Source organism: Pseudoselenomonas ruminantium, assembly GCF_900113715.1.
Lineage (GTDB): Bacteria > Bacillota > Negativicutes > Selenomonadales > Selenomonadaceae > Selenomonas_A > Selenomonas_A caprae.
In genome coordinates, this window is record NZ_FOQK01000027.1 from 1 (window position 1) to 42,070 (window position 42,070).

Here is a 42,070-nt window from a genome sequence, read left to right on the forward strand (position 1 = left end):
CTGGTTCTTCAGGGTCAAGGCCAGGTGTCAGTGATAGGTTTCTGCTTATTCAATATGTCCTTCATTTCCTTCATGTACTGTCTCCTTGCTTCCTCAGGGTCGATGGTGGGTTTTGGGGGAGCAGAAGGAGTCGGTTTTGGCATTGGTTTTTCTTTATCCCAATTCCATAAGTCTTTTAAACCTTTTATAAGTTTACGAAATGGATTTTCAGGATTAGGATTGCTTGTAGGAGAGGCTTGCTTTATTGCCCCACCAGTTACCATGTCCAGTTCCATATCGTCCAGTTTGTTCATCATCAGCTTATCCATTTCATTTTCCTCCTTACATCTTAGGGGGGTTGTTATCTTGCTTTCTGTTCTTTATATCCCCGAAGTGGAGAAAGTGTTTAGGGAGATAGAGAAATTTTTTTTGTACTTGACGGCGTAATGGCTTTCTCCGATATGGGGAAGGCTTTTTTCTTTTGGCTGGTCGTTCATCGGGAGCAACGGGACGGGCAAGCTATAAGAAAGTACGCGGAGGGCGGCGGTGTGGCTATTGTTGGTGTACGTTTTATGCTTTACATGGAGGAACAGGACAACGGCTTTCCGATTTGAGGACACATAAGGGTGTGTAAAATATAGGGTATAGGCTAAACTTTACGCAAAAATGGAACGGAAAATATAGGTTTTTGTTGACTTTCCGATATGGATTGTGTAAACTAAAGAAAAATCAGCCTAAACTTTACACGGAGGATACAAACAATGATACGTTATTATGTGCGGGTTTCCAGTATGGAGCAGAAAACGGATAGGCAGTTGATGGCTTATGATGGAGCAGATATTGTTTACGCTGACAAAATGACTGGTGCAACGAAGGACAGACCGCAATTACAAGCTATGCTGAACGACTTAAAGAGCGGTGATGTGGTTGTGGTTAAGAGCATAGACAGGCTTTCACGAAGTACAAAAGACTTACTGGACATAGTAGACACAATAAAGGAACAGGGAGCAGGGCTTAGAATCCTTGACATGAAAATAGACACAAGCGACAAACTGGGAGAGTTCTTTTTGACGGTGTTGGGTGCCATTGGTCAGCTTGAGCGAAAAACAATCAAAGAACGTACACGGGAAGGGATAGCCATTGCCAAGACCAAAGGAAAGTACACGGGACGGAAAAAGGGAGCTATTGCCTTGAAAGGGGACGCTCTGGAGCGGTTCAAAAGATTCTACGGCTTAGGTATGAACAAATCGGACATAGCTAAAGAGTTCAACGTGTCACGACCAACGATTTACAAGTGGATTGACGAGTTAAAGGAACGGGGAGAAATCGAATAAGCATGGGCACTTCCGAGAGGGAGTGCTTTTTTGTTTCAAGAGTATGTCAGAATGAGCAAAAGGGTATAGTTATATAGGCTGATGGGGAACGGGGCTTGTAGGCAACGTGGTGGCTTCTGATGGGCTATTTTGCTAACGTTAAAACGTTTATGTGGTAGGTGGGTAATATTTTTTTCAGACCTGTGAAAGCGTGTCAAAATAACTACGTCCCCTCTAATTGGTTTAAGCATTATGCAGGTAGTTATGGTTTTAACCGTGGAAAAAGAAATACTTGACAAAAGCGCAACGCACAATTAAAATTGATAACATACTTGACAAACAATTAAAAATTCCATATTTGAAATTAGGTATACTTGCAGGAGCTGGATTAGAGTATTTGACTACGAATCAAAGGGTCGGGGGTTCGAGTCCCTCCTGGGTCACCATTTTGACTGATAAGTCCTTATTCCTTCGGGATAAGGGCTTTTTTGTTTTTCCAGACTGAACACAGCAAAAACGTGGCTATTGCACCATACCAGGCAACAGCCACGTTTTTGTTATCTATTTCTCTTCGGGGACATACCAAAGCCCCTTATTGTTTTTCTGCATGTACTCTTTGAACTCCACCGAATGATAGGCATCAGCGATATCCTTGACCCACTTGGCATCCTTGTCTTTCTCACGCACCACGAGCTGGAGCAGCAGGTGCGGCAGGATGTCTTCGGTCAGCAAGGCAGTCTGCGGATCGATTTTGGCATTATAGACAATCGATCCCGTGATCACGATGAAATCGAAATCCGTGCGCACGGCAGGGATGTTGAGGGACTTCATCTCCGTGAAGCGCAGATTATACGGATTTTCAATGATATCAGCCTGGGTTACCGTCGACAGGTCTTTCTGGGGATTGAGCTTTATCCAGCCAGCCTTCTGCAAGAGTGCATAGGCGCGGGCAGTATTGGCCGCATCATTGGGCACCGCGATATGGTCGCCGGCGGCAATCTCCTTCAGGTCCGACTTCTTGCCAGGGTAAATCCCTGCCGGCACCGTGGGAATCGGCGTGATAGCTGCCAATTTGCCCCCCTGCTTCTGATTGAAGTTTTCCATATAAGCCGTGTGCTGCTCGACATTGAAGTCCACTTCGCCATCGTTGAGCACCACATCCGCCTGCAATAGATCCGACATATCCTTTCCGACCAGCTTATAGCCCTTCGCTTCCAGGATCGGCTTCACGCCCTGTTCAAACAGTTCCGAGTATGGCCCCTGGGATTTGCTGTATACCAGTTCTTTCTTGTCCGCACCATTATCGCTCTGCGAGCCGCAGCCTGCTGCCAGTAAAGCCGTAATCGCCAAAGCGGCTGCTATCCATTTTCTAAGTTTCATGATTTATCATCCTTTCCCCAACATAATGTCAATGACCGCGGGCTTTCGCCGCAAAGAAATTTCCTGCCGACTGGATCAGCTGTACGAACACCACGAGGACAATGACCGTAAACAGCATCAACGGAAAATTCATGCGCTCGTAGCCATAAGTCAGTGCCAGATCTCCTACACCGCCAGCACCGATAGCCCCAGCCATGGCCGTGGCCCCTAGCAAGCCAATCGTCCCCGTCGTCACCGATAAGATCAGCGATGCTTTCGCCTCCGGCAGCAGGAAATACCAGATGGTCTCCCAGTAGGATGCCCCCATCGATTTAGCCGTTTCAAATATCCCCGGGTTGACTTCCAAAAAAGAGTTCTCAAACAAGCGGGCCAGATACGGCGTGATGAATACCACCAGCGGCACCAATGCCGCCGTAGTACCGATGCGTGTTCCCACGAGCATCTTCGTCAGCGGCAGGATGAAGACCAGCAGGATGATGAACGGCACACTGCGTACGGTATTCACCACAGAATTCACGAGCACGTAGATGCGCCGGTTCGGGATAAGCCCCTGCTGGCGGCTCACCACTAAGGTCACGGCAATAAATAACGCCAACATCGTGCCAATGGCCAAGGCCACAAAGACCATATATAAAGTCTGCTCTGCCGCCAGCACCAGCTGCTCCGGCGATACTCCAAGTTCTATCATACTGCCACCTCCTGCCAGGCTACTTCATGACTATCCAAATACTCGGTTGCAGCAGCCAAAGACTTCTCCGAGCCAATAAATTTCACAATGAATATCCCCAAAACCACATGCTGCAGTTCCGTTACAGCAGCAAATAAGACACTGCTTTCCACCGGAATCCGGCGATTTATGTTATAGAGGATATTTTCCTTTGCCACATTCCCCTGGAACCGCAGCTTGAGCAATTTATACGCCCGCTCCTCCTGCTGCAAATCTGCCACCAAGCTTTCCGGCAATACATCGGGAATGACTGTCCGCACAAATCGCTGGGTAATCGGCCGCTGCGGATTGCCAAACACGTCGAGCACCGCTCCCTGTTCCACGATTTGGCCGTTCTCCATCACCGCCACCCGGTTGCAGATGCGCTGCACGACTTGGATCTGATGGGTAACCAGGATAATGGTGATCCCCAGCTGCTGATTGATCTGTGCCAGCAGCTGCAGAATGGATTCCGTAGTATCCGGATCCAGCGCACTGGTCGCCTCATCGCAGAGCAGGATTTCCGGATTCGTAGCCAAAGCACGGGCAATCCCCACACGCTGTTTCTGCCCGCCCGACAGCTGCCACGGATAGGCATCCTTCTTGCCCTCGAGCTCCACAAACGCCAGCAATTCCTCCACCCGCGCAGCTATCTGTTCTGCCGGTGTATGATTGAGCCGTAACGGGATGGCAATGTTTTCATAGACCGTACGCGATTCCAGCAGATTGAACTGCTGGAATATCATGCCGATCCGCTTGCGCACCCCACGAAGTTCCCCCTCTGTGTAATCGCTCAGCTTGCGTCCATCCAGCTTGACATAGCCCTGATCTGGCACCTCCAGCGCATTGACCATCCGCAGCAGCGTGGATTTCCCAGCGCCACTGAACCCGATGATCCCCCAGATCTGCCCTTTCTCTATCGTAAGCGACACATCCCGCAAAGCCTCCACAGTCTGTACATCACTCACAAAGCGCTTGCTGACATGCGAAATCTCAATCATGCTGCCACACCTCCTGCCTGAGTGCCTCCACTGCCAAACGTGCCATATATGCCGCGGCGGGATAAAGCGCCTGCGGATTGGCAACGAACTTCGGATTATGGTTGACCGGTCCCAGCCCGGTACCGATGAGGGAAAACATCCCGGGGATATCATCCAGATAATAGGCAAAATCCTCACCGCCCAACGATGCTGCTGCTTGACGCACGGTAAGGCCTGCCTTCTGTGCCGTTTGCCGGGCAAAACCATAGAGCTTCGCATCGTTGCTGGTCACTGGCGGGCCAGCTGTATACCGAACCTTGGCCGTCCCGCCAAAGGTCGCTGCCACGCCCTGCGCGATTTCCTCCAGCCGCCGCTGGATAAACGCCCGTGTCTCCGGCGTCTGGGTACGGACAGTTCCCTCCAGCTGCACTTTGCCCGGGATGACATTCCAAGTGTTGCCGCCATGGAACTGGGTGACGGTAACTACCGCTGCCTCCAGCGGACTTGCATTGCGGCTGACGATGCTCTGCAGGCTCGTGACGAAGGACGATCCCATGAGGATGGTATCCGTTCCCCGTTCCGGATGCGCAGCATGGGCGCCCTTGCCCTCGAAGTCCACCTCGAACCGGTCTACCGCCGCCATGACTGGGCCAGTCATGAGCCCGACCTCGCCCACGGGAAACAATGGCGACGTGTGCAAGCCGAAGATTGCCCGCACACCGTCAAGGACGCCTGTTTCCAAGATCCTCTTCGCCCCACCTGGTGCTTCCTCTGCCGGCTGGAAGATCAGCAGCACCTTCCCGGAAAGCTGCGCCTCCTGCTTTTTCAGCAGCAAGGCCGCCCCCAAAAGAGCAGCTGCATGGAAGTCATGGCCGCAGGCATGCATTTTCCCTGGCCGCTGTGACCGATAGGGCAAATCTGTCTGCTCATCGATCGGCAGCGCATCGATGTCAGCCCGCAAAGCTATCAACGGTTCTCCCTGACCGACCTCTGCCACCAGGCCAGTTGCCAGCGGCAGATCCAAGATATGGATCCCTGCCGCAGCCAGGACATCCTTCAAGCAGACTGTCGTCTCATATTCTTCATAAGACAGTTCCGGGTGTCGATGCAGCCAGTAAAACGTCTCCGTGATTTCCTGCTTTATTTTCTCTTCATAGCTATTATCCGGCATGATCCCGCCTCCTTTATTCATACTTATCATATATGTTATGTCTATATAATAACATATTATCCCCCTTTGTCAACATAGATGTGAAAAATATTGTTATTTTTACCAGATAATGTAAACTTTATTCTATATTATCCCTTCCCTTGTGTTTATGAAGAGTATTTTCCAGCCTTTTTTTATTGACTTTTATAAAAAACAGCTGTAACATTGTAAACAATCTACGAAAGGAAGGCATTCATATGAAATCATTCGAAAGACTCAGTGCATTCATCTCTAAGTATATGGCTGTTTTCGTCATTCTCGTGGCAGCCATCGCCCTCATCGCCCCCTGGACATTCAAGTGGGCTGCGCCCAAAATCACCATCCTGCTCGGCATCGTCATGTTCGGCATGGGCATGACCCTGCGCCTGCGTGACTTCAAGCTCGTATTCCAGCGCCCCAAGGACGTCTTTGTCGGCGCCTTGGCCCAGTTCACGATCATGCCAGCACTGGCCTGGCTGCTCGCCAAAGGCTTCGGCCTGCCGCCAGAGCTTGCCGCAGGCGTCATCCTTGTTGGCACCTGCCCGGGCGGTACCTCTTCCAACGTCATGACGTACCTGGCCCGCGGCGACGTCGCCCTTTCCGTCTCCATGACGATGACCACCACGGTGCTTGCGCCGATTGTCACGCCGCTCCTTACCTGGTGGCTGGCCGGCGAATGGGTTGAGATCTCCCTCGCCGCCATGATGATGTCCATCGTACAGGTGGTCATCCTGCCGATTGTCCTCGGCATCGTCATCAACAGTTTCTTTGAAGAAACCGTACAGAAAATCGTCAAGCTCCTGCCGCTTGTTTCCGTTGTGGCTATCGTACTGATTGTCGGCGGTGTCGTGGCCGTAAGCTCCCAGCGCATCCTAGAAACCGGCCTGCTGATCATGCTCGTCGTCATGCTGCACAACCTGCTTGGCTACAGCATCGGGTTCCTCATCGCCAAGGCACTCCATATGAACGTGGCCAAGGCCAAGGCAATCTCCATCGAGGTCGGCATGCAGAACTCCGGTCTTGCTACCTCTCTTGCCATGCTGCACTTCGGTGCCGCCGCAGCTATCCCAGGCGCCATCTTCAGCGTCTGGCACAACATCTCCGGCTCGCTGGCTGCCAACTATCTTTCCAGCCACATGAATAAGGAGCCAGAAACTCCCACTTACGAAACTGCCAACGCAGACTAAGACAAAATAAATGAGGCTATTGCATCGATGCGATGCAATAGCCTCATTTTGTTTTGTCTCAGTGTTCTTTCATCAGCGATACAAGCAATGCCATCTTAAAGTTGCTGTCAGCCTTCACATAATGACGGCCATTCTTAGCAAACTTGAACATCTCGCCTGCCTTTACCGTATACTCCTGCCCTTCGTAACCAATAATTCCCTCACCATCCAATGCAAACAACAGTGCTTCCCCTGGAGCTGCATGTTCTGTGAGCCCTGTTCCCGCTGCAAAACTCATCAATACAAATTTCATCTGTGGTTCATGCACGATATCCATATTAACAATCCTGCCCTGCTGATACGGCAACAGATCCTTGAACATCCAAACTTTTCCCGGCGTGATCATTTGATTCATGGTAAAAACCTCCTGAAAACCAATCTCTACATAACGGCAATTTTCATTCTGCTCATTCCGCATCCCCACGGGAACATCCACTGGCAGCCTTATGCCTTCTCCACACCTCAGCCGCCAACACGCATCCTCCGTGTATACAGTCAATTCTCCCTGTAAGACCATGACTATCTTAGGAGCGCCATAGCTTTCTGCACTGATATCGGTTTGGGCAGTCAACGAAAAACAAACCGCCTGTGCTCCCACTTGCGAAAATATGCTTTCTGAGACGGTACAGCCTGGTATAAATGCCGTCTCCATTCCAGGGGCGTTGATTTTACCTGCCTCCATAGCCTTTCTCCTTTTCCCTGCTCTTTCCTCGGCGCTTCCAGTATACAAAAAATTACTTTCATCCGCTGTAACAAACGATACAGATTATCATTATCGTTATGCAGTATACTGGTTACGCCACGTTAAGGTATTTAGGAAAGGATGATAACGATGAACCCAAACACCATGACAGGTCATACTTTTTTAGCCAGCCTGGGCAAAACACATCTGCACCTTGCCAATGCGTTGAACCTCCCCTTCGACAACAATACTTTTGATGTTGTCATCAACGAAGCTATGCTTACCATGGTCCCGCCAACGATGAAACCACGTTGTGTTGCTGAATATTTTCGTGTACTCAAACCAGGCGGAGTTCTCCTGACTCACGACGTTATGCTTACGGCAACGCCCTCAATGGAAACGCAGAAAGAATTCGATCAAGCACTGCACCTCCATGTTACCCCTCTCAGCAAAAACGATTGGATAACACTCATGCGCAACGGCGGTGCCGCCACCATCGATTGCATCACGGGCAGGATGTCTGTACTGAGCCTTGATGGCATCCCGAAACTCCACAGCGACACCTGCATCCTTGGCTTTGGCAGCAAACGAATCCCGGATCAGATCCGTAAAACCATCGCCATCACGGTGATTCAGATAATACACCGTATCTGCATGGCTTGTGCCGCCACCGCAAGTCGCAAAGAAAACGCTTACTATTGCGACTAGCAAAATACCGAGCAATTTTTTGTTCCTGTTCATTTCTCCCTCTCCTTATCCCATATCAAAAATGATGAACAAATCTGTGGAAAACCTTCCACGATACTACCTTTCTGCCCGGACAGATAAAACTTTTCTATTCGAAAAAAAAATCCATCGGAACAGAATCATTCCGATGGATTGGGGTTGCTTCTTTAATTTTCAGCCACAGCAGCTGCTTCGATTTCCTCTTCCTCATCCTTCTTATTGATAAGGCGGTTGAGCATCGGAACCGTCAGTGCCATGACAACGGTGACGCCAAGCGTCACCAGGCCGATCTGCGTGAATACCTGGCTATAGACCGGCAGCGTCTGCAGCGGATCGACGATGTCCTTCGATACCGTGGTCAGCGTCGCAAGCTCACCGCCCAGGATAGCCGAGATAGCCGTCGTCAGGAACCAGGCACCCATCAGGAAGCCGATGAGCTTCTGCGGAACGAGCTTGGAAATCATCGAGAGCCCGAGGCCACTGATGAAGAGCTCGCCAATCGAAGACAGGAAATAGGAACCGACCAGCCACCAAGCCGATACGATACCATCGCTGCTCGCAAAGTTAGCCGAGAAGCCGACGACAAGGAACGAGCCAGCCGTCAAGAACATGCCGAGCGCAAACTTCGCCGGCATCGAAAGATCTTTGCCCTCGCTGCCGAAGTGCGAGTAAGCCCAAGCCAGCACCGGGCTTGCAATCATGATCCAGAACGGATTGAGCGTCTGGAATACCTCAGCATTCGGGATGGCAATGCCGAGGATCGAATGCTCGACATTCTTGATGGCGAAGAAGTTCAGCGACGTCGGCATCTGCTGATAGAGCGTGAAGAACACGATGGCCTCGACAATCAGGATCATAGCCGCAATCATCCGGCTGCGCTCAGCGCCCTTCGCCTGGATGATCATCTTGAAGAACACACCATAGACCAAGAGACCAATGATCAGCAGCAGCCAATGTGCCACTGAAAGATGCGAGAGCATCCAGCTCGAGAACAGCGTCATGGCAGCGACGCCGGCAATCGTCAGAGCGAGCTTCTTGTAAGACAGCGGCTCAGCACCAGCCGGAGAATCGATGCCGCGCACCAGATAGCGGAAACCGATGAAGCCGCCGATGGCCATCACCAGCCCCATCGCACAGACCATGAAACCCAGCGAAAGCCCATACTGCGAGCCGATGATTGGTACGAGCAGCATCGAGACAAAGGAACCGATGTTGACGGCCATATAGTACATCGTGAAGGCACTGTCGAGATCCTGCTCATCGCCCTCATAGAGCTTCGAGAGCAGCGACGACGGATTGGCCTTGAAGATACCATTACCACAGGCAATCGCACCCAGCGCGAGGAATACAAGCGTCTTATCCTCCCCCGCCATTGCCATCAGCGCATAGCCGAGCATCAGCACCACAGCCCCCAGCGTGATCGTCCGCTGCGTACCGAGCACCTTATCGCCGATATAGCCGCCAATCGAAACATAACCATAGACCATCGCGCTAAACGCACCGAAGACAACAAACGACTCTGCATCTTCCATACCGAGGCTCTTGACAAAGAAGCCAGCCAGCACAGCCTGCAAGCCATAAAAACCGAAACGTTCCCAGAACTCAAGGAAGAACAGCATGTTGAATGCTTTCTTGCGGTTCACTGGATGTGATTCAACCATAATCAAGTCTCCTAACTTTTTTACGCCAGCAGATTGTCAAAATCCATTGGCCGTTTACTTGTATAATACCAGGGGACATTATAGCATAAATATAAGCATAGTCAAATAGTCCCAATATGTAAAAACTGTTACACTGCTCAACGCCTTGCCTATACTTCTATATTTAAAGCACAAACGTCTTTTGCATATACTACAAAAGGACATATGTCCTGAAAATAATCTGTTTTGCATTTATTTTGCCCTGCTAAAATAACACATAAAAAAAGTAGATTTCGTAATCTTGTACTGTTTCGCCGACAAACAGGTAAAATGTCCACAAAATATATACAAAGCCAGCCCTCGCCGGCTGGCAGCTCCAGGCAAATTGACATGCGGCTGATATTTGTTACAATAAATTAGGAACAAAGATAAGAGAAAGGACTCAGTCTATGCTTTATATCATTACCAAACTCGTTACCGAAGGCGACAAGAAGGCCTTCTCCATCCTTGGCGCTGTCGATGACAAGAAAAAAGCCGCAGCCATTGCCGCCGAGGCCTACAAGAACTACAACAAAGCCGCTTCCTTCCAGAATGTCGAGATGATCACCGAGTGGCTGGCCACGCGCCTTTCACACTCCTTCCGCCTCGACAAGGATCACCGCTTGCAGCTTGCCATCACAGAGCTCGACGGTGAAACGCTGCCCGAAGACAAGCAGCTGGTCTTCAGTGCTGCCGCCGAGGAAGAGGAACTCATGCGCCGCGTCAGCCAGGCCCTGTTCGAGGGCAAGCACACCGCTGAACGCGGCCAAGCCACCACCTCCTGCCCTATCGAATAAACATTCCAAAGCCAGGACAATCCTATAAGGAAGAACAAGAAACCGCTGACAGAAAACTGTCAGCGGTTTCTTCGCAATCAATCGCAATTTTTGTGTGGATACATCAGCACTACGCCGTTTGCCCCTAAGATGCGTATCCGCAGACCTGCCAGAACTGTTGCTCCCGCAACAAGCACATCGTGTCCTAAAAGCCATCCCCGCTGGGGAAGGCTGCCGATTTGCACCTGCTAACCGGCAGCCTTTACTTTCTCCCCTAGACAGGCAACAAAAAAGCGCCGCTTGCGCGACGCTGTCATTTCAGGTGGTGGGCAGGGATGGATTCGAACCATCGTAATCCGAAGATGACAGATTTACAGTCTGTTCCCTTTAACCACTCGGGCACCTACCCACAATGGTGACCCAGGAGGGACTCGAACCCCCGACCCTTTGATTCGTAGTCAAATACTCTAATCCAGCTGAGCTACTGAGTCATAACATTGGTTATAAAAAATATTGAGTTGGAAATTGGTGGGCCCACTTGGACTCGAACCAAGGACCGACCGGTTATGAGCCGGTTGCTCTAACCAACTGAGCTATAGGCCCATTGTATATAGAAGCTTTTCAGCCACTAAGCAAAAATGGAGCGGAAAACGAGGCTCGAACTCGCGACCCCCACCTTGGCAAGGTGGTGCTCTACCACTGAGCTATTTCCGCAATATGGAGCGGAAAACGAGGCTCGAACTCGCGACCCCCACCTTGGCAAGGTGGTGCTCTACCACTGAGCTATTTCCGCATTTTGTCACCGCTTGACTCAGATGTTTTTCTGTGTCTCGCTGACTGACAAAATCTATTATAGCCATCTCCGCTTACTATGTCAACACTTTTTTTCAAAAAAACGAAAAAAAAGCTAAAAAATCATTTTTCCCCTGCCAGCTGCCATGCCGACAGGATAGCTTCTGCCCGCTGGCGCACCCGTGCCAACAGTTCCTCACGCTGTGACTGCAGCGATGCACCGGCCTGCATGCCGGCCTCCGGCTCGATACCAGCCAGCGCCAGCTCCGCCGTCAGACGGGCAAAGGCCTGCTCCGGCTCCCGATACCACCGGCTGCCGCGCACATGCAGGAATTTCCAGCCCAGCCGCTCAAGCACAGCCTGCTGGCAGCGCTCTTCGGCAGCCTGCTGCAGGCTGCTGACCCAATGCTCGCCATCACAATCAATAGCTACCTTGTGCCCCTGACAGATCACCACCATATCGATAGCATAGGCACCAACCGCAAAATTCTTCTCGACATGGTAGCCAGCCTGCGACAAGGCGCGGAACACCGCTGTCTCCAGCGAGGTTTCCTCGCCTGCGGTGATGCTCTGCTGATCACTGGCAGGGCTTGCCGCATACTCGAGCAAGCCACGGCGGATATCGCCGGCCTTGAGGTCGTCGATGCCCATCGAGTGGAACAGCCACAGCTGGTCACGCGCCCGGCTCACAGCAACATTATACCGCTTGCCCGTCACACCATTATGTCCTTCCGAGAGCAGCCGCAGCGCTCCCTCATCTGCCGGACTGTCGACAAAGGACAAGAACACGACATCGCGCTCATCGCCCTGGAAACGCGCGGGATTGCCACAGAGGAACTGCCGCTCCTCCAGCACGCCGATGCCGAGCCGCTGGACGGCCAGCTCACGGATGACCTTGGCCTGCTCATCGCCGAGCAGTGAGATAGCACCAAAGGTCTTGCCCGCATACTCAGGCTGCTCAAGGCAGGCCGCAAGCACAGCCGTGATTTCCTCAGCCTCGCGCAGGTTGCGCTTGTGCGCGCCATCACGCAGCCCCTCCGTCTGCCAATCCACCATCGGCATCAGCACACTGGTCCCAGTCTCGCGCAAGGGACGGATGCGGCCATCATAGGCCAGCTGGTTGCAGTAGCCGATGATTTCTGGCACGCAGCGGAAATGCTCGGTGAGCATCCGCGCCTCGAAATTCATCTGCGCGATATCATAGAGCGAGGTATCCATCGTATAGAGCGAATCATGCTTGATGACACCGCTTATCGAAGCCGTCTGCAAACGCTGGATATCCTCAGCAGCCACACCGACGGCCGACGGGCTGACCTGCCGGTCATCACCGACGATGATGACCTTCTTGCCGAAATACAAAAGGGGCAGCGCCGTGATATCGGCCTGGCTCGCCTCATCGATCAGTATGATGTCAAACTTCTGGCTTTCCGGGCGCAGATTCTGCCAGACGCGGGAAAGCGGCATGATCCAAGCCGGCACTGCTGCCTGCGCCTCCAGCATGCACTGGCGCGCTTCGCGGATATGGCGCGCAGCATAGCGCCCCTTGCCGCGGCCGATCTTGGCCACGGCCTTGCTCCAGCCAATCAAGCTCGACTGCAAGTTGCTGCCAGCCACATCCTTTAGCAGATGATACCAAGAGCGCTTCTCTGCCAGCTCCGTGGTCGTCTGATGCAGGCGCGCGGTAAGCGCTTGAATCTCCTGCTCGAGCTGTTGTTCATCCTCCTGGGGCAGCAGCTCGAGCTGCTGCTCGAACTGCGCGTAGAGCCAGGCCTCGCCGATATTCTCCGGCACCTCAGTGCCAGCGAAGCCCTCCTGCTGCCCGCGGATGGCATCTGCCCAGACCGGTGCAACCGCAGCCAGACGCTGCAGCAATGCCTGACGCTGGCGATACCGCTCCTGCAGCGCATCATCAGCGGCCAGCTGCTCATAGGCCTCCTGATAGAGCCCGGCATCTCCGGCCACCAGGGCCTGCTCGAAGCGGCGGGCAACCACGCCGTCGGCAGCCGCCACTGCCGCTCGTGTTGCAGCGAGCTTATCCGCCATCGGTGCCTCGCTGTGCGTGAGCAGCAGTAATCGCTGCCAGCGCGGGAAATCCTGCTCCAGCCATGAAAGCTCACGCTCCAGCCGCTGATGCGGCGTCAGGTAGCCTTCCTCGCCATAGACAGTCTCGACATTGACACCAGCCCGGCGCCAATGCAGCATGATATCGTTCCAGACCCGCGGGTACCAGTCAAGCAGTTCCTCGATTTCCTGCCAGCGCGCACTCGTGAGATCGTCGATATCATCCTCATTCTGCGCGAGCTCCTCATAGGAGATCATGCCAAAGGGCACCAGAAGCTGCGTCCATTCACGGCGCACGACCTCGCGCGCCTGATGCAGCGCCACATACTGCATCGCCAGCTGGCAGTCCCCGCGGCTCGAAAGCGGCTTGCCATCGATGCAGAACCCCTTCTGCACCCTTGTCCACTCGCTATGGCGCAAGCGGTTCCAAAGAGACAGATGACCGTCAGCATCAAAAGCCTCCGCCAGCTCAGAAAGCAGCTGGATAAGCTCCGGCCCCAGCGGCATGTCGAGGGTATAGGCAAACTCCCGCCCGAAGAAACGCGTCATCGACTGCTGCTTGAGCTGCTGCACCTTGCGGATATCGCGTCCCAGCATCTCCCAGACCTCACGGTGGGCACCGCCCTGCTGTCCAGCCAGCACTGCCTCGCGGGCCCACTCCTGGCGCAGGCGCGCAAAATCCACCCGTTCATACAGACGGCCCGTCTCGGCAAGCACTTCCCGTGACAATTCCTCTGCCACAGGCTGTCCCTTGCGCAGGATACGGCCAGTATCCGTCACCACGGTTTCCGGCAAGGCTGCCAGCAGTCCTGCCTGTTCCTGCTGACGCTGAAGGGCTGCGGCCAGCGCCCCCCCTGCCTCGGCCGGTGTCAGCAGCTGGCTGCGGTCCGGCAAGCGCTCGCTGAGCTCGGCGAGGCGCTCGGCATCGAAATACGCATTCGATGCGTAAAGCTCCGCCAGCTCGCCCTCCGACAAGGGCAGCGGTTCCCCTGCCTGTATCGCCCCCGGGATCCTGCCTGCAAGGTCTGCATGGTCATGCAAGAAGGCTGCCATGCGCGACAATGACCAAGCCTTGCCAGCGAGCATGAAATAATCACGGCGCGCCTCCATGCGCTGGATATTCTCCAGCCGCGTCCGCTGCGCAGCCAACTCTGTCAGCAGCTTATGGCGCTCAGCCGCCAGCTTTTCCGCCTCGGCCTGCATCTCCTCCGCGGAGCTGCGCGACAGGCGGTCACAGATACCGCTGACAGACCGCTCCATATCCTTGCGCGAATCCTCCAGCAGCGTCACGCAAAGATCCTGTATGCCTGCGGGCAGTTTGTCCTTGAGCACGGTCAAGGCCTTGGAAGTCGCGCTCGTCACCAGCACATGCTGCCCCTGCGACAGGAAATGGCCGAGCAGATTCGCTATCGTATGCGTCTTGCCTGTTCCCGGTGGCCCCTGTACGACCACCGCCGGTGCCGTCTCGATCTTACGCGCTATTGCCAGCTGTTCCGCATTGGCCTGCTTTGTCAGCAGGATATCTTCCGCTTCGCCGCGGATATCCTCCAAACTCACACTGAGCGGCTCCGACTTGGCCCGCTGATAGCTCGGATCGACAATCTGCATCAATGCCGTCGGCACCTCGCCATGCGTGTCGATATAGGCCATCATGCCAGCGATGGCCCGCTCGATGCCTTCATTGCGGCGGCGCAGGAACATCACCTGCCGCGGATACACCAGATACCAATCTGTCGGCAGGATATCGAAGCGGTTCTCCACATAGCGGCAGTTCGGCGTCAGTGCCGGTACAGCCTGTTGCAGGAACTCCGGCAGATCTTTCCGCAGCGGATGGATTTCCGCCTCATCAAGCTCAGCCGTGAAGGCACGGATGCCCTCAGCATCGACACCAGGCATATCCTGGAACATATCGAGATACAGCTCTGTCGGATAGTCCGTATCCACCAGCTGCATGGCCCCGCGTTTGTCGTAATGCAGGCGCACGCGCTTCATGATCATCGGATGATTGATCGAAGAATCCAGCCCGCTGAAAAACATCGCGCCGCCCACCATGAGCTCAAGCTGTTCCGGCTCCTGCCGGCAGCGGTCATAAAGCTCGTAGAGCTGCATGAACAATGCCTGGGTGCGGCTCTTGACCAGCTCACCAGCACGCCAGAGCGTACGGCGGCGCTTCCAGTCCTCAAAGGCCGCAATGCGCACCCCTGAGTCGACGAAGCGCTCGGTGATTTCACCGAGCCGCGGGTCCTTGCGCATGCGCTCCTCACGGACCTCGATATCTGCGACCTCAAAATTGCGCCAATCGAGCGTGCGTACCCAGCCCACCAAATCGAAGGGCATATCGGGGCAGGCCGAGAATTCCGGTTTCTCGACCTCAAGCAATACGCCCTCGTGGCCTGCTTCATCAGAATCCGTCCAGACATGGATGCGCTTCGGGTCAATCGGCAGCTCATCCAAAAACAGCGACCACTCCTGTTCCTTGATGTTGCGGACCAGTTGCTGCCGCAGACTACAAACCTGCCGGATATAATCAAATAACTTCAATACCTTTTTCTGGTTATCCATATACTCCTCAAATTCATCCATTCATCCACACAAATCACAACGTTATCCCCAAAACTATCCGCTTATCCACAAGATTGTGGATAAAAATGTGGATAACATCGCTGTTTTCGCTAATATACTGCTTATATTCTACGATTATTTCCGCTTTCCTGCAATATAAAAGCCATTGTACTGCCGCCTGATGCCAGTACAATGGCTGATTCCCGAGGTTATGCACATGCCTATGTGGATAACTATGCTGCTTTCTTGATCTGCATCGGCCAGGTTACCGTCTCAGCTCCGTCAGGAGCGATGACCTGCGCATTGTAGGCCAGGCTGTCGCGCGTTGCCGCCTCGACCTCGGCAGGCGTTGACGCCGGATTGCGGCGGATCTCATAGACCTCATGGGAGGCCTGCTTGATGGCATACGACTGCGCCGTATGGAACTGCAGCTCCACGCGTACGCCCTGCGGGCTCATGAGCTGGACATTGATGCCCTGATAGAACTTGCCGCCCCAGGCATTGCGGAACTTCGTCACCCGATAGCCCTTAGCAGTCAGCTGCTCGAGTATCTGAGGCACACGCTCACTGTAATCTGACGGATCAAATACCAGTGTATAGCGCAGCACGTCACTGATGGCGGCTGCCGCTGCCGGCAAGGACACATTGTCGCTCTCGGCATCAGCAAGGATCTTGCGGGCTAAGCTGCCGGGATCCTTGAACCGGTTATCAAGGCCCGCAAGCTGCGCACCATCCTGGGCCAGGCTCTGCATCTGCTCCGTTATGGCAGGCTCTGCCTCCCGGGCCTTGGCCAGCAGCTCTGCCGCCAGCACATCGGCCTGACGGCGGCGGCTCTGGCGGCTGCTGCCCTGCTGCCGCTCATCCGCAAAATCGGCCAGCTCGACTACCGCAGCCAGAGATTCATCTTCGGCCAACGGCGAAGCCAGCGCCTGCGTCAGATGGACTGGCGCGAGCACCGCCATCATCAGCATGACCGAAGCCGTAATCGTCCGCACCGCCCAGCCAGCCTTGAGCAGGTTGCGGGCATCATAGCGCGATAGGTTTATATTTTCCATAAGTCTATTCATATCTTCTACCTCCAAACCACTTTATCCTGGTTTTCTCGGTTTCAACTTACGAATCTGATTATATGATAAGAATCTTGAAAGAATATGATTGACTATGAAAACTATATGAATCAGTATTTATCGAACCATGCCTGGATGGCTGCCGGTTCCTTTGTCTGCAGCAGTGCCAGCTGCAGCAGGATGCGGGCTTTCTGCGGGTTGAGCCCCTGGCTATAAAGGATATGCTCAGCATCATACGATGCCTCGGCAGTCGTCACATTGCCCGCATAGCCGCGCGTGCTGCGCACCACAACGATGCCCTTGGCCGCTGCCGCCGCCAGCTTTGCCTCCACCTTTTCCGGCAGGCTGCCGTTGCCCATGCCCGCATAGATCAGTCCTTCCGCCCCAGCTGCCACAGCCGCCTCTACGAGCAGGCCATCGTCACCGGCATAACCATAAAGGATGCGGACATCTGGCAGCACCTGCACATTTTCGCTGAGCTGCAGGCTCGCCGACAGATGGGTATAGCCGCTGCGCCGCGTGAATCTGACAACGCCATCATCCACACTGCCGAGCGAGCCGCCATTGGGGGACTGGAAGGTCTGCACGGAGGTCGTATGGGACTTCGTGACATCATGCGCTCCGTCGATCTGATTGTTCGTGACCACAAGTACCCCCTGATCACGGGCCTCGTCACTTACCGCTACGCGCACGGCATCGAGCAGGTTCAGCGGGCCGTCGGCACTGATAGCCGTCGCCGGACGCATGGCTCCCGTCAACACGATGGGCTTGTCCGTGCAGGCCAACAGGCTCAGCAGATAGGCCGTCTCTTCCATCGTATCCGTGCCATGTGTGATGACGATGCCATCCACACCCTCAAAGGCCAGCAGCTCATTGCAGCGGCGTGCAAGCTTGAGCTGCACCGCCTGCGTCATGTCCTTGCTGTCGATGGCTGCGATCTGCTCACCAGACACCTCTGCGATCTTGCGGATTTCCGGCACCGCAGCCAGCAGCGTCTCGATGCCGATGGCCCCGGCCTGGTAGCCCGTCGTTGCCGTATCCGATTCGGCACTGCCAGCAATCGTCCCGCCTGTCGCCAGTACATAGATCTTCTTCACGTTCATTCCTCCCCGCCGTCAATCACATGCTCGATAATCCATGGCATCAGATGCTCTTCAACCGTACAGCCTATGACATCAGCTGCCGCCTTGGTCATTTCATGCGCATTGCCCGAGGCCACGCCAACATCCGCCAGCTGCAGCATCTCATTGTCGTTGAAGAAATCACCGGCCGCAATGATGCGATAGCCCTGCCACTCCGGCAGCTTGCGGATCTCCTCGACCATCGTGCCCTTCGAGACACCAGCCGCCACAAACTCATAGTAGTTGACTTCCGAATAGAAACTATTGCTGAGCACATCGACGCCCATCTGCTTGGCCAGGCGCTCGAGGCGATGCAGCACAGCCGGCTCGTCATTGACAAAGAACTTGAGCCACGGCGTCTTTTCCGTATCGGTAAGCCTGTCCAGCGCACAGTGTTCATACTTATAGTATTCAAACGGCAGCCGCGGATCATCGTATTTTTCCTCACTGATGATATGGCAATTGTCTGCCGTGTAGACCTCGATGCAGGCATGCGGGAATGACTGCTGGCAGGCCGCCGCAAACCGTGGCCAGATATCCTGCTCCTCTCCCACAGGCAGCGGCCGCGTTGCCAGGACTTCCTGCTTCTGCCAGTCATAGAGCATCGAGCCGTTGAAGAAAATGCTCGGTGCATTGATGGGCAGGTCGCCGACATAGCCAGCAGCAGCCTCCGGCGTGCGCCCCGTCGCGATGGCAAACCGACCGCCACCTGCCACAAAGCGCTGCAGGGCCTCCTTATTCTCCTCTGAAATAACTCCGCCGCGCGGAATCAAAGTACCATCCAAATCACTGATGATCAAGGTATTTTCATAGGCGCTCACGCAAATTCCTCCTCTGCCGATTCATATTTCCTCACTAAATATAGCACAAAAAACATCAGGCTGACTAGTCAAAAACCTGTCAGCCTGACAATCACTCAGCGTATCTTTTCCTGCTTGCGCAGGCCGTGGCGCGTCCGCCACTGGATGAAGATATGGCGCAAGGCCATGAGGGGATGATGCAGCAGCATACGCGGGCCACCATAGCGCATGATCTCCTGGATGCGCTCCTGCTCCGGCTTGGCATAGCAGTGGATTGGACAGACACTGCAAAAGGTCTTTATCGCCATGCGCGGGCATCTGCTGATGCGCACATCGGTATAGTCGGCCAGCCTCTGGCAATCGGGACAGAGCTCCTGCCCAGGCTCACGCCGATGCCCATGTCCATGACAGTAGAGTTTCATGATTTCCCGTACCGTCTCCCGTTCTTCCCGGCGTTTACGTTCTACATCCATAACCATTCTCCTTTATCTTTCCCTTATTGGTATTGTAGCATAAAGCATTTTATCCACAATACCAACAGGAACTTCTGCCATTTATGTGGATAATTGTGGATAACTCAACGATTTCTTAACAGATTATCCACAAAAATCAGCGTGAATCCACAGCCCGCCTGTGGATATCTGCCGGAAACAGAAAAACCTCCCCAACGGGAAGGCTTTTCTGCTGTGTATGTAAGAATTTCCAAAGGAGTCATTTCTTCCGGTAAATGATATCACGGCGGAAGAAATACTCAAACGGCAGGCTCAAGCAGTGCACCAATCGCGTGAAGGGGAACGTGATTGCTAAGACCATCCACAGGAACATGTGGAATTGGAACACCTTAGGCACGCCGTCCATAAGGGATACATCCGGCTGCAGCATGAGCAGTGAACGGAACCAGGGGGAAATGGTCTCGCGATAGTCAAATGCACCCGGTATATTCTGGATCGTCGCCGCTGTTCCTGACACGATAGTCAGCAGCAGGACGAGATACAGCCATTTATCGATGCTGCTCGTATTGGCCGCCATGCGGGCACTGCCTGCAAAGCGTCGTTTCAGCAGCATCAGGAAACCGCCAAGGAACAGGATGGCCGCAGGGATACCGCCAGCCAGCGCTATCATGTGGTAGGCATGCTCACCCGTGCCGGCTGCTTCCGTCACAAACTTCGGCACCAATATGCCGACAAAATGACCACCCACGGCCATAAACAAACCGCCATGGAACAGATAGCTGCCCCATTTGAGATCCTGCTTCGACAAGAATTCACTGGACTTTGTCGTCCAGCCGCGCTCTCCATAGGCATAGCGGATAATCGTACCGCCCACCATGATTGTCAGCGCAATATAGGGCAATACGCCGTAGATAAAGGTATTCATGCCGTCTCTCCCTCCAATGCATCCGCCTCCGTCAAGATGACGTCAAGCAGAAAAGTATGAGCAAGCTTCGCTTCTACAAAGCGGCGGCGCAAAAGCTCGATCTTGGCGCGGGCTGCCCCCAGGACACGGCGCGCCTGCACCTCGGAGATTGCAGCTGCCAGTTCCAGAATTGCCGGCAGGAAATCCGGCAGCTCCCTGTTCGTATCGAACCCATTGTCAAGGAACAGCTTCTTGAACGCCAGCATCTCCCGCGCCTGCTTGCCAAAGTCCGTGCGGTCATGCATCGTAAGGTAGAGATTCGTATTCGCCGAGAACTCAAAGACACGGACATATTGCTCCTCATATCCACGGCGCCCCAGCAGCTGGATATAGTTGATGGCCTCCAGCAGCACCGTGCGGTTCTGCTGGTTCGCCAGCGCCGCCGCGCCAGCCTGCGCCTCGGGCAAAGCCGCCCACCAGTCTTCGTCCGGGTAGCCAAACAAGTAAGCAACCAGCGACAGGGTTTTCTTGTATTCTGGTTCACGCATATCAGCAACCTCCTGGACATGTATAGCCGCAGGTCCCCTGCAGTTCATGCAGCTTTTCCTGCGAGGTTTCCTGCAGCCCGGCCGGGATACGGAAGCGGTCCTTGTACTTGGCAATGCCCATGAGGCGGTGCATTGCCTGATACGTCTCCACATCAAATTCCAGCCGTGCTGGCAGCCTGTCGCCCGTCGTCTGCGCACGCATGACCAGGCGCATATCGAGAAGGCGCTGCAAGGCCCGTGCGACCACCTGGGTGTTGCCGGCACCGAAGAGCTCCGCCAGGTACGCCAGCGGGATGCGCATATCCGTGGCCTCCGGCAGATAGACATCTGCCTCGGCGCGGCGCGTGATGGGCGAAAGTGGCGGCACATACCAGACCATCGGCAGGGTGCGGTACTCCGCATGCAGCGGCAGAGCCACCTGCCATTCCTTGACCAGCTTGTAGACCGGCGAATCCTGCGCAGCCTTGAGCCAGTTCTCTGGAATGCCCTCTTTGCGGGCTGCCGCCAGAACCTCTGGGTCGTGCGGGTCCATGATGATATCCAGCACACTGTGATAGATCTGGCCCTTGTCCGGCGTTGCCGCCGCTTCCTTGACCTTGTCCATATCATAGAGCAGGACACCCATATAGCGCAGGCGGCCGACACAGGTATCCGCACAGACCGTCGGCAGGCCGTTTTCCAGACGCGGGAAGCAGAAGATGCACTTCTCAGCCTTATTGGTCTTCCAGTTGAAATAGACTTTCTTATACGGGCAGGCGGGAATGCAATGGCGCCAGCCACGGCAGCCGTCCTGCGAGACGAGCACGACACCGTCTTCCTCGCGCTTGTAGATAGCCCCCGACGGACAGGCCGCCACACAGGCTGGATTGAGGCAATGGTTGCAGACACGCGGCAGATATTTCATGAACAGATCATGGAACTCCAACGCGATATCGCTGCCCATGTTCCTGAGATTGACATCCTGGCGTGCCGACTGCCCATCAGCCAGATCGTCCTCCCAGTTCGGGCCCCATTTTATCTCCATGCGCTGCTGGGTGATCAGCGAACGCGGACGGGCAATCGGCTGATGGTTCTTGCGCTTGGAATTTATCAGCGTCTCATAGTCATAGGTCCACGGCTCATAATAGTCGTCAAGCTCTGGCTGGTTGGGATGATAGAACAACTTGGCCATGCGCGTGAGCTTGGCGCCCGAGCGCAGGCGCAGCTTGCCATTCTTGAGCTCCCAGCCGCCCTGCCATTTGTCCTGATCCTCCCAACGCTTCGGATAGCCGATGCCCGGCTTGGTCTCGACGTTGTTGAAATACATGTATTCCGCACCTTCGCGGTTGGTCCAGACGTTCTTGCAGGTGATGGAGCACGTATGGCAGCCAATGCACTTGTCAAGATTCATGACCATGGAAATCTGGGCTTTAATCTTCAAGCCAATCTACCTCCTCCATCTTGCGCGCTACCACATACATGTCGCGCTGGTTGCCCGTCGGGCCGTAATAATTGAATCCATAGCTAAGCTGGCCATAGCCGCCGATCATATGGGTCGGCTTCATATGGATGCGCGTCGGCGTGTTGTGCGTACCGCCACGGGTGCCCGAAATCTTCGAACCCGGCACATTGATGTGACGGTCCTGCGCATGGTGCATGTAGACGACACCACGCGGCAGACGCGGCGAAACCACAGCCCTTGAGGCCACGACGCCATTGTGGTTGTATAGTTCCACCCAGTCGTTATCCTTGACGCCGATCTCCGCCGCATCCTTTTCGCTCAGCCAGACCGTCTGGCCGCCGCGGAACAGCGTCAGCAGCTGCTGGCTGTCAAAGTACATCGAATGGGTACTCCACTTGTTATGCGGCGTCAGGTATTTCAGTGTGATTTCCTTCGCACCGCCGAGCTTGCTCTTTATCGGCAGGTAGTCGAGAATCGGCTTGTAGGTCGCCATCGTCTCGCCAGCCTCACGCATCATCTCGTGGTCGAGGAAGAAGGACTGGCGGCCCGTCACCGTACGGAACGGCACGAGCTCCTCGACATTCGTCGTGAACGGCGTATAGCGGCGGTTCTGATTGCTGCCCGTAAAGGTCGGGCTCGTGATTGTCTCCTGCGGCTGCACAGCCACCTGTGCAAAGGTAAAGCGTTCCTGCTCGCGGTCCTTGGCCAGACGCGTGAGGTTGCCGACACCGGTCTTTTTCTCCAGCGCCTCCCATGCCTTGACGGCCACCTTGCCGTTGGTCGTCGTCGACAAGCCCATGACTGCATCAGCGGCCTGCTTGGCATCAAAGATGCTCGGCATGCCATAGGAAATATAGTCCTTATTCGTTATCGTGCCATTGCGCTTGGCGATTTCTGCGTACTCCTCACGGGAATCCCACGCAAAGTTCAGCGAGCCCATCGTCTCGGAAACACCAGGCCCCAGCGCAATCCACTTCTCGTAAATCTTCGTGAAGTCAATCTCGGTCTCGATGAGATTCGGCATGGTCTTGCCCGGCACCGGCTCACACTCGCCCTTGCTCCAGTCACGGATCTCGCCCGCAGGCTGCGCGCACTCGCCCTCGCTGTCATGCTGGATAGGCATGGCTACAACATCGCGATACGGTTTGAGTTCTGCCTCCTTGGCGACCTCCGATACCTTCTTGGCCAGCGTCTTGAAGATTTCCCAGTCGGTCTTGGCCTCCCAGAGCGGGTCGACAGCTGCCTGGAACGGATGCACGAAGGGATGCATATCCGTCGATGACAGGTCATCCTTCTCATACCAGGTAGCCGTCGGCAGGACGACATCGGCATAGAGCGCAGAGCTGGCCATGCGGAAGTCCAGATCGATAAGCAGGTCGAGTTTGCCACTGCCCGCACCGCTGGGCTTCCCTGTTTCTTCCTCGGAGCGCCAATTGATTTCCGTCGGGCGCGTCGCGCCCTCCTCTTCAGCAAACAAACCATTTTTCGTACCCAAGAGATACTTCAGGAAGAACTCATGGCCTTTAGCCGACGAACCGATGAGATTGTTGCGCCAGATAAAGAGGTTGCGCGGGAAGTTCGCCGGATCATCGGGATCTTCGGCCGCAAACTTCAGCGTCTTGTCCTTGAGGCTGTCGACGATGTACTTCTTGACATCCTTCCCAGCCTTACACGCCTCATCATGCAGCTGCTGGCCGCCCTTGTTGAAGGTCGGGTACGACGGCAGCCAGCCCATGCGGGCCGCCAGTACGTTGTAGTCACCAGCATGGCGGTAGCGCGGCTTACAAAGCGGACTTGTCAGATCCGCATAGTCCACCTCATCGCTGCGCCACTGGTCAGTCGCGAAATAGAAAAAGGACGTGCTGTTCTGCAGCCGTGGCGGTTTCTTCCAGTCAAGCCCCGTCATGATGCGCTGCCAGCCCTCGGCCGGGCGCAGCTTCTCCTGGCCGACATAGTGTGCCCAGCCGCCGCCATTGCGGCCCTCAGCGCCCACGAAAAGCAAGAGGTTCAGTATCGTGCGGTAAACCACATCGGCATGGAACCAGTGATTGATACCACCGCCCATGATGACCATGGTCTTGCCCTTGGTCTTGATGGCATTGTCGGCAAATTCCCTTGCCGTATGGATGACCGTGTCCATCGGCACACCCGTATATTTTTCCTGCCATTTCGGCGTATAGGGAACATCGTCATCATAGGAATGCGCCACCTGGCCGCCCAGGCCGCGGTCGATGGCATAGTTGGCCAGCGTCAGGTCATAGACCGTCGTGACCAGGACTTCGCCCGCTTCCGTCTTGACCCGCTTCACCGGGACGCTGCGCGTAAGCACACGGCTCTCGCGCTCATTGCCGAAATACGGCAGCTCGATCTCGACGACCTCATCCATGCAGCCGAGCACCGACAGCTGCGGTGTGATCTTCGCACCGGTATCGCTGTCCTCCTCGCGCAGGTTCCACTTCTCCGTACGATCCCAGCGGTCGCCCATCGTGCCATTCGGGATGACGAGCCGTCCCGTCTTCTCGTCGATGACATAATGCTTGAACTCCGCATGCTTCTCGTTGCGGCCAAAGTCCTTGGCGTTCAGGAACCGGTCCGTATCGTACTTGCCATCCTCGCGCTGCACGAGCCGCACGAGGAACGGGAAATCCGTATAGCGGCGCGTATAGTCCACGAAAAAGTCACAGGGCTCGCCCCAATAGTATTCGTTGAGGATGACATGGCCCATCGCCATCGCCAGCGCCGCATCACTGCCGACCTTGAGCGAGATCCAGGTATCGGCCACCGTCGTCGACTCGGCGTAGTCCGGCGCAATCGAGACAACCTTCGTGCCCTTGTAGCGGGCCTCGGTCAAGAAATGCGCATCAGGCGTGCGCGTGAGCGGCACGTTCGAGCCCCAGGTGATGATGTAGCCTGCATTGTACCAGTCCGAGGACTCCGGCACATCCGTCTGGTCACCCCAGATCTGCGGGCTGGCCGGCGGCAGGTCAGCATACCAATCGTAGAAGGACAGGCCCGCACCGCCCATGAGCTGCATGAAGCGCAAACCACCCGCATAGGACAGCATCGACTTGGCCGGGATGACCGAAAAACCGAAATTGCGGTCAGGGCCATACTTCGTCGCCGTATGCAGCATCGACGCCGCAACGATCTCAGAGGCCTCCTCCCAATTGGAGCGCACAAAGCCGCCCATGCCACGGGCTTCCTTGTACTTCTTCATCTTGGCGGGGTCATTGGCGATACTCTGCCAAGCCGCCAGCACCGTCTTATGGTTTTTCCTAGCCTCACGCCACAGCTCTGCCAACTCGCCGCGCAAGTACGGATACTTAATGCGATGCGGACTGTACAGATACCATGAGAACGACGCCCCGCGCGGACAGCCCCGCGGCTCGAAATCCGGCATATCCGGGCTCGTCTCGGGATAATCATGGATCTGATTCTCCCAGGCCACCAGGCCATTCTTGACATAGATATTCCAGCTGCATGAACCAGTACAATTGACCCCGTGGGTGGAGTGCACACACTTGTCAAACGACCAGCGGTCACGATACATATCCTCCCACTCGCGGCCGCCCTCATTCAGCTGCTGATGACCACTCTGCGAATGCGCTTTCGGAACAAGGTATTTGAGTTTCTTAAAAACGCTGCTCACGTCGACATCCTCCCAAAACATAACATTACTATGCCTATCATTCTATCCGATTTGCTTTTCTTTTCATGTGATAAACATCACTTGCCCTTGCTGCAAAATACACCTGGCGGCAATCTTCTCCATGCGCTGCCCCTGTAACCAAAAGCACTGACACCTGCCGTCCGGCTTGCTAAACTAGCTTATGCTAGTCAAACAAGCCGCAATCCCCCAACTTTCTCTGTGTATCCGCAACCGAAGGGAGCATATCTATGGAATTAGATGAAGCGCTGGCTGATTTCCTCGAGCAGGAGGGAATCTTCCAGAAAATGTTCGATGTCATCTGGCTCGTCGAGCAGGATGGCCACTGTGTCTGCAAATGCAACAGCGACGGTTCCTGCTCGATAACCGATGAAACCTGCTACTCCGTCTGGGGCAAGAAGCATCGCTGTGCCAACTGCGTTTCGCAGCAAGCCTATAACGAGAACCGCCAGCATGTGAAATTCGAGTACGCCAACGACCGCTATTACTTTGTCATCGCCCGCCCCGTCTGGCTGCAGGGCAAAAAATACGCCCTCGAATTCGTCATGGATGTCACCACCCAGTTCACCCAGAACAAAGCCGGCGAAGAAAACTTCGTCATGAACCTCATCCATGAGCTCGAACGCGTATCTTCCCGCGATCCTTTCACCGGCCTGTTCAACAAGAAGCACCTGCTGAAGGCATTGACGGCATCCCTGCAGGAAAGCCAGCAAACCACAGCGGCAGAGGACGCGCCGCTATACCTTGCCATCTGGGACATCGATAGCTTCAAGCAGATCAACGACACCTACGGCCACGATGCCGGCGACAGGATCCTGCTCTGCGTCGCCAACACCCTGCAGCACGGCATCCGCAAGGAAGACGGCATCACCGCACGCTTTGGCGGCGACGAATTCGCCATCCTCTTCCACAACCGCGACCTTGCCAGCTGCGAGCGCCTGCTCACGGCCATAAAAGCCGAGATTGATAGTGACATCCACAGTAGCATGGTCTGCAATGAAAAAGTCTGTTTCCGCATCTCGGTAAGCTACGGCCTTGCCGATATCCATGGGGCCGCCACCCCCGAAGCCGCCATCCATGCAGCCGACCAGCATCTCTACACACATAAGCGCAAAGTTCATAAAAACGATAGCCGCAGTTAGCAGGATTTTTTCCCTCCGCCGCGAAATAGATACATACCGAAAATACCAAAGGGGGGATTTACATGGATAGACAGATAGCCGTCTGGCTCTTGCAGCGCGGCTATGCCGACGACCTTGAGCAGGGCATACGCTTTGCAGAGGCTCTTGGTAAAAACGAATGTACCGACGAAATGCTGGATACTCTTGGTCATAACATCGATGTCTTCATGACGGTAGGCGGTCCAGTCACCGCTGAAAACCTCCTACCTTTTATGCAGGATAAATACAACATGGCCACCAAGCTCATCAAGTTCTGGAATGAGAATCCCAAAGACACCAACGCCATCTTCTTTTTCAACGAATGCCGCAAACAGGGAATCGAAGTATGACAGCCAAATAGCCTCCCATGATCGGGAGGCTATTTTTCTTATCCGCATTGCGTTATAATGGTAGCAAAAACTCTTACGAAACGGAGCATCCACCATGAATAAAAACGGTTCCACCTACCAAAGCTACGTCGAAATCCTCAAGCGCGAGCTCGTGCCAGCCATGGGCTGCACCGAGCCGATCGCCATCGCCTACTGTGCCGCCAAAGCCCGCGAAGCCCTCGGCACTGTCCCCGACCGACTCGTCGTCACGGCCAGCGGCAACATCATCAAAAATGTCAAAAGCGTTGTCGTGCCGAACACGGATGGGCGCAGGGGCATCGAGGCCGCTGCGGCCATCGGCGTCGTGGCGGGAAATGCGCACGCCGCCCTTGAGGTCATCGCCCATGTCACGGCCGCAGACAAAGCACGTCTTGCCGGCTACCTCGACACTGCCACTATCACCGTCGAAGCCGCAGTCTCTGAACACGTCCTCGATATCATCGTTTCAGCCAGCAAAGGCGATGATACGGCCGAAGTCCAGATTGTCAACGAACACACCAACATCGTCAAGATAACCCGCAACGGAAAAACCCTCTTCCAAAAGGAAATCGCCGCCACGGTGGACACGGGCAAACCCGATTACGAATGCATGACCATCGAGGATATCTACGACTTTGCCATGACCTGCGATCTCGAAGACGTCCGTGCCATCCTCGACCGCCAGATTGCCTATAATACCGCCATCGCTGACGAAGGTCTCAAGAATGACTACGGTGCCAACATCGGCAAGACACTGTTGAAGGCCTTCGGCAACGACATCCACATCCGCGCCCGTGCCCGCGCGGCGGCAGGATCAGACGCCCGCATGAACGGCTGCGAGCTGCCCGTCATCATCAATTCTGGCAGCGGCAACCAGGGCATGACCGTATCCCTGCCCGTCATCGAATACGCCAAGGAAGTCGGCGCAACACAGGAACAGCTTTATCGCGCCCTGTTGCTCGCCAACCTCGTGACACTGCATGAGAAAGAAGGCATCGGCCGTCTCTCGGCCTATTGCGGTGCCGTAAGCGCTGGTGCCGGAGCCGGTGCCGGCATTGCCTGGCTCTGCGGCGGCGATTACCAGGCCGTCATCCACACCATCGTCAACGCGCTGGCCATCACCTCCGGCATCGTCTGCGATGGTGCCAAGGCATCCTGTGCCGCCAAGATATCCGCCGCCGTCGACGCCGGCATCATGGGCTTCGAGATGTACCGCAACGGCCAGCAATTCTACGGTGGCGACGGCCTCGTACTCAAAGGCGTCGAAAACACCATCCGCAACATCAGCCGCCTCGGCCGAATCGGCATGAAGGAAACCGACAAAGAAATCATCGATATGATGATCGGCAAATAAAACATAAAACAATGTTCCCCAAAGATAAAGCAGGCCCATCAGCTCGAACCTCCGAGTTGATGGGCCTGCTTTAGTTTCCCTTACCTGTTCAGATGCGGAATTTCGCCGCCATATCCTGCAAATCCGAAGCCATCTGCGCCAAGGACTGGGAAGCTGCAGCAATCTCCTGCGTAGAAGCTGACTGTTCTTCCGTAGCTGCGGAGATAGATTCTGTCTGTTCCGCCGTCTTGCGGCTGACTTCATCGATACGGCTGACAGCAGCTTCGATGTGGCCGCCGCCGGCAGATACCGTCTGCACAGCTGCATCGATTTTCGCCATATGCTCCTTGATGGCCGTGACCCGCTGCATGATTTTGCCAAACTCCTCGCCTACGGCGCGGATAGCCTCGGCACCGTTCTTCACCTCATCGGTACCAGACTGCATCGTACTCACAGCTTCGCTGGTACCGTTTTGAACGGCACCTATGCGCTGGCGGATTTCCTCCGTTGCCAGCTGCGATTGCTCCGCCAGCTTGCGGACTTCATCAGCAACGACCGAGAATCCGCGTCCCTGCTCGCCAGCACGAGCCGCCTCAATAGCCGCATTGAGTGCCAAGAGGTTTGTCTGCTCGGCAATCCCCGAAATCGTATCGATGATTACACCGATTTCCTGGGAATTCCTGCCCAGATTGGCCACGACCTCAGCCGATTCGCCTACACTGGACTCGATGCCAGCCATGCGTTTTACTGCCTGTTCCATAAGTTTCTGTCCCTGCGCAGCTGCATCAGCCGCTGCGACTGTCATTTCTGTTATCTGCTGGACCTTTTCAGCCACGCCGTTAAGTTCAGCCACTACCTCCTGGACATTATGATTGGCTTCATCGACATGTCCAGTCTGTGCCGACATGCCGGCAGCGACCTCAGATACCGTCTGCGCTACATTTGTCGATGCCTCAGCCGACTGCTGGGCACTGGCTGTCAGCTCCTCACTGGAAGCTGCTACCTGCTCTGACGTTGCACTCATCTGGGTGATAAGCTTCTTGATATGCCCCTTCATGACATTAAACCCACGTCCCAGATCACCGAGCTCATCGGCTGACAGATTCGCAAGATCTGCTCCCGTAAGATTGCCCTCGGCAAGCTCAGCGGCATGATCCTTGAGTTCCAGGATACGGCGGGTCATACCAGTAGCAAATTGCAGGCATGCCCAAACGATGAGCAGGATTCCGGCCACGGTCAGCAATCCATACGTCCATTTGAGTGTCGTAAGCTGTCCATAGATTACGTCTTCTGGTACGAGGATGCCGGCAATCCAATGCGTACTTGGAATCGTCGCATAGCCAAGTACCATTTCCTTGCCATCTTTTTCTACTTTGGCAAAGCCTGCAGCCTGCTGCGTCATGCGTTCGTATTCCTGCTGAAAGCCTGGCAGGTCCGCTGCATTCTTATTCAGTGCCTCCGAATCCTCCGTGGCGATGACGTTGCCGTTATTGTCCAGAATATAGCCCGTTCCCTCGCCCTGATATTTGAGTTCCTTTACTACGTCGCTCAGAACATCGAGGAAAATATCCTCACATATCGCACCTCTGTACTCGCTTGATGCACTACGATAAGGAGCCGCAATAGAAACCACCAGCTTGCCGGTAATCCTATCCACATAAGTATCCATAAACTCAACCTGTCCCGAGGCCTTCGGCAGTTTATAGAAACGCATCGTCACCGGATTAAGTTTTGGTGCCAGATTGCCCGCACGATAGCCGACAATCGTGCCATCGCTGTTACCCACGATAAGATCCGAAACTGCATTGACATCCTCACCTGCAACTGCCAGCAGGGAGCGCAGCTGTTCCGGCGATTTCGTGCCATCATCCTGTTTGGCCATAAGGTCTGCGGCCGATACTGCCACCTGTTTCTTGGCCGCCAGCCAGCCATCCAGCTTATTGGCGGTTCCCTGCATCGTATCTGTGATTTCCCGCTCTACGCTGCTGCTTAAATGTGTGCTAGCCAGATAGTATCCCACACCTGATACAATCGCCATAATGACACCGGCCACACCAGCCAATGCAAAGAATTTTTGTCTAATACCCATATCCTTACCTCCTTGAGTTATTACCATTTTTATTTTATTCTAAAAAAATCTCTAATTCAAGGACAATTTGTAAATTTGTAACTTTTATACGGACATTTTTATCGATAAAAATTGCGCAATACCAGGTCAACCCTGACATTGCGCAATATCAAAATTCAAAAAACTTTTTCCGCTGCTTTATTTCACTTCGTTCAAGTTATCTTTATCGATAATCAGCGGCGTACAGAGATATGCCGGTACAGTAACCGCACCATTGTTGTACGATTTGACATCGTTGATATCAGGCTGCGTCCCCTCGACGACGGCTTTTATCATACGAATCGTCTTGGCTACCAGCAGTTCTGGCGCTTTGTAGATCGTAATGGCCTGCTCATCTTTACGGATAGCATCGAGTGCCTGGCTTTCAGCATCCTGACCAGTCATCAGTGGCATCTGGCCATAGCCATTTTTCTTGAGCGCTTCGCGGATGCCGCCAGCCAGTCCGTCATTAGGGGCAAGAATGACATCCAGCTTTACGCCCGCATCGGCTCCCTGCAGGAGCTTCTCCATGCGCGCTTCGGCGCCTTTGGCCTCCCAGCCTTTGATTGCTACCTGCTCAAAACTGGTCTGCCGCGACGGGATGACAAGCTGCCCCTTGTCGATATACGGTTTCAGGACATCCATCGCCCCAGCGAAGAATACATGGGCATTGTTGTCAGCCGGATCGCCGGCAAAGACCTCCATCTGAAAAGGTCCTGCCCCACCTTTCAGATTCAGTTTGGCTTCGATATATTCGCCCATCGCCTGGCCAACGGCAGCATTATCAAAGGATGCGTAGTACGAAACGGCATCAGAGTTCATGACCAGACGATCGTAGGCGATGACCGGTATCTTTTTCTCCTTGGCAGCGTTCAATACTTCCTGCAAGGCTTCGCCATCCACAGCACCAATAACGATACATTTCGGTGCCGCCTCCAGCTGGGACTTGATCTGATCAGCCTGCTGGCTGGCTGTATCCGCAAATTGCAGGTCAACGGTATAGCCTTCTTTTTCCAGGCTTTCCTTGATCGTCTGGCCATTTTTCTGCCAGCTTGGCGACGAATTGGCAAATGCCACCGCCACTTTTTTATTGTTATCCGCATCACTGCCACAACCACCGAGCACCAAGGCACTAAGCCCCAAGGCTGCCAGACAGAACAGCGTAATGATTTTCTTCATCCTAAGGCCTCCTCAAATCTTGAACTTCGCCGCGGAATCGGAAAGTTCCTCCGCGAGGCTTGCCAGATTGCGGCTGGCATTTGCCACTTCATCCATAGCCGCTGACTGCTCCTCTGTCGCTGCCGATACCGACTGCGTCTCCGAAGCCACATCAAGGCCTGATTTGTTGATGCCTTCCATCACTCCGACTAAAGTCTCCGCCTTCGCCGCAGACTTTGCCGCTTCGCTAAGGATAGCGTCGGCATGCCGGGTAAGATCGGTCACAGCCGCTGCAATGTTTTCAAAGGCACTGCCTGCCTGTGATACGACAGTACGGCCACTCTGCACATCTTCCGTCCCCTTCTGCATGCGCTGGACAGCCTGCTCCGTATCCTGCTGGATAGTCGTAATCAGCTCTGCTATCTTGCGCGCTGCCGTATTCGACTCTTCGGCCAGCTTGCGGACTTCATCAGCGACTACAGCAAAGCCGCGTCCATATTCACCGGCACGGGCGGCCTCGATAGCGGCATTCAGCGATAACAGATTCGTCTGCTCGGCAATCCCGGAAATCGTGCTCGATATCTGCCCGATTTCCTCCGACCGCTCCGCCAATTTCTTGATGACCTGCGCCGAATCCATAACCGAATCTGCAATTTCCGCCATCTGCTCTACGGCACCAGCAATGGCTGCCTTGCCGTCCCCAGCGATGACTTCGACATTATGCGCAGCATCGACCGAAGCCGACGCCTTACCTTGAAAGCCATGCAGGCTTGCAGACATTTCCTGGATATCCGTGAGCGATGCACTTACGGCCTCACCCTGCTGGCTGGTATTCCCGGCCACATTGGTAATCGATACAGCTACCTGCTGCGTTGCCTGTGCCGATTGGCTGGCATTTTCTGTCAGCTGCGTCGCAAAAGTCGACACTTCCTCCGACGTCTGCTGGATGTGCTTGATGAGTTCCCGCAGATTCTTTATGGTGTCACCATAAGCCACCGTGAGCTCCCCAAACTCATCCTGCGTCTGCGGGACAGCCTCAACCTTAAGGTTGCCAGCGGCCACTTCCCGCGATACATCCATGAGATAACGGATTGATGTCATGATTGCCGAACTCAGATAGAATGCCATAGCACCAGCCAATAACACAACGAGAGCAATGCAGACAATCAACGTCCATTTCGTTCTTTCATACTGCGCCGAAGCCGCAGCACTTTCCTTATGGATGAAATCCTTGCTGCTGTCAACGACATGGCTGAGCTTTGCCGTCATTTCAGCATATTGGCTGCTGGACTTATCCAGCAGCTTGATTGCCTCGGCATTTTTACCATCCTTGGACAGCTTGATGATCTCACGGGTATTTTTCTTATAGCTTTCCCAGATGCTGCGCATTGACTCGAAGTCTTCCCGGACTTCTGGCGCCACGGATGGTTCCACCTTATCGAAAGCAATATCCAGCTGATCTGCACGTTTCAGCGTTTCCTGGGCCGCATGAATGCGATTAGGAAGCGTCGTCGCCGTAGCTACGGCATACTCGCCCTGCCGATAATCTGATAGCGTATGACTGCTTTCCACACCAGCCATAACGCTTGCCAAATGCTCCGTCGCAATGCGAAGCGCTCCTTCATTGATACTGTTCAGGCTATAGCCTGTATACAGGCCATTGGCAGCAAAAATAAAAATAAGCGCCCCAAAAACCATAAACAGTTTCTGCCGAATTGTTATCCGATCCACTAAAACTTTCCCCCTTTTGTATTGAACAAAATTATTATACCATAAAAAATACTTCGCAAGCATAAAAAATACTTCGCAAGCATAAAAAATAATTTCTGCTTGCGAAGCATCTTTTTATTAGCAGTCAGCTCTGCCAATAAATCAAACTTTGAATTTTTCTACCTGTTTTTTCAAGTTTTCTGCACTTTGCTGTGATACATTGATCTTTTCAAGAATCTCATTGGCAAGTTCCGCAACATCCGTTACTTTTTCGGCCACGGTCGTATTGCCCACGGCCCCCTCATGCGTTGCTTTCGCGATTTCCTCCATGGCATTGCTCATGGATTCTACAGCATCGCTAAGCTGCTGTGCCGTCGTGTTGCTCGTCTTAGCGAAACCATTGACATACTTTGCATCATCCTCATACTGGATTGCTGTTTTCTCCAGCATATCGTAATCGTTATTGACATTCGTATCCATAAAGTTCAGCAAGCTGAACGAACCATTCGAGAGATTCTGTACCGAGCCTGTTACCTGTCCCGTAAGCGTCTGGATTTTCTCAGCCGTATCATGCGACTGCTCGGCCAGCTTGCGGACCTCATCTGCGACCACGGCAAAGCCACGCCCGTATTCGCCGGCCCTGGCCGCCTCGATAGCCGCATTGAGTGCCAAAAGATTTGTCTGCTCAGCGATATCGGTAATCTCCTGCGTCAGCATATTGATATTGTCCACGACTTTCGCCGATTCGATGGCGGTCTCCAGGGAAGATTTCGTCTCCGCATAAATACGCCGTGCCTCGCTGCTAGACTGTTCCATCGTTGCCTTCAACGTGCTGGCCCGTTCGGCAATCTCTTCTGTATAGGTTTCACTATGCTTTGCCTCTTTAGCTGTTCCATGAATCTGTTCCCGCAGCTTGTCGCTTAGATGCTGCAGATTTTCCGTCGAAGCTGCCGTCTCTTCCATACCCGCTGCCATTTCCTCGGTAACGGCAGACATATCCTGCGCATTGCCATTAAGGCCATTGACCAGCTGCTGTACCTCTGTCACCATGGTCACACTGCTTTCCGTCTCTGCACGGACATCTTTCAACACACCGCGCAACGACTGCTGCATCTTGGAAAGCGCCTGTACCACCATGCCGACCTCATCCTGCCGTCCCAGCAGTGCGGATGGAATCTCCTGCGTCAAATCGCCAGCGGCCACAACATTCAGCCGTGCCACTGCATCATGCAGCGGAGCTGCAATGCTGCGGGCAATATAAACAGCCACACCAATGCCCAGCATAAAGCCCAGCACGATAATCGCAGCAAAAATCTTGATGGTACGCGCATAACTATCGCTGAACGTTTCAAACAGCTGCTTGCTCTGGGCTACATTATCCGGCGTCAGCACCGAAAGATTGGCAGCAATAACCTTTGTCGCACCAAGATTCTCCATGATCTTGACCTTATCTTCAAGACTATTGCCCATCGTCTCGACAGCTTTTACCTTGCTTTCAGCTGTATCCAGATTCTGGCCAAGCTCCTGCAGCGCCTGCTGAGCCTTTTCGCTGCGGTCTATGCGTTTGAGCGCTTCGGCATCTGTGCGGATATCATGCAGCCTATCGACAACATCCTTGAGTAGTACCTTACGGGATTCCTGCGGATAATCCTGCTGCAGCAAGTAAGCTACATCGACATCAATGGTGCGCAGCCGGTTGTTGGCGTCATTGAGGAACTGCGACGACATGATATTGTAATTATACATATCGTCCAATGCCTGCTTGGCCTTACTGTCCGAGTAAATTCCCACCGCAGCGATCAGTGCCATGATAACCAAAAGACTTCCTGCCAACAGCAGGATTTTGATTTGTACGCTTAAATTCTTTAACATCCCGAGCCACCGTCCTTAGTGCAAGAATTGTCCGATATTCGCTTTGGTAATTTCTACGAAGGGAACCAGGATATCCTCTGGCTGCTTATTCCCCTGGCGCACAGCCTGGATAAGCGCAAAAGCTCCCTCTCCCTGTCCCTCAGCATCCTGCTTGACAGTCTGGCTCATCGTACCATCACTTACGGCCTTTAAAGCTGCATCTGTCGCATCGACACCGCTTACCAGCACACCTTCCAGCCGGCCGGCATCTCGCAATGCCCGGATTGCCCCCAAGGCCATATCATCGTTAGCTCCTACCACACCATCAATCTGTGGGAATAGCTTGAGCCACAGTGACATCTGCCGCAAAGCAACCGCCTCGTTCCAGGAACAATCAGCCGAGGCCAGCAGCTGGATATCCGGACGTTTATCCAGGCAGGCCTCCTTGAATCCTTCCCAGCGTTTCTTAGCACCGCTCTGGGTCATCTCGCCATTCATATAGACAATCTTTGCCCCCTGCGGCAGATTTTTGGCCATAAACTCGCCCTGCATGCGTCCTGCCTCACGGTCATCCGATACCGATGAGACGAATTTACCCCCGCTGATATCACGGTTGATGCGGATGATCGGAATCCCCGCCGCATTGGCTTTCTCAATCTCTGGAATAACTGCCTCGCCATCCACAGCCGCCAACACAATCGCTGAGGCCTTAGCATCAATGGCCTGCTTGATTTGGTCATGCTGCACATTTGCATCGCCCTTGGCATCCAGGACCTCCGTCTCGATACCAGCCGCCTGCAGCCGGTTCACGATAGCCCGTTTCAAATCCCCCTGGAATCCTGCGTCAGCATTGTCGTGCAAAAGGCAATATACCTTTCCCGAACCAGTATCCGAACTGCCGCATCCAGCGACTATCATCGCTGCGATTACGAGCAGTATCGGCAAAATTCTCTTCATTTGCTTCACATTTACCACTCTCCCATTCTTATCATTCTTACATCTCTAACTGTGCTCGTACCCACAGTCTTGATTTATTTATTCGATAACATTGGTGAAATTCCTTTAATATATTGCTTTTTTTGAAAAATTTTTATTTCCAATAAAAAAAACACCTCGTTTTCGAGGTGTTTTGCCTTAAATATTCCTATATTTCATTCAATATTGCATACTTCCCGGCCACAATTCTCGCATTGAATGGACTGCTTGAGATATCCGATATCCTTGATAAAAATCAAATGCCCACGGTACTCAATGACACCAGCTTTACGCAATTCACTGAGCATACGGTTAAGGCTTTCACGCGCCGTCGCTGAGTAGTTTGCCAATTCCTGATTGGTCAGCGGCACTGAAATCAGGATGCCATCATCGACTTCCTTGCCATAGCTGTTTGCCAGGCGGATCAGCGTCGAGTACAACGCTCCCTTCTTGCCGTAGAGCAGCAAATCACGGAACTTGGAGTGCTGCTTGCGCATATGCGCACTGATGATTTTCAGCAGCTGCACGGCCAGCTGCGGCCGCTTCTCAAGATATGCCTGCAGCACAGGAAACTCGATGGCATAGACCTCAGCGGCACTCTGCGCAATCGCATTGAAGATATAGACCGGATTGTCATCATAGAGCGGCAATTCACCGATGATACTGCTGCGCGTTGCCAGCCGCAAGCTCAACACACGCCCTGATGTCGCATATTTTGTAATAAATATCTGACCAGTACGTACAATATAAAAATATTTTGCTGCATCCCCCTCATGAAAAAGATATTCGCCGTCATGAAGCATGACAACCTTGCCAGGGATTTCATAGAATTGGCGGACTAAAGCTTCCATTGTATAACCTCATTTCCTCTCATCATCTTCCAGTCTACTAAAAGTCATCGCAGAAAACTGTGCGATTTGTTACGCACGGCGTGAGATTTGTTACTTACTTATTGATATTTTTCAATTATACTTGACGCAAAGCAATGGCGCATTTTGCTGCCATGTACTAGTATTCTTATGGGATAGGAGATAACACTATGGCTGAAAACGATGTACTGCTTGCACTCGGGAACTCCCCGAGCCGCAAGAAAATCCTCGCACACTGGGAACCAGAAAACAAACAATTCTGGAACAAGTATGGCAAGAAGATTGCCAACCAAAACCTCTACACATCGACCTGGTCACTCGTCCTCTCCTTTGTCGTCTGGACGCTTTGGGCCACGATTGCTGCCAAGCTCAACACCGTAGGGTTCCATTTCAGCGATGACCAGATTTTCACTCTGGCTGCCCTGCCAGGTCTTATCGGCGCAACCGGCCGCCTTTTCTATACGTATCTGCCCGGACTGCTCGGCGGCAAAACCTCGACCCTTGTCACGACGGCCCTGCTGCTGCTGCCGGTCATCGGCCTTGGCAACGCCCTGCAGGACACGACGACATCCTACGACACCTTCGTGCTGCTCGTCGCCTTCATCGGCATCGCCGGAGCAAATTTCTCCGCCTCGATGGCTAACATCGGCTTTTTCTTCCCCAAAGCCAATAAGGGACTGGCGCTGGGCATCAACGCGGGTGTCGGCAATCTCGGCGTCTCGCTGATCTACCTCACAGCACCGCTGCTCTTAGGCTGGAACCTGTCTGGGCTCTTCGGGCCCGGCCTGCTGACCGCTGACGGCAGCCCACTCTACTTGCAGAATGTCTGCTATTTCTGGGCCATCCCGACTGTCCTCACGCTCGTGCTCATCTGGCTGTTCATGGACAACCTGCCGCTGCCCAAGCAGAGCCCGAAATCCATTCTTTCCATCTTCGGCAATAAGCATACTTGGCTGATGTGCTGGATCTACACCTGCGGCTTTGGCTCCTTCATCGGCTTTTCGGCAGCACTCGGCCTGCTCGTCGCCAAGGAGTTCCCCGAGGTCTCCTTCTCAATGGCGGCCTTCCTCGGCCCCTTCATCGGTGCCAGTGTCCGCCCCCTTGGCGGCTGGCTCGCCGATAAGCTAAACTGCGGTTCGCGTGTCACGCTGCTGTCACTGTTCGTCATGCTCGCCGCCAGCTTCGCCGTGCTGTTCGGCATCCAGACACATAGCTTTGCGGTCTTCTTCGGCTCATTCCTGCTGCTGTTCCTGACGACAGGCTTTGTCAACGGTGCCTCCTTCCGCATGATTCCCTATATCTTCAACAATCCGTTCCATTCGTCACTCGTCACGGGCTTCACGGCTGCCATCGCCGCCTACGGCGCTTTCCTGATCCCGAAGATCTTCGGCTGGTCTTACGCCAGCTTCCAGAGTGTCACGCCAGCCTTCTATATCTTGATTGCCTTCACGGTCAGCACCATCCTCATCACCTGGTATTTCTATGACCGGCAAGGCTCTGGCATCCAATGCTGAGCAGCCGCAGCTTCAGCCTCCCCAGACGGGAGGCTTTTTTTCTGCCAGCAATACTGGTAAAATATAAACAAGAGCTATGAACTGCAAAGGAGACGATAACATGGATCCACGTACCGGACTTACGCATTTTGACGAGGAAGGACAGGCCATCATGGTCGATGTCAGCGGCAAGCAGGAGACGAGCCGCACGGCCATCGCCACGGGCCGCATCAAGGTCAATCAGGCCGTCTATGACGCCATCGAACAAGGCACGGCCAAAAAGGGCGACGTACTGGGAGTCGCCCGCGTCGCCGGCATCATGGCTGCCAAGTCCACGAGCTCGGTCATCCCGCTTTGCCATCCGCTGCCCATTGCCAAATGCAGTGTCGACTTCACTATGCTGCCCGAAGAATGTGCCGTTGAAGCCCAGGCCACGGTCAAAGTGACGGGGCAGACCGGTGTCGAGATGGAAGCCCTGCACGCCGTAAGCGTCGCCCTGCTGACCATCTACGATATGTGCAAAGCCATCGATAAGCGCATGGAAATCCAGTACATCCACCTCGATAAAAAAACTGGTGGCAAAAGCGGCGAATTTGTACGCTGAAATCTTTTATCTGCTATAAAAACAGGAGCCATGAAGGTCTCATCCTTCACGGCTCCTGTTTTTTTCAAATGACAAAATCGATCATAAGCTTCCCTTGACGACGGCATTCGTCTGCGCAATGGCAGTATGTGCCTTGTCAATGGCAAGTCCCAGGACACGCATCTGCTTGTCCGGGTTATGGAAGCCCATGCTGCTCTCAGCAGCTACAAAATCCCAATACCACTGTGCTTCGCGCAGCGTCTGACGAGCTGCGGAAAGCTGCTCATCGGTAGCACCGGCATCCATCGCCGCCTTGATGGTCTTATGGGCCTTAGCAACCGTCTGGCCTGCAATGCGCTGGAGCTTAAACGTGTTGTCACCAATCGTCTTGACGCGCTTGGTCAGCGTCTCAGCACTTTCCTGATGGCACTTCTGGCACGACTCCTGCGGCGTAAACAGCGGATTCGTCATCCAGTGCGACGTATATTTCTGGCCATCCTTGCGCATGTACGGCATATGGCAGTCAACACAGGTAACGCCATTCATGGCATGGATAGAATCCTGCCAGGTCTCGTAGTCCGGATGCTGGGCCTTGAGCATCGGCGTTTTGGAATCGGCATGAATCCAATCCTGCGTGAAGCCACCAGCATGCCCATCCTGATAATACTGGTAAATCTCTTCGGCATCGAAGCCATTATCCCATGGCTCAACGACACGGCCATCTTCCTTGGCAAAATAATACTCGTTATGGCACTGGCCGCAGACATAAGCGCGCATCTCATTGTGCGATGCCTTGCTGATATCTATGCCACGGCGGGACATTGCTTCGACAAAGCCCTGCTGATAGACGCGCAGATCCATTGTCTCGGGATCATGGCAGCTCGAGCAGCCAAACCACTCGTCATCCTTGATGGGGGCGGCAATCTCATCAAACGGCTTCGTCGCAAAATCCCAGCCACTCTCTTTGAAATATACATCGTACATATAAGAACTCTTGCAGACAATGCAGGAGCCCTTCTGCCCCGGACGGCGTTTCGACTCAAGAATATCGATGCCGGCATACGTATGGCCGCGGTCATCGTCATACTGAAGCGCAAACTTGTAGCCCTTGAAATTCTCGAGTGCCTCCGGCTGTTCCTTCAGATGATCCACCTTATCTGAACCGCCATAGCCAGTCGGTGATGGATGCATCTCATTATTCTTCATGAACGACTCGTATTCGAGTGGATAGGCATCCTTATACCCATCCTTGGTCAATTGCTGATCTTTCGGAATCTTAGCGAGCTTTACGCTGTCATCGTTCGGTGCTGCACCGATGCGAACCACGACAAAGCCGAAGAACGCGACGCAGACCGCTGCGATTCCTGCTAATATTTTCTGTAGCTTACTCAACTTTTATCCCCCTTTCGAGATGGTTCGCGCCATGAGCAATACTGCTATGGCATTTCATGCAGTCAGCACCGGTGTCGAGATCGACGCCAATTTGCGCATGAACATTCTTCATGGTGTTCTCATGGCAACGCAAGCAATTCGCGTTGACCGTCTTCTTGCCGTCAGCCGAAAGCTTGATATGTGCCGGATAATCCCGGAGCACCTCATGGTAGGTATCCACCATGCCGGTTCTCCCTTTCTCGATCATATAGATGGCCATGTTGTCATGGGGCAGATGGCAGTCCACACATTCGAGTTTGCTATGGGTTGACTCGGCGAAAGTCCACGCCTCTGTCTTCATGGCATGACAGGTGCCGCAAAACTCCGGACTCCCCGAAAACGACATCATAGCCGCCCCAAATCCGCAAGCCGCGACACCAATGACAAATCCTCCCGCCAAACATGCCAGCGTGTGTTTCTTAAAAAGCTGTTTGAGTTCCACTTCCGCTCCCCTCCTCTCACTTCTACGCCCATTATAGCATCCGTCAAAATCGTGTGATGTTGCTCACGCAACCAAATTCAGACTTTTTTCACAAAAAAACCACGTTCATCTGCTGTTCCCAGCGATGAACGTGGTTTTATCCTTATTGCAGCAAAGATAGAACGCTGCTGCTATTTTGATTTGCCTGTGCCAGCATAGACTGCGCAGACTGGGTAAGCACATTATACTTCGTGTATTCTGTCATTTCCTTGGCCATATTCGCATCCCTTATGGTGGATTCCGAAGCAATTGTCCCCTCCTGCTGAGCGATGATGTTATCATACGTCATTCCCAAACGGCTGGTCTGTGCCCCCACCAGTGTGCTGGCATCCAGCAGATACTCGATTGCCCGATCCAAAAGTCCCGGCTCATCGTTCTTCACCATACGCGTTCCATCCAGTGACATCCGCCCAGCCTGATTGCCTAAAAGTTTCTCCCGGCTGGCCTGCGTTAAAACGTTATAGTCCTTGTAGGATGCTACCCCAGGTATATAGTTGAAA

34 protein-coding genes, 5 tRNA genes and 1 pseudogene are annotated in these 42,070 nt (G+C 53.9%); 9 read left to right on the forward strand and 31 right to left on the reverse strand.

The window, feature by feature from the left end; translation table 11 throughout:
• Nucleotides 1-14 precede the first annotated feature (14 nt).
• Entirely contained in the window at nt 15-308 is a 294-nt protein-coding gene (locus BM181_RS12350; protein WP_075445382.1) for a hypothetical protein, read from the reverse strand.
• 432 nt (nt 309-740) lie between these two features.
• Between BM181_RS12350 and BM181_RS12355 the strand changes: the two genes are divergently transcribed.
• A complete protein-coding gene (locus BM181_RS12355; RefSeq protein WP_075445384.1) occupies nt 741-1,313 on the forward strand; it encodes a recombinase family protein in 573 nt (190 codons plus the stop codon).
• Nucleotides 1,314-1,853: 540 nt separating this feature from the next.
• Here BM181_RS12355 and BM181_RS12360 read toward each other — a convergent pair.
• The 4 genes from BM181_RS12360 to BM181_RS12375 are packed head-to-tail and all read right to left on the reverse strand — an operon-like array spanning nt 1,854 to nt 5,529.
• A complete protein-coding gene (locus BM181_RS12360) occupies nt 1,854-2,672 on the reverse strand; it encodes a MetQ/NlpA family ABC transporter substrate-binding protein (protein ID WP_075445386.1) in 819 nt (272 codons plus the stop codon).
• 28 nt (nt 2,673-2,700) lie between these two features.
• A complete protein-coding gene (locus tag BM181_RS12365) occupies nt 2,701-3,360 on the reverse strand; it encodes a methionine ABC transporter permease (protein WP_075445388.1) in 660 nt (219 codons plus the stop codon).
• Nucleotides 3,357-4,379 carry a methionine ABC transporter ATP-binding protein gene (locus BM181_RS12370; protein WP_075445390.1) on the reverse strand — a complete coding sequence of 341 codons (1,023 nt, stop codon included), beginning with the start codon at nt 4,377-4,379 and terminating at the stop codon, nt 3,357-3,359. Before BM181_RS12370 ends, BM181_RS12365 begins: the two co-directional genes overlap by 4 nt.
• Complete coding sequence (locus BM181_RS12375; protein WP_075445392.1) at nt 4,372-5,529, reverse strand: amidohydrolase; 1,158 nt, start codon at nt 5,527-5,529, stop codon at nt 4,372-4,374. Before BM181_RS12375 ends, BM181_RS12370 begins: the two co-directional genes overlap by 8 nt.
• A 236-nt stretch (nt 5,530-5,765) precedes the next feature.
• Between BM181_RS12375 and BM181_RS12380 the strand changes: the two genes are divergently transcribed.
• Nucleotides 5,766-6,734: a bile acid:sodium symporter family protein gene (locus BM181_RS12380; protein ID WP_075445394.1), complete on the forward strand. Its 969-nt coding sequence runs from the start codon at nt 5,766-5,768 to the stop codon at nt 6,732-6,734.
• Between the two features lie 58 nt (nt 6,735-6,792).
• Here the strand turns inward: BM181_RS12380 and BM181_RS12385 are convergent, their stop codons facing one another.
• On the reverse strand, nt 6,793-7,455 hold the full coding sequence (locus tag BM181_RS12385; RefSeq protein WP_075445396.1) for a cupin domain-containing protein: 663 nt from the start codon (nt 7,453-7,455) through the stop codon (nt 6,793-6,795).
• Between the two features lie 165 nt (nt 7,456-7,620).
• Between BM181_RS12385 and BM181_RS15625 the strand changes: the two are divergent.
• Nucleotides 7,621-7,833, forward strand: a pseudogene (locus BM181_RS15625) (class I SAM-dependent methyltransferase); the annotation flags it as partial.
• A 12-nt stretch (nt 7,834-7,845) separates the two neighbouring features.
• Here BM181_RS15625 and BM181_RS15630 read toward each other — a convergent pair.
• Both BM181_RS15630 and BM181_RS12395 read right to left on the reverse strand, forming a co-directional pair.
• Complete coding sequence (locus BM181_RS15630; protein WP_256211382.1) at nt 7,846-8,196, reverse strand: hypothetical protein; 351 nt, start codon at nt 8,194-8,196, stop codon at nt 7,846-7,848.
• Between the two features lie 152 nt (nt 8,197-8,348).
• Nucleotides 8,349-9,842 carry an oligopeptide:H+ symporter gene (locus BM181_RS12395; protein ID WP_075445400.1) on the reverse strand — a complete coding sequence of 498 codons (1,494 nt, stop codon included), beginning with the start codon at nt 9,840-9,842 and terminating at the stop codon, nt 8,349-8,351.
• Nucleotides 9,843-10,270: 428 nt separating this feature from the next.
• On the opposite strand from BM181_RS12395, the gene BM181_RS12400 reads away from it, so the two are divergent.
• Nucleotides 10,271-10,657, forward strand: coding sequence for a hypothetical protein (locus BM181_RS12400; RefSeq protein ID WP_075445402.1), 387 nt, complete (start codon nt 10,271-10,273; stop codon nt 10,655-10,657).
• Between the two features lie 302 nt (nt 10,658-10,959).
• Here the strand turns inward: BM181_RS12400 and BM181_RS12405 are convergent.
• From BM181_RS12405 to BM181_RS12470, 14 genes are all read right to left on the reverse strand, one after another.
• Nucleotides 10,960-11,045 (reverse strand) — tRNA-Tyr (locus BM181_RS12405).
• Nucleotides 11,046-11,049: 4 nt separating this feature from the next.
• A tRNA-Arg gene (locus BM181_RS12410) sits at nt 11,050-11,127 on the reverse strand.
• A gap of 35 nt (nt 11,128-11,162) precedes the next feature.
• Nucleotides 11,163-11,239, reverse strand: a tRNA-Ile gene (locus tag BM181_RS12415).
• Between the two features lie 36 nt (nt 11,240-11,275).
• Nucleotides 11,276-11,350 (reverse strand) — tRNA-Gly (locus tag BM181_RS12420).
• A gap of 4 nt (nt 11,351-11,354) precedes the next feature.
• Nucleotides 11,355-11,429: transfer RNA gene (locus BM181_RS12425), tRNA-Gly, on the reverse strand.
• A 122-nt stretch (nt 11,430-11,551) separates the two neighbouring features.
• On the reverse strand, nt 11,552-16,051 hold the full coding sequence (locus tag BM181_RS12430; protein WP_177207212.1) for an AAA domain-containing protein: 4,500 nt from the start codon (nt 16,049-16,051) through the stop codon (nt 11,552-11,554).
• A 233-nt stretch (nt 16,052-16,284) separates the two neighbouring features.
• Nucleotides 16,285-17,118 (reverse strand): hypothetical protein, encoded by an 834-nt coding sequence (locus BM181_RS12435; RefSeq protein WP_075445406.1) that lies wholly within the window; start codon nt 17,116-17,118, stop codon nt 16,285-16,287.
• A gap of 110 nt (nt 17,119-17,228) precedes the next feature.
• Complete coding sequence (locus BM181_RS12440) at nt 17,229-18,215, reverse strand: asparaginase (protein WP_256211380.1); 987 nt, start codon at nt 18,213-18,215, stop codon at nt 17,229-17,231.
• A 2-nt stretch (nt 18,216-18,217) separates the two neighbouring features.
• Nucleotides 18,218-19,060, reverse strand: coding sequence for an HAD-IIB family hydrolase (locus tag BM181_RS12445; RefSeq protein ID WP_075445410.1), 843 nt, complete (start codon nt 19,058-19,060; stop codon nt 18,218-18,220).
• A 95-nt stretch (nt 19,061-19,155) separates the two neighbouring features.
• A complete protein-coding gene (locus BM181_RS12450) occupies nt 19,156-19,512 on the reverse strand; it encodes a nitrous oxide-stimulated promoter family protein (protein ID WP_075445412.1) in 357 nt (118 codons plus the stop codon).
• 238 nt (nt 19,513-19,750) lie between these two features.
• Complete coding sequence (gene narI / locus BM181_RS12455) at nt 19,751-20,416, reverse strand: respiratory nitrate reductase subunit gamma (protein WP_075445414.1); 666 nt, start codon at nt 20,414-20,416, stop codon at nt 19,751-19,753.
• Nucleotides 20,413-20,943, reverse strand: a complete 531-nt coding sequence (gene narJ, locus BM181_RS12460) for a nitrate reductase molybdenum cofactor assembly chaperone (protein WP_075445416.1) — start codon at nt 20,941-20,943, stop codon at nt 20,413-20,415. The genes narI and narJ overlap by 4 nt, the downstream gene beginning before the upstream one ends.
• A 1-nt stretch (nt 20,944) precedes the next feature.
• Nucleotides 20,945-22,363 carry a nitrate reductase subunit beta gene (narH, locus tag BM181_RS12465; protein ID WP_075445418.1) on the reverse strand — a complete coding sequence of 473 codons (1,419 nt, stop codon included), beginning with the start codon at nt 22,361-22,363 and terminating at the stop codon, nt 20,945-20,947.
• Nucleotides 22,353-26,033: a nitrate reductase subunit alpha gene (locus BM181_RS12470; RefSeq protein ID WP_075445420.1), complete on the reverse strand. Its 3,681-nt coding sequence runs from the start codon at nt 26,031-26,033 to the stop codon at nt 22,353-22,355. The genes narH and BM181_RS12470 overlap by 11 nt, the downstream gene beginning before the upstream one ends.
• A 248-nt stretch (nt 26,034-26,281) precedes the next feature.
• Here BM181_RS12470 and BM181_RS12475 point away from each other — a divergent pair, with 248 nt between their 5' ends.
• The 3 genes from BM181_RS12475 to BM181_RS12485 all read left to right on the forward strand — a co-directional run bounded on the left by BM181_RS12475 (nt 26,282) and on the right by BM181_RS12485 (nt 28,933).
• Nucleotides 26,282-27,193, forward strand: coding sequence for a GGDEF domain-containing protein (locus tag BM181_RS12475; protein WP_075445422.1), 912 nt, complete (start codon nt 26,282-26,284; stop codon nt 27,191-27,193).
• A gap of 62 nt (nt 27,194-27,255) precedes the next feature.
• A complete protein-coding gene (locus BM181_RS12480; RefSeq protein WP_075445424.1) occupies nt 27,256-27,561 on the forward strand; it encodes a hypothetical protein in 306 nt (101 codons plus the stop codon).
• A 94-nt stretch (nt 27,562-27,655) separates the two neighbouring features.
• Nucleotides 27,656-28,933, forward strand: coding sequence for an L-cysteine desulfidase family protein (locus BM181_RS12485; RefSeq protein ID WP_075445426.1), 1,278 nt, complete (start codon nt 27,656-27,658; stop codon nt 28,931-28,933).
• An 88-nt stretch (nt 28,934-29,021) separates the two neighbouring features.
• Here the strand turns inward: BM181_RS12485 and BM181_RS12490 are convergent, their stop codons facing one another.
• The 6 genes from BM181_RS12490 to BM181_RS12515 form a co-directional block, all read right to left on the reverse strand.
• Entirely contained in the window at nt 29,022-31,001 is a 1,980-nt protein-coding gene (locus BM181_RS12490) for a methyl-accepting chemotaxis protein (protein WP_075445428.1), read from the reverse strand.
• Between the two features lie 177 nt (nt 31,002-31,178).
• Nucleotides 31,179-32,198 carry a substrate-binding domain-containing protein gene (locus BM181_RS12495; protein ID WP_075445430.1) on the reverse strand — a complete coding sequence of 340 codons (1,020 nt, stop codon included), beginning with the start codon at nt 32,196-32,198 and terminating at the stop codon, nt 31,179-31,181.
• Between the two features lie 12 nt (nt 32,199-32,210).
• Nucleotides 32,211-33,908: a methyl-accepting chemotaxis protein gene (locus BM181_RS12500; RefSeq protein ID WP_177207213.1), complete on the reverse strand. Its 1,698-nt coding sequence runs from the start codon at nt 33,906-33,908 to the stop codon at nt 32,211-32,213.
• Between the two features lie 141 nt (nt 33,909-34,049).
• Entirely contained in the window at nt 34,050-35,759 is a 1,710-nt protein-coding gene (locus BM181_RS12505; protein ID WP_075445435.1) for a methyl-accepting chemotaxis protein, read from the reverse strand.
• Between the two features lie 15 nt (nt 35,760-35,774).
• Nucleotides 35,775-36,695 carry a sugar ABC transporter substrate-binding protein gene (locus tag BM181_RS12510; RefSeq protein WP_075445437.1) on the reverse strand — a complete coding sequence of 307 codons (921 nt, stop codon included), beginning with the start codon at nt 36,693-36,695 and terminating at the stop codon, nt 35,775-35,777.
• A 194-nt stretch (nt 36,696-36,889) separates the two neighbouring features.
• On the reverse strand, nt 36,890-37,564 hold the full coding sequence (locus tag BM181_RS12515; protein ID WP_075445439.1) for a Crp/Fnr family transcriptional regulator: 675 nt from the start codon (nt 37,562-37,564) through the stop codon (nt 36,890-36,892).
• 188 nt (nt 37,565-37,752) lie between these two features.
• Between BM181_RS12515 and BM181_RS12520 the strand changes: the two genes are divergently transcribed.
• Entirely contained in the window at nt 37,753-39,096 is a 1,344-nt protein-coding gene (locus BM181_RS12520; RefSeq protein ID WP_075445441.1) for an MFS transporter, read from the forward strand.
• Nucleotides 39,097-39,196: 100 nt separating this feature from the next.
• Nucleotides 39,197-39,679 (forward strand): cyclic pyranopterin monophosphate synthase MoaC, encoded by a 483-nt coding sequence (gene moaC, locus BM181_RS12525; RefSeq protein ID WP_075445443.1) that lies wholly within the window; start codon nt 39,197-39,199, stop codon nt 39,677-39,679.
• 81 nt (nt 39,680-39,760) lie between these two features.
• Here the strand turns inward: moaC and BM181_RS12530 are convergent, their stop codons facing one another.
• From BM181_RS12530 to BM181_RS12540, 3 genes are all read right to left on the reverse strand, one after another.
• The gene (locus BM181_RS12530) at nt 39,761-41,050 is read right to left on the reverse strand and encodes an ammonia-forming cytochrome c nitrite reductase subunit c552 (protein WP_075445445.1); all 1,290 of its coding nucleotides are present in this window, start codon (nt 41,048-41,050) and stop codon (nt 39,761-39,763) included.
• Nucleotides 41,043-41,531: a cytochrome c3 family protein gene (locus BM181_RS12535; protein WP_075445447.1), complete on the reverse strand. Its 489-nt coding sequence runs from the start codon at nt 41,529-41,531 to the stop codon at nt 41,043-41,045. The genes BM181_RS12530 and BM181_RS12535 overlap by 8 nt, the downstream gene beginning before the upstream one ends.
• 142 nt (nt 41,532-41,673) lie before the next feature.
• On the reverse strand, nt 41,674-42,070 hold a 397-nt coding region (locus BM181_RS12540; RefSeq protein ID WP_256211381.1), incomplete at its 5' end, for a flagellin.

Coding starts and splice junctions, on each gene's coding strand:
- BM181_RS12350 (WP_075445382.1), bottom strand. CDS start 308: ATGGATAAGCTGATGATGAACAAACTGGACGATATGGAACTGGACATG.
- BM181_RS12355 (WP_075445384.1), top strand. CDS start 741: ATGATACGTTATTATGTGCGGGTTTCCAGTATGGAGCAGAAAACGGAT.
- BM181_RS12360 (WP_075445386.1), bottom strand. CDS start 2,672: ATGAAACTTAGAAAATGGATAGCAGCCGCTTTGGCGATTACGGCTTTA.
- BM181_RS12365 (WP_075445388.1), bottom strand. CDS start 3,360: ATGATAGAACTTGGAGTATCGCCGGAGCAGCTGGTGCTGGCGGCAGAG.
- BM181_RS12370 (WP_075445390.1), bottom strand. CDS start 4,379: ATGATTGAGATTTCGCATGTCAGCAAGCGCTTTGTGAGTGATGTACAG.
- BM181_RS12375 (WP_075445392.1), bottom strand. CDS start 5,529: ATGCCGGATAATAGCTATGAAGAGAAAATAAAGCAGGAAATCACGGAG.
- BM181_RS12380 (WP_075445394.1), top strand. CDS start 5,766: ATGAAATCATTCGAAAGACTCAGTGCATTCATCTCTAAGTATATGGCT.
- BM181_RS12385 (WP_075445396.1), bottom strand. CDS start 7,455: ATGGAGGCAGGTAAAATCAACGCCCCTGGAATGGAGACGGCATTTATA.
- BM181_RS15630 (WP_256211382.1), bottom strand. CDS start 8,196: ATGAACAGGAACAAAAAATTGCTCGGTATTTTGCTAGTCGCAATAGTA.
- BM181_RS12395 (WP_075445400.1), bottom strand. CDS start 9,842: ATGGTTGAATCACATCCAGTGAACCGCAAGAAAGCATTCAACATGCTG.
- BM181_RS12400 (WP_075445402.1), top strand. CDS start 10,271: ATGCTTTATATCATTACCAAACTCGTTACCGAAGGCGACAAGAAGGCC.
- BM181_RS12430 (WP_177207212.1), bottom strand. CDS start 16,051: ATGGATAACCAGAAAAAGGTATTGAAGTTATTTGATTATATCCGGCAG.
- BM181_RS12435 (WP_075445406.1), bottom strand. CDS start 17,118: ATGAATAGACTTATGGAAAATATAAACCTATCGCGCTATGATGCCCGC.
- BM181_RS12450 (WP_075445412.1), bottom strand. CDS start 19,512: ATGGATGTAGAACGTAAACGCCGGGAAGAACGGGAGACGGTACGGGAA.
- narI (WP_075445414.1), bottom strand. CDS start 20,416: ATGAATACCTTTATCTACGGCGTATTGCCCTATATTGCGCTGACAATC.
- narJ (WP_075445416.1), bottom strand. CDS start 20,943: ATGCGTGAACCAGAATACAAGAAAACCCTGTCGCTGGTTGCTTACTTG.
- BM181_RS12475 (WP_075445422.1), top strand. CDS start 26,282: ATGGAATTAGATGAAGCGCTGGCTGATTTCCTCGAGCAGGAGGGAATC.
- BM181_RS12480 (WP_075445424.1), top strand. CDS start 27,256: ATGGATAGACAGATAGCCGTCTGGCTCTTGCAGCGCGGCTATGCCGAC.
- BM181_RS12485 (WP_075445426.1), top strand. CDS start 27,656: ATGAATAAAAACGGTTCCACCTACCAAAGCTACGTCGAAATCCTCAAG.
- BM181_RS12490 (WP_075445428.1), bottom strand. CDS start 31,001: ATGGGTATTAGACAAAAATTCTTTGCATTGGCTGGTGTGGCCGGTGTC.
- BM181_RS12495 (WP_075445430.1), bottom strand. CDS start 32,198: ATGAAGAAAATCATTACGCTGTTCTGTCTGGCAGCCTTGGGGCTTAGT.
- BM181_RS12505 (WP_075445435.1), bottom strand. CDS start 35,759: ATGTTAAAGAATTTAAGCGTACAAATCAAAATCCTGCTGTTGGCAGGA.
- BM181_RS12510 (WP_075445437.1), bottom strand. CDS start 36,695: ATGAAGAGAATTTTGCCGATACTGCTCGTAATCGCAGCGATGATAGTC.
- BM181_RS12515 (WP_075445439.1), bottom strand. CDS start 37,564: ATGGAAGCTTTAGTCCGCCAATTCTATGAAATCCCTGGCAAGGTTGTC.
- BM181_RS12520 (WP_075445441.1), top strand. CDS start 37,753: ATGGCTGAAAACGATGTACTGCTTGCACTCGGGAACTCCCCGAGCCGC.
- moaC (WP_075445443.1), top strand. CDS start 39,197: ATGGATCCACGTACCGGACTTACGCATTTTGACGAGGAAGGACAGGCC.